The organism is Candidatus Clostridium helianthi, assembly GCF_045310795.1.
GTDB lineage: Bacteria > Bacillota > Clostridia > Clostridiales > Clostridiaceae > Clostridium > Clostridium helianthi.
The window spans coordinates 1-57,671 of sequence record NZ_JBJIAB010000035.1 but is presented as its reverse complement, the minus strand read 5'-3'; the positions used below and the strand labels follow the sequence as shown (position 1 = coordinate 57,671).

56 protein-coding genes and 1 pseudogene are annotated in these 57,671 nt (G+C 28.4%); 43 read left to right on the top strand and 14 right to left on the bottom strand.

All coding sequences use genetic code 11. The features are described from left to right. The first annotated feature begins 34 nt into the window (after window positions 1-34). The 24 genes from ACJDTP_RS20915 to ACJDTP_RS20800 all read left to right on the top strand — a co-directional run bounded on the left by ACJDTP_RS20915 (window position 35) and on the right by ACJDTP_RS20800 (window position 23,378). Window positions 35-199: a hypothetical protein gene (locus ACJDTP_RS20915; protein ID WP_279269435.1), complete on the top strand. Its 165-nt coding sequence runs from the start codon at window positions 35-37 to the stop codon at window positions 197-199. Between the two features lie 119 nt (window positions 200-318). Continuing rightward, a complete protein-coding gene (locus ACJDTP_RS20910) occupies window positions 319-672 on the top strand; it encodes a hypothetical protein (protein WP_146868983.1) in 354 nt (117 codons plus the stop codon). Between the two features lie 1,940 nt (window positions 673-2,612). Next, window positions 2,613-2,939 carry a helix-turn-helix domain-containing protein gene (locus ACJDTP_RS20905; protein ID WP_160361693.1) on the top strand — a complete coding sequence of 109 codons (327 nt, stop codon included), beginning with the start codon at window positions 2,613-2,615 and terminating at the stop codon, window positions 2,937-2,939. Between the two features lie 62 nt (window positions 2,940-3,001). Continuing rightward, window positions 3,002-3,241 (top strand): hypothetical protein, encoded by a 240-nt coding sequence (locus ACJDTP_RS20900; RefSeq protein WP_160361694.1) that lies wholly within the window; start codon window positions 3,002-3,004, stop codon window positions 3,239-3,241. A gap of 94 nt (window positions 3,242-3,335) precedes the next feature. Then, window positions 3,336-4,070: a hypothetical protein gene (locus ACJDTP_RS20895; protein WP_160361695.1), complete on the top strand. Its 735-nt coding sequence runs from the start codon at window positions 3,336-3,338 to the stop codon at window positions 4,068-4,070. 92 nt (window positions 4,071-4,162) lie between these two features. Further along, window positions 4,163-4,615, top strand: a complete 453-nt coding sequence (locus ACJDTP_RS20890; protein ID WP_160361696.1) for a hypothetical protein — start codon at window positions 4,163-4,165, stop codon at window positions 4,613-4,615. A 406-nt stretch (window positions 4,616-5,021) separates the two neighbouring features. Beyond that, a complete protein-coding gene (locus tag ACJDTP_RS20885; RefSeq protein WP_160361697.1) occupies window positions 5,022-5,267 on the top strand; it encodes a type II toxin-antitoxin system Phd/YefM family antitoxin in 246 nt (81 codons plus the stop codon). Window positions 5,268-5,564: 297 nt separating this feature from the next. Continuing rightward, the gene (locus ACJDTP_RS20880) at window positions 5,565-6,317 is read left to right on the top strand and encodes a ParA family protein (RefSeq protein ID WP_406762329.1); all 753 of its coding nucleotides are present in this window, start codon (window positions 5,565-5,567) and stop codon (window positions 6,315-6,317) included. Further along, entirely contained in the window at window positions 6,311-6,850 is a 540-nt protein-coding gene (locus ACJDTP_RS20875) for a hypothetical protein (RefSeq protein ID WP_406762328.1), read from the top strand. Before ACJDTP_RS20880 ends, ACJDTP_RS20875 begins: the two co-directional genes overlap by 7 nt. Window positions 6,851-6,884: 34 nt before the next feature. Continuing rightward, window positions 6,885-8,033 (top strand): HipA domain-containing protein, encoded by a 1,149-nt coding sequence (locus tag ACJDTP_RS20870; RefSeq protein ID WP_406762327.1) that lies wholly within the window; start codon window positions 6,885-6,887, stop codon window positions 8,031-8,033. 256 nt (window positions 8,034-8,289) lie between these two features. Continuing rightward, complete coding sequence (locus tag ACJDTP_RS20865; protein WP_406762326.1) at window positions 8,290-9,432, top strand: iron-containing alcohol dehydrogenase; 1,143 nt, start codon at window positions 8,290-8,292, stop codon at window positions 9,430-9,432. A gap of 27 nt (window positions 9,433-9,459) precedes the next feature. Next, complete coding sequence (locus ACJDTP_RS20860; RefSeq protein WP_406762325.1) at window positions 9,460-10,395, top strand: AEC family transporter; 936 nt, start codon at window positions 9,460-9,462, stop codon at window positions 10,393-10,395. Between the two features lie 310 nt (window positions 10,396-10,705). Continuing rightward, a complete protein-coding gene (locus ACJDTP_RS20855; RefSeq protein ID WP_406762332.1) occupies window positions 10,706-11,428 on the top strand; it encodes an amino acid ABC transporter ATP-binding protein in 723 nt (240 codons plus the stop codon). A 79-nt stretch (window positions 11,429-11,507) separates the two neighbouring features. Continuing rightward, the gene (locus ACJDTP_RS20850; RefSeq protein WP_406762324.1) at window positions 11,508-12,188 is read left to right on the top strand and encodes an amino acid ABC transporter permease; all 681 of its coding nucleotides are present in this window, start codon (window positions 11,508-11,510) and stop codon (window positions 12,186-12,188) included. 57 nt (window positions 12,189-12,245) lie between these two features. Next, window positions 12,246-13,085, top strand: a complete 840-nt coding sequence (locus ACJDTP_RS20845) for a transporter substrate-binding domain-containing protein (RefSeq protein ID WP_406762323.1) — start codon at window positions 12,246-12,248, stop codon at window positions 13,083-13,085. Between the two features lie 211 nt (window positions 13,086-13,296). Further along, the gene (locus ACJDTP_RS20840) at window positions 13,297-13,947 is read left to right on the top strand and encodes a GntR family transcriptional regulator (protein ID WP_406762322.1); all 651 of its coding nucleotides are present in this window, start codon (window positions 13,297-13,299) and stop codon (window positions 13,945-13,947) included. Window positions 13,948-14,042: 95 nt separating this feature from the next. Further along, complete coding sequence (locus ACJDTP_RS20835) at window positions 14,043-15,716, top strand: M20/M25/M40 family metallo-hydrolase (RefSeq protein ID WP_406762321.1); 1,674 nt, start codon at window positions 14,043-14,045, stop codon at window positions 15,714-15,716. 27 nt (window positions 15,717-15,743) lie between these two features. Next, entirely contained in the window at window positions 15,744-15,908 is a 165-nt protein-coding gene (locus ACJDTP_RS20830; RefSeq protein WP_406762320.1) for a hypothetical protein, read from the top strand. A 125-nt stretch (window positions 15,909-16,033) separates the two neighbouring features. Further along, window positions 16,034-17,311, top strand: a complete 1,278-nt coding sequence (locus ACJDTP_RS20825) for an aspartate aminotransferase family protein (protein ID WP_406762319.1) — start codon at window positions 16,034-16,036, stop codon at window positions 17,309-17,311. A gap of 112 nt (window positions 17,312-17,423) precedes the next feature. Then, window positions 17,424-18,401, top strand: a complete 978-nt coding sequence (locus ACJDTP_RS20820) for an NAD(P)-dependent oxidoreductase (RefSeq protein WP_406762318.1) — start codon at window positions 17,424-17,426, stop codon at window positions 18,399-18,401. A gap of 101 nt (window positions 18,402-18,502) precedes the next feature. Then, window positions 18,503-19,678, top strand: coding sequence for an aminotransferase A (locus ACJDTP_RS20815; RefSeq protein WP_406762317.1), 1,176 nt, complete (start codon window positions 18,503-18,505; stop codon window positions 19,676-19,678). Then, window positions 19,675-20,616 (top strand): L-lactate dehydrogenase, encoded by a 942-nt coding sequence (locus ACJDTP_RS20810; RefSeq protein ID WP_406762316.1) that lies wholly within the window; start codon window positions 19,675-19,677, stop codon window positions 20,614-20,616. Before ACJDTP_RS20815 ends, ACJDTP_RS20810 begins: the two co-directional genes overlap by 4 nt. Before the next feature lie 29 nt (window positions 20,617-20,645). Continuing rightward, entirely contained in the window at window positions 20,646-22,376 is a 1,731-nt protein-coding gene (locus ACJDTP_RS20805) for a methyl-accepting chemotaxis protein (RefSeq protein WP_406762315.1), read from the top strand. A 780-nt stretch (window positions 22,377-23,156) separates the two neighbouring features. Next, window positions 23,157-23,378 carry a hypothetical protein gene (locus ACJDTP_RS20800; protein ID WP_406762314.1) on the top strand — a complete coding sequence of 74 codons (222 nt, stop codon included), beginning with the start codon at window positions 23,157-23,159 and terminating at the stop codon, window positions 23,376-23,378. Between the two features lie 672 nt (window positions 23,379-24,050). Here ACJDTP_RS20800 and ACJDTP_RS20795 read toward each other — a convergent pair. The 4 genes from ACJDTP_RS20795 to ACJDTP_RS20780 form a co-directional block, all read right to left on the bottom strand. After that, the gene (locus ACJDTP_RS20795) at window positions 24,051-24,269 is read right to left on the bottom strand and encodes a DUF2922 domain-containing protein (RefSeq protein ID WP_106884477.1); all 219 of its coding nucleotides are present in this window, start codon (window positions 24,267-24,269) and stop codon (window positions 24,051-24,053) included. 170 nt (window positions 24,270-24,439) lie between these two features. Beyond that, window positions 24,440-24,664 (bottom strand): DUF1659 domain-containing protein, encoded by a 225-nt coding sequence (locus ACJDTP_RS20790; protein WP_106884478.1) that lies wholly within the window; start codon window positions 24,662-24,664, stop codon window positions 24,440-24,442. 285 nt (window positions 24,665-24,949) lie between these two features. Continuing rightward, the gene (locus ACJDTP_RS20785) at window positions 24,950-25,168 is read right to left on the bottom strand and encodes a DUF2922 domain-containing protein (protein WP_077869157.1); all 219 of its coding nucleotides are present in this window, start codon (window positions 25,166-25,168) and stop codon (window positions 24,950-24,952) included. 43 nt (window positions 25,169-25,211) lie between these two features. After that, the gene (locus ACJDTP_RS20780) at window positions 25,212-25,436 is read right to left on the bottom strand and encodes a DUF1659 domain-containing protein (RefSeq protein WP_077869156.1); all 225 of its coding nucleotides are present in this window, start codon (window positions 25,434-25,436) and stop codon (window positions 25,212-25,214) included. A 139-nt stretch (window positions 25,437-25,575) separates the two neighbouring features. Here ACJDTP_RS20780 and ACJDTP_RS20775 point away from each other — a divergent pair, with 139 nt between their 5' ends. The 4 genes from ACJDTP_RS20775 to ACJDTP_RS20760 all read left to right on the top strand — a co-directional run bounded on the left by ACJDTP_RS20775 (window position 25,576) and on the right by ACJDTP_RS20760 (window position 28,729). After that, window positions 25,576-26,493: a tyrosine-type recombinase/integrase gene (locus ACJDTP_RS20775; RefSeq protein ID WP_406762313.1), complete on the top strand. Its 918-nt coding sequence runs from the start codon at window positions 25,576-25,578 to the stop codon at window positions 26,491-26,493. 12 nt (window positions 26,494-26,505) lie between these two features. After that, a complete protein-coding gene (locus tag ACJDTP_RS20770; RefSeq protein ID WP_171781426.1) occupies window positions 26,506-26,691 on the top strand; it encodes a hypothetical protein in 186 nt (61 codons plus the stop codon). A gap of 267 nt (window positions 26,692-26,958) precedes the next feature. After that, complete coding sequence (locus ACJDTP_RS20765) at window positions 26,959-27,873, top strand: coiled-coil domain-containing protein (RefSeq protein ID WP_406762312.1); 915 nt, start codon at window positions 26,959-26,961, stop codon at window positions 27,871-27,873. 118 nt (window positions 27,874-27,991) lie between these two features. Then, a complete protein-coding gene (locus ACJDTP_RS20760) occupies window positions 27,992-28,729 on the top strand; it encodes a hypothetical protein (protein WP_406762311.1) in 738 nt (245 codons plus the stop codon). A 237-nt stretch (window positions 28,730-28,966) separates the two neighbouring features. On the opposite strand, the gene ACJDTP_RS20755 is transcribed toward ACJDTP_RS20760, so the two are convergent. Continuing rightward, window positions 28,967-29,551 (bottom strand): sigma-70 family RNA polymerase sigma factor, encoded by a 585-nt coding sequence (locus ACJDTP_RS20755; RefSeq protein WP_406762310.1) that lies wholly within the window; start codon window positions 29,549-29,551, stop codon window positions 28,967-28,969. A 488-nt stretch (window positions 29,552-30,039) separates the two neighbouring features. On the opposite strand from ACJDTP_RS20755, the gene ACJDTP_RS20750 reads away from it, so the two are divergent. Next, complete coding sequence (locus ACJDTP_RS20750) at window positions 30,040-31,377, top strand: helix-turn-helix domain-containing protein (RefSeq protein WP_406762309.1); 1,338 nt, start codon at window positions 30,040-30,042, stop codon at window positions 31,375-31,377. An 82-nt stretch (window positions 31,378-31,459) separates the two neighbouring features. Further along, the gene (locus tag ACJDTP_RS20745; protein ID WP_406762308.1) at window positions 31,460-32,425 is read left to right on the top strand and encodes a DUF2971 domain-containing protein; all 966 of its coding nucleotides are present in this window, start codon (window positions 31,460-31,462) and stop codon (window positions 32,423-32,425) included. A 326-nt stretch (window positions 32,426-32,751) separates the two neighbouring features. On the opposite strand, the gene ACJDTP_RS20740 is transcribed toward ACJDTP_RS20745, so the two are convergent. The 3 genes from ACJDTP_RS20740 to ACJDTP_RS20730 form a co-directional block, all read right to left on the bottom strand. Beyond that, on the bottom strand, window positions 32,752-32,922 hold the full coding sequence (locus ACJDTP_RS20740; RefSeq protein ID WP_171781442.1) for a YvrJ family protein: 171 nt from the start codon (window positions 32,920-32,922) through the stop codon (window positions 32,752-32,754). Window positions 32,923-32,995: 73 nt separating this feature from the next. Further along, window positions 32,996-33,448, bottom strand: a complete 453-nt coding sequence (locus ACJDTP_RS20735; RefSeq protein ID WP_171781443.1) for a hypothetical protein — start codon at window positions 33,446-33,448, stop codon at window positions 32,996-32,998. Between the two features lie 339 nt (window positions 33,449-33,787). Beyond that, window positions 33,788-34,642: a glycoside hydrolase family protein gene (locus ACJDTP_RS20730; RefSeq protein ID WP_406762307.1), complete on the bottom strand. Its 855-nt coding sequence runs from the start codon at window positions 34,640-34,642 to the stop codon at window positions 33,788-33,790. Window positions 34,643-34,840: 198 nt separating this feature from the next. On the opposite strand from ACJDTP_RS20730, the gene ACJDTP_RS20725 reads away from it, so the two are divergent. Next, window positions 34,841-35,788 (top strand): Rpn family recombination-promoting nuclease/putative transposase, encoded by a 948-nt coding sequence (locus tag ACJDTP_RS20725; protein WP_406762306.1) that lies wholly within the window; start codon window positions 34,841-34,843, stop codon window positions 35,786-35,788. A gap of 5 nt (window positions 35,789-35,793) precedes the next feature. After that, the gene (locus ACJDTP_RS20720) at window positions 35,794-35,970 is read left to right on the top strand and encodes a hypothetical protein (protein ID WP_406762305.1); all 177 of its coding nucleotides are present in this window, start codon (window positions 35,794-35,796) and stop codon (window positions 35,968-35,970) included. Window positions 35,971-36,684: 714 nt separating this feature from the next. Here ACJDTP_RS20720 and ACJDTP_RS20715 read toward each other — a convergent pair. Next, window positions 36,685-37,131: a hypothetical protein gene (locus ACJDTP_RS20715; RefSeq protein WP_406762304.1), complete on the bottom strand. Its 447-nt coding sequence runs from the start codon at window positions 37,129-37,131 to the stop codon at window positions 36,685-36,687. A gap of 1,087 nt (window positions 37,132-38,218) precedes the next feature. Here ACJDTP_RS20715 and ACJDTP_RS20710 point away from each other — a divergent pair. From ACJDTP_RS20710 to ACJDTP_RS20690, 5 genes are all read left to right on the top strand, one after another. After that, a complete protein-coding gene (locus tag ACJDTP_RS20710; RefSeq protein ID WP_406762303.1) occupies window positions 38,219-38,428 on the top strand; it encodes a helix-turn-helix domain-containing protein in 210 nt (69 codons plus the stop codon). A gap of 206 nt (window positions 38,429-38,634) precedes the next feature. Continuing rightward, window positions 38,635-41,007: an EcoAI/FtnUII family type I restriction enzme subunit R gene (gene hsdR / locus ACJDTP_RS20705; RefSeq protein WP_406762302.1), complete on the top strand. Its 2,373-nt coding sequence runs from the start codon at window positions 38,635-38,637 to the stop codon at window positions 41,005-41,007. A 79-nt stretch (window positions 41,008-41,086) separates the two neighbouring features. Further along, window positions 41,087-41,638 carry a Uma2 family endonuclease gene (locus ACJDTP_RS20700; protein WP_160360415.1) on the top strand — a complete coding sequence of 184 codons (552 nt, stop codon included), beginning with the start codon at window positions 41,087-41,089 and terminating at the stop codon, window positions 41,636-41,638. Window positions 41,639-41,756: 118 nt separating this feature from the next. Continuing rightward, entirely contained in the window at window positions 41,757-43,229 is a 1,473-nt protein-coding gene (locus tag ACJDTP_RS20695) for a class I SAM-dependent DNA methyltransferase (RefSeq protein ID WP_406762301.1), read from the top strand. Window position 43,230: 1 nt separating this feature from the next. After that, window positions 43,231-44,703, top strand: coding sequence for a restriction endonuclease subunit S (locus tag ACJDTP_RS20690; RefSeq protein ID WP_406762300.1), 1,473 nt, complete (start codon window positions 43,231-43,233; stop codon window positions 44,701-44,703). A 310-nt stretch (window positions 44,704-45,013) separates the two neighbouring features. Here ACJDTP_RS20690 and ACJDTP_RS20685 read toward each other — a convergent pair whose 3' ends face one another. After that, complete coding sequence (locus ACJDTP_RS20685) at window positions 45,014-45,829, bottom strand: PD-(D/E)XK nuclease domain-containing protein (protein WP_160360418.1); 816 nt, start codon at window positions 45,827-45,829, stop codon at window positions 45,014-45,016. Window position 45,830: 1 nt separating this feature from the next. Further along, entirely contained in the window at window positions 45,831-47,015 is a 1,185-nt protein-coding gene (locus ACJDTP_RS20680) for an AAA family ATPase (RefSeq protein WP_160360419.1), read from the bottom strand. 764 nt (window positions 47,016-47,779) lie between these two features. Here ACJDTP_RS20680 and ACJDTP_RS20675 point away from each other — a divergent pair. Continuing rightward, window positions 47,780-48,799 (top strand): replication initiation protein, encoded by a 1,020-nt coding sequence (locus tag ACJDTP_RS20675; protein ID WP_406762299.1) that lies wholly within the window; start codon window positions 47,780-47,782, stop codon window positions 48,797-48,799. A 306-nt stretch (window positions 48,800-49,105) separates the two neighbouring features. On the opposite strand, the gene ACJDTP_RS20670 is transcribed toward ACJDTP_RS20675, so the two are convergent. After that, a complete protein-coding gene (locus tag ACJDTP_RS20670; protein ID WP_406762298.1) occupies window positions 49,106-50,377 on the bottom strand; it encodes an AAA family ATPase in 1,272 nt (423 codons plus the stop codon). A 335-nt stretch (window positions 50,378-50,712) separates the two neighbouring features. Between ACJDTP_RS20670 and ACJDTP_RS20665 the strand changes: the two genes are divergently transcribed. Next, a complete protein-coding gene (locus tag ACJDTP_RS20665; protein WP_406762297.1) occupies window positions 50,713-51,591 on the top strand; it encodes a hypothetical protein in 879 nt (292 codons plus the stop codon). 129 nt (window positions 51,592-51,720) lie between these two features. On the opposite strand, the gene ACJDTP_RS20660 is transcribed toward ACJDTP_RS20665, so the two are convergent. Continuing rightward, on the bottom strand, window positions 51,721-52,086 hold the full coding sequence (locus tag ACJDTP_RS20660; protein ID WP_406762296.1) for a helix-turn-helix domain-containing protein: 366 nt from the start codon (window positions 52,084-52,086) through the stop codon (window positions 51,721-51,723). A 452-nt stretch (window positions 52,087-52,538) separates the two neighbouring features. Further along, window positions 52,539-53,093 (bottom strand): hypothetical protein, encoded by a 555-nt coding sequence (locus ACJDTP_RS20655; RefSeq protein WP_406762295.1) that lies wholly within the window; start codon window positions 53,091-53,093, stop codon window positions 52,539-52,541. 744 nt (window positions 53,094-53,837) lie between these two features. Between ACJDTP_RS20655 and ACJDTP_RS20650 the strand changes: the two genes are divergently transcribed. The 4 genes and pseudogenes from ACJDTP_RS20650 (at window position 53,838) to ACJDTP_RS20635 (ending at window position 56,313) form a co-directional block, all read left to right on the top strand. Beyond that, the gene (locus ACJDTP_RS20650; protein WP_077869042.1) at window positions 53,838-54,104 is read left to right on the top strand and encodes a type II toxin-antitoxin system RelB/DinJ family antitoxin; all 267 of its coding nucleotides are present in this window, start codon (window positions 53,838-53,840) and stop codon (window positions 54,102-54,104) included. Beyond that, a pseudogene (locus tag ACJDTP_RS28120) lies at window positions 54,097-54,207 on the top strand (type II toxin-antitoxin system YoeB family toxin); the annotation flags it as partial. The gene ACJDTP_RS20650 and the pseudogene ACJDTP_RS28120, both read left to right, overlap by 8 nt. A 259-nt stretch (window positions 54,208-54,466) precedes the next feature. Continuing rightward, window positions 54,467-55,612: a replication initiation protein gene (locus ACJDTP_RS20640; protein WP_406762294.1), complete on the top strand. Its 1,146-nt coding sequence runs from the start codon at window positions 54,467-54,469 to the stop codon at window positions 55,610-55,612. A gap of 311 nt (window positions 55,613-55,923) precedes the next feature. Then, window positions 55,924-56,313 carry a hypothetical protein gene (locus ACJDTP_RS20635; protein WP_077869045.1) on the top strand — a complete coding sequence of 130 codons (390 nt, stop codon included), beginning with the start codon at window positions 55,924-55,926 and terminating at the stop codon, window positions 56,311-56,313. Window positions 56,314-57,671 lie beyond the last annotated feature (1,358 nt).

Below are 57,671 nucleotides of genomic sequence, written 5' to 3'. Positions count from 1 at the left end.
TGTACTTATGGGGGTACCAAAGGAGGGGAAAAACATGCCAAATGAATATAGGCCTAAGAAAGTAAAACCGCCAACTAAGCAAGCTCATTTTGAATGTGAAGTGGTATTATATACGGACTTTGAAAAATATTGTTATGGAAATGGAAAAAGCGTGGCCGAGTCCCTAAGGGCATATATGAAAATGTGTTTAGGTAGATAAAATTTCAACATAAGGTATTCCAAAATGGATACCTTTTTTGTACCAAAAATTGTATAAGATTTTTTAAAATGGGTACAATATAAATAAGGGGTGAGGTACTCGAAAGGTGGTAGTCAGAAATGGATAAAAGAAAATATTTAACTAAAACACTAATCGCAGAGTATCAATCCTTAAGCAACTTAGAAGATTGTAACTTTTCAGAGGTTGCTTACAGGCTTAAAACTGGTGAAAAACTTATAGAATTTAATGGAGCACGTTTAAGTATTTATGGTTTAACTATAGCGTTTAATAAGCATATAGGCAGAAAAGGCATTTACAGCATTACTGATAAAGAGTATAAAACGTGGAAATCTATAAGATCAAGAGAAAAGGAAGGATATTTTATTGACTGGGAAGAGATTCGGGAAGAGCAACTTTTAAAGGACCATGAGAGCGTATTAAAATGTGTAGGTTCAGATGAATTGCCGTTTTAAGTACATAAGGGGGGAGAAATCCCCTATGAATAAATTTAAAAATTTGGAAAGACTTAACCGCATCTTTAAAAAACGGAAAATCTTTTAGGGCTATCAAATCCCACCCACCACTCATAAACATGGACAAGCAAAGCTTGTCTCTTCGAGCACCATACGACCACATAGATTTTTCATATTGACTACGCATATTTATTTAAAATTATAGTCAAGACCAAAAGCATAGCGTGTCTTTACTATAATTTTGAATAAATATACCCTGGTGGTTGAAAAAACTTGTTAAAGGCGTTCTCCAGCATCACACAGGGGGCGGTCTTGGATAGGCTTTTTGATACTTTTTCTTATCTAACAGTAAGTAACAGCGAGGATAAATCGTATCCCTAAAAATAATTTCCAGATAATATTATTCATTATTTTTAGAGATTGGATTTACCGAGGGGATTTAATTCCTATACTATAAAGGTTTATAGCTATGCCTGTACAAGATGGACTTGCACTTACACTTCAATATATCTCTGTTACATTTGTGAGTGCATGTCCAAGCCCACCAAAAGCCTTGTCAGCTTGTCTGACCTACATACTAAAGTTTTAGTATTTTCCTAGGGTGGGACTAGTTACCTTGTCCTAAATTGATAGGGAATACTATTTTTATCCCTATTAGTTTAGGAAATGCAACCTGTCCCACCCGCCACCACACTTGGAATCAACCACGCATAGACCAACGGGATAAGTTATTGTTTGTCTAGCTCTATACATAGAGGAAAGAACAATTTATGAATAAGGTTACATTATGAGTACAAACTAGACTATTCCATGAATAAGAGAAAAGAAAAAAGCCTGGCCTTTAAAAAATGTGTATATAGGTGTAATGCTATTAAAAATATATATAGTAATATAGAAATCTACTTATCTAGTTATATAGATATCTAGTTATTACGTACGTAATATATTAAGAAATTGAGTGGCCATGCCATAAAGACCACGAAGTGGGCTTTATATATTTATTCCTTGCTGCCGCAGGCCATCTCATCAATGAAAAGTACAAGCCATAAATCTATATAATAAGTTTTCATATGCTAAGTGAACAAAGCTTATCTAAACATAAGAAATATTAACTATGGCTTTTACTTTTCTTACTTTTGTGTGAGCGTAGCGAGTTAATTTAAGGTAATAGGCAAGCTTTAAAGAAATAATCTTAAGGTAGATTAATGTTTTATCAACATACTTCTTTATCAATTATGGAATAAAAATAAGCTTGTTTATTACTACCTTTGACTTGAAGGCGAAGCCTTTAAGGCACTAGCTTTATTTGGAGAATCCACTAAGGAAAGTAACAATGTTAGAGCTTGGAGCATAGCGGAAAGGTTTAACGGATTGTTTCTTTCCGCACCTGGAATTAAAGATAAAATTATGAGTGAAGAATGCAGAGAGAAACATTAAATTACGAGGGGATCCGAGCAGATTCTAAAGATATTAATTAGCTCAAGCAGCATAAATAAGATGCGTATTAAATCTTTCTTCAAGAGGTTTATTTAATACGTATGGATACTTTGGCTTGAAGTATATTAATATCTTCATTATTCTTCAAACACTTATATATAAAGGTTTTGGTGTGTTATATGCATGTGTTAGATGGTATTTTAATAAGCAATAAGATTTTTTTAAAACACTTATTAGTAATAGAGGTAGTATCAATATTTTGATAAAATCTATACTGAGAAATGGTAATCAATAGTAGACAATAGTATAATTTAGCTATAAAGTATTTCAGAATAGTAAATTAATACAAAATAAAAACATTTTTGATACGATATAGACAAATTAGAATTTATTGTGATATTATAAAGCAACCTCAAGTTGCGAAAATGCAAATTCAGGTTATTGGTCTGAAATTGAAAATAGATTTATAATAATAGCAAGCAATAACAAAGTGAGGTGCCCATATGAGTTTTGCTGAGAACTTAAAACAAAGCAGAAATGAAAAACATCTATCCCAAGAAAGGCTAGCGGAATTATTGGATGTCACGAGACAGGCTGTTTCTAAATGGGAGCAAGGCGTTGCATATCCCGAAACTAACAAACTGATAGCATTGGCTAAGGTACTGAACACCTCATTGGACTGGCTGTTTGAAACAGAACTTACCAATAAAGAAAAAGCAGATAATCAGTCTCCTATCCTGCCAGGTGTGGTGTCAGGACTTGAAGTATTCTCTTCTGCGGTAAACGCTTTGATGGAACAGAGCATGTCTAAAATCAATGATAAAGATTAACATGAGTGACTTCGCTGGTTGTAAATTATAATGGACTTAAATATGAAGATGGAGGTAATAACATGGCAAAATGTCTTAACTGTGGAAAGAAATTTAATATTTCAGACACGCGAATGGAATTTAATGATGCACTCGATGGGGAATATAATTATGACGAGGAAATCGGAGGATCACTATGCTTCGATTGCGCGATATATGACTATGATCCTGAATATGTATCGAATGGTAATTTAGGTAGAGCAAATCAAATGATGAATGGCGAAGAAGACTATGACGATGACTTCGTAGAAAAATGGCTATAGCTATAAATTCCAATTTGAATAAGTGAAGGGACAATATGTTATCATCAAAAGAAGAAATTTTTAAGAAATTCATATAAAAAGGAGGCAATTGCTTATGGAAAAGAAAGTGTGCCAAAAGTGTAGTAATGAGCTATCCGATGATTACACTAAAAAACTCTGCGAAGAATGCAAAGTTAAAAGGGATAACCTTGTCAAAAACGTAGTTATTGGCGGAGTTGCCGCAGCAGCAATCGTAGCAATCGGTTTGTTTTGTAAATCACGAAGCAATGCCATTAGTGATTTAGCTAAGTCTGCAAAAAAAATCCCTATAAAACGAAGCACCGATGTAATACACAATGTTGGCAAAACTGCTGAAACAGAAAGCAAGAATTGGTTGACTAAGATAGATAAATTCAAATTGGAACGCGCGCTTGCTGAAGGAAAGATTACAGATGGAATATTAAAAAGCGCTAAGTACGAACTTGAAAATGGTTTTGTGCTTGTTGATGACTTTCTCAAAGTGTGGTCAGCTGACTCTATTATTAGCGAGTTCCCGAACTGGTGTGATAAAGTAAAAGGTGTTAGTGGGGTTCAGTTTGCTGATATTCTAAAGGATGCAGCCAAAGAGACTCCTGATGTTGTGAATATAGATGTTTTTGATAAGGCTGTTCAGGTCACTTTTAGGTCCAATTCTGGAAAGACGAAATGGAACGCTTTTTGGAACTTCGAAAATGCTACAGGAGAACTGACAGATAAATTTGTTTGCAATGCGCCATACAATAACGCTGCTGTTTTGAGGCAATTCAGTCGCAACGTTTTGAAGCGCTTAAAAAATATTGTAGAAGAATAAGCCTACTGAATTAGCTACAATAGTAGTGAATTCCAATTTATCGGATACTTTCTTAAGTTAAGACTATACTAAAAAATAGGAGGATAATGAAAATGAAAATAAAAAAACAGGCGATAGTTAGCCTTTGTGTGGCTCTGCTCATAACAATATTTACTGGGTGTAGTTCCACACCGACAAGCTCTGGCAATGGAGGTAATAACCCTGAAAAGCAAATACCAGACTTGACAGGTGAATGGAAACAAGAAAATAGCAAATCTGATAAGTCTTATCAAGCTGCAACAATAAACGGTGATACGATTACAATTTACTGGGTAAGTGATAATGGAGACACAAAATCACTTTATTGGGCTGGTTCTTTTGTCGCTCCAACAACTGCTGACGAACCTTATTCATGGACTTCGAAAAATGATCATAGTAAAACTGAGAGTGCCTTGCTCGCTTCGAGTGATGATACTAAAACTATGAAATACGAAAATGGCGTATTAAGCTATGAAGCTTCCGCTATGGGCACGACTACAACGGTTAAACTCAAAAAGCAACAATAATGACAACAAGAAGAGCGGAGGGTTTTCGTGCATAACCTCACCAAATAAGCATAATGCAGCAGTTAAATTTCAATTTATCGGTTAGTTAGTTCGCATTCTTATATTGTTCATCAACAAGAGTTTAGTGCTCTTGTTTTTATTTTTGTAAGAGTTCAATAAGTATTGGTTTTAGCTATAATAATAAATAAAAAAACTCATGTGTAATTGCCATGAGTTTTTCTATTTATTTAGACATATATGATATAAGAGCATCAGCTATAGCATCCTTTTGATTTATCTCTTGGAGCATTAATATTAAATTTAACAAAATAGATTAAGAAAACTTAAGTATTATACACTTGGTTTAAAAAATAGTTTATAATAATACTGTACGAAATATTGTACAATTTAATAAGGAGATGATTAAATGATAGCAGTTAATTATACGAATGTCCGTGAAAATTTGAAAGCGTATTGTGATAAGGTAAATGATGAAGATGAAACTGTAATTATAACTAGAAAAGATAATAAAAATGTTGTTCTGATATCTCAAAATGAGTACAACAATATGCTTGAAAATATAAAAATTTTAAAAGATCCGAAGTATTTTATTAAGCTCTATAAATCGCTAAAACAACTGGAAAATAGTGATTTAAAAGAGATTAATTTATAGATATAAATTATATAAAATATTAAAAATATGTAACTATATTCGTAACTAAAAAATGTTACGTTTTTAGTAACTATTTAGATAACAATATATGTACTGAGTTATGTTATAGATAGTAACTTATTTTGTAACATAATTAGTAACAAGTCTAGTTAAAAAAATAGTAACTCAAATAGTAGATTGGCATTAACCATTTGAGTTACAAGCAATGTTATAAGATATGTTACAACAAATATTAGATTAATTGTAACAGAATCTGTAACAAAATTAAAGAAAATGATATACAGAGGAGTGACAAAAATGGGCATTGTGATTAGTATTTTAAATAATAAGGGCGGAGTAGGAAAATCAACATCAACATATAATTTAGGATATGAATTAAGTAAAATGGGTAAAAAAACATTAATAATAGATTTGGATCCTCAAAGTAGTTTGAGTGTTTATGTTGGACTTGATCCACTAGAACATTATGCAAGTATAGAGAATGTATTTAGGGGAGAGATGAAATTAGAGGAGGTAATAGTTCCAACGGGAAATGATAATTTATTTATGGTTCCTAGCTGCATAGAATTTTCAACTATAGAAATGTATTTAATGGGAGTCATGGGAAGGGAAACAGTTTTTTCTAAAGCTCTTGAAGACGCTAAGAAAATTTTTGATTATATTCTTATAGATAATAGTCCATCCCTTGGAAATACTACAATAAATTCTTTATTTGCATCAGATTATGCAATAGCTCCAACTGATGCGTCGTATCTTTCTTATAGAGCTCTTGGAATATTAAATGAAACTGTTAAGCAAGTGCAAGAATTTAATAAGAATTTAAAAGATGTAAAAGTACTTATAACTATGTATGATGGCAGAGCTAATCACAGCAGGGAAGTAGCTGAGATGCTAAAAGAAAAGTATTATGTTTTTCCAGACTATATTAAAACTAGCACTAAATTTAAAGATGCAGTAATGAGGTTTGAAAGTATAACTCAATATGCTGGTGAAAAGTTTGATGGTGCTATAGCTTACAACAATGTAGCAAAGGAGATAATGTCATGGTAAGAAAAAAGAAAGATATAATAAAACCGGTTGTGGCTAAACCGTTAAATGATACTGAAAAGAGAAATTTAGTAACAAGTTTTGTTACTAATAGTATCAATGAAAATGTAACAGATAATGATACAAACAATAGTTCGGAAGATGTAACTAATTATGATACAAAAAATGTAACTGAGAATGTAAATAATAATGATACTAATATAGTAACTAATAATGTAACTATTGAAGATACTAAAACAGTAACAAGTAATGAAACAATAGAAGTTACTAAAAATGACACGAAAAGTGTAACAAAAAAAGTAACTAAAAGTGTTAATATAATAAAGTCGATTACTCTTGGAAAAAAGGACATAATAGCAAAGTTTACTAGTGATAAGAGAGTAAGACCTAATTACAATTTATCAGAAGATACAGTGGAAAAAATAGAAAGGATATCAGAAATTTTAGGGTATAAAAAGGCTGAATTTGTTGATATATATTTAAATGGTACATTAGAAAAAGTATTGAAAGACTTAGAGAAAAACTTATATAAATAGACTTATAAAATTAAATGTATGGAGGTGAAATATAATGGTTAAATATCAATTAATGAATAAAGATAATATAGTATTAGAATTTATAAAAACTGACACCTTAGAAGGTCAATTTAAAATAATAAAAGAATATAAAAATGAAACAAGACCTTATTTGATTGCAAAGAATAGCAATGAATTAGATACATGGGTTAATAGTAGAGCAATACCTACTAGCAGAGAACATATAGATAGACTTCTTTTAAGTCTTAATCTAGATAGTAAGGAACGATTTAATCTATTATTAGTTAATCATGGTACTAGTTTAAATGACACTTATTGGATAAGAGAAGAAAATGAGTTAAATATAAATGGAAGTCCTTTAAGATGGGACGATGTAAATTTATATAAAGGATTTAAAGAAAACTTAGGCCTCATATCGTTTTTTGGAAACACGTCATCATTAGGGGGGAAGATAAAGACTCCAGAACTTACAACACAAGGTATGCTTAGAAAAGCCTGGAGAATAATTGATGGTGATATATACCTTTACAAAGCAAATACTTATGGATACGCTAATGCTGGTAATGAAATGTATTCAGAAATAGTGGCTTTTCAGGTAGCTGCGGTGCTAGGGTTAGATTATGTTAAATATGAAATGGTTAAATGGAATGACATAGAATGTGTAAGGAGCAAGCTATTTACATCAGAAGAGTTTGGATATCTTACAATGACAGAATATTTAACTAGGGAGCTTGGAAGTAAGACTAAGTGGAGATATAACGATGTATGCAGAGTAATTCCAGATAGATGCATATCTCAGCTTAATGATCTTATGGTCTTTGATTTTATAATAGAAAATAAGGATAGACATTTTAGTAATTTTGGATTCTTGGTTAATAATGATACTGGCAGCATTAAAGGATTGGCTCCAATATTTGATAATGGATATTCTCTTTTAAATTTTGAAATGGAGCAAGACTTTAAAGATTATGATTATAGTAAGAGTATGATTGGAACCTTTGATATTGATAATAAAGCCCAAGCAAAAGAAATAATAAAACAAGATCCTAGAAAATATAAAAACTGGGCCAATATTTTAGCAAACAGTATTGAAAAAATTGATTTTTCAATGGTTCCTGAATATAGGGCTAAGGCTATGGTTAATTTGCTAAAAAGTAGATGTAGGATGATGCAGGAGTTTTAGAATAAGGCATGTGAAACAAAATAGGTTAGCATACTAGCCTATTTTGTTTTATGTGCCTTATTTCAGAAATTTTTTTAAAGTCATTTTTTCGTTCTTAAGTTATCAAAAGTGAAAATAGCGTATACAAAAATAATTTTTTAAAGTATATTTACATATACAAAAAAGTACTGTATACTACATACAAGATAACAAAGACGTTATGAGCTAATAGCTCGTAACGTCTTTTTTTTAGCTGAGGGGGGTTAGTAAAAGTATTATGAAAAGTTTAAAATTACAAGGCGAAAGTTTAGTTACAGGAATAAATTCACTAGAATACTTAAAAGAAATAGATTTTGAAAGAGCAATAATTATAACTGGTGGAACTTCAATGATTAAAACAGGAATTATTGATAAAGTACAAAAATATTTAACCAAAGAGGGTAAAAATATTTGTTTGTATTCAGGAATTGGAAAGAATCCTACAACTGAAGAAGTACTTGATGGAGTAAAAAAGTTTAATGAGTTTAAACCAGATTTAGTAGTTGCAGTGGGTGGAGGTTCACCTATAGATGCTGCGAAAGTAATGGCATTATTTTATGAATATCCAAGATTGAACTTTGACAATGTCTTTACTGAAAATTTACCACAAAAAAGATATAAGACAAAATTTGTAGCAATTCCATCAACTTCAGGTACAGCTTCAGAAGTAACTCATGTATCTGTAGTAACTTTTAAAGAAAAAGGTATTAAGCTTGCAATTAAGGCAGAGAGTCTTAGACCAGATATAGCAATTCTAGATGGAAATATTCCATGCACTTTACCATATAATATAGCAGTAGAAACAGGTATTGATGCATTAACTCATGCTCTTGAATGTTATATTAATAAAAGTTTAGATGATTTTACAGAAGTTATTTCAAAGGGAGCAATTGAAGGTATAATAAAGTGGCTTCCAATCTCATGTAAACAAGGTGATGCAGAAAGTAGACAAAAGGTACATAATTATCAATGTATGGCAGGAATGGGATTTTCAAATGCAGGTTTAGGTATGGTTCATGGAATATCTCACGCATTTGGAGGTAAATATAATTTAGCTCATGGATTAACTAATGCAATTATATTGCCATATTCAATGGATTATAATAAAAAAGATCCTGAAGTTAAGGAACGATATGAAACTCTTTCTAAAATGATTGGTAGCGATATTATAGTTAAGGTAAAGGAAATAAATAAAGATTTAGGGCTACCAAGCTGTATACAGGATACAGGTATTACAGAAGAACAATTTAAGGCTGATTATGACTTATTAGTTAATAATGCTATGAAAGGATCAACAGTAGTTAATCCTATTAAAATTTCTATAGAAGACATGAGAAAAATTATTAATTGTGTTTATTATGGAGAAGAAATAACATTTTAAATCAAATAATTTCTAGGAGGAAATTCTATGGAATATTCTCTCATTGTAGCCAAACAAGTAATAATAATGTTTATACTTATAGGTGTTGGGATTGTTACTTGCAAAAAAAAAATCATAACAGTTCATGCTACTAGGTATTTTAGTAATTTTCTTCTCACTATAGTTACACCATGTTTGCTAATTAATGCATATATACGTCCTTTTAACAAAGAAGTTTCAAAAGGATTATTATTAGCATTTGGATTATCTATAATATTTCATATATTAGCAACAACACTTGTGAAGATATTTATTAAAAAGAGGAATGATAGGTTATATTGTATAGAAAGAATGGGGGCTGTTTATTCAAATTGTGGTTTTATGGCATTTCCTTTACTTTATGCAATATTAAAGGATAATGGTATTTTTTATGGAACAGCTTTTGTAACAATATTTAATCTTTTCTTGTGGTCAAATGGTATAGCTATGCTTTCAGATTGGAAAAGTCTTAATATAAAGAAGGTTATTTTTAATCCAGGCACAATAGGAACAATTGTGGGATTGATATGTTATTTTTCGCAAATACAATTACCACAAGTTGCAAAAGAATCAGTATCTTACTTAGCATCATTAAATACACCATTATCTATGATTATAACAGGCGTATTTTTAGCTCAAGTAAATATAAAAGATACTATAAAGGATATAAAAATATATAAATCCATAACATTAAGACTAGTATTATTTCCAATACTAATGCTTATTATAATTAAAGTTATGGGGGTATCAGTGTGGTTTGATAGTTCTAGAAATGTTGCTATAGCTGTTATTTTGTGTAGTGCATGCCCAGCGGCAGCTTCTGTAATCTTAATGTCATCTAAAATGAATATGGATGATTCATATGGAGCAGAAATACTGGCTATGTCGACTATGTTATCTGTAATAACTCTGCCAGTAATAACCATGCTTGCAACTTATATTTAAATATAAGTATTAAAAACATAATATTATACATAAATTTACATAAAAAAACTTATTTTGATAAAATTCAAAATAATAGTTCACAAATCGAAAAAATAATAATATAATTTCTATTATAAAATTAAAGTTAAATTTAATAAATATGACAAAGATGTCAGGATAACTAGATATCTGAGATAACTTTGTCGAAAAGATAATGAGGATATCAAAAATGATATCCTCATATTTTTATAATTAAGAAAAATAAAGGAGGCTGAATTTATTTATGAGCAAAGAAATTGTTAATGAGAATTTTAATCCTAATATAGACCCAATATTAGTAATAAATAAGATATCAAAAAAGTTTGGGAAACTGGAAGTTCTTAAAAATGTAGAGCTATATATAAAAAAAGGTGAAGTAGTTGTAATTATTGGCCCATCTGGATCAGGTAAGAGTACTTTACTAAGATGTATAAACAAGTTAGAGGAGCCAAGTAAAGGACAAATTTTATTTGAAGATCAAGAAATTCTTCATGGTCCTGTTGATATAAATAAGATACGTCAAAGAATTGGAATGGTTTTTCAACACTTTAATTTATTTCCACACAAAACTGTTGAGGAGAACATTATAATGGGTCCTCAAAAATTAAAAAATATACCTAGTGATGAAGCAAAGAAAATATCTGAAGATTTATTAAAGAAGGTAGGTTTGCTAGATAAAAAAGATGTTTATCCTAATAAGTTATCTGGAGGTCAAAAACAAAGAATAGCAATAGCAAGAGCATTAGCAATGGACCCAGATATTATGCTATTTGATGAACCTACTTCAGCTTTAGATCCTGAAATGGTTGGAGAAGTTTTAAATGTTATGAAAGATCTTGCAAAGTCAGGAATGACAATGGTTATAGTAACTCATGAAATGGGATTTGCTAAAGAAGTAGCTACAAAAGTTGTATTTATGGATGAAGGAAGAATAATAGCAAAAGATACACCAGAGAAGATATTTAATAATAATGACAATGAACGTATACGATCATTTTTGAGTAAAGTGCTTTAATATTTTTTTAAAATAGTTGTATACAGAATACCAGATTTTTATTTTAAGTTAAATAAAAAAATATAGGGGGGAATAACTTATGAATCTAGAGTTTTTTAATAAATTTGGTTCTATGTTAGTATCAGGAACTAAGGTTACTATAATAGTATCATTAATAACGATTATCATTAGTATAATTATTGGTTCAATTTTAGCAATGCTAAGAACTGGGAAAACAAAGGTAATAAGATATATAGTAAGTGCATATGTTGCATTTGTTCGTGGAACACCAGTACTAGTTCAAATATATATAGTTTTTTATGGAATACCACTTTTAGGAATAGAATTTCCGTCGTTTAACATTATGGGACTAGATTCTCAAAGGGTAATATCAGGAGTATTAGCATTAGCGATTAATAGTTCGGCATATGTATGTGAAATAATAAGAAGTGGTATTGAATCACTGGATAAAGGACAAATGGAAGCTGCCCGTTCTTTAGGATTTAATCACATACAATCAATGAGAATGGTTATTTTACCACAAGCTATTAAAAATATTTTACCAGCTTTGGGTAATGAATTTATAGGATTAATAAAGACTTCATCATTGGTGTCAACTATAGGACTTGCAGAACTTATGTATATAGCAGATAGTATTCGTGGTGTAAGCTTTATGGCTTTTGTTCCATTATTTGTTGTAGCAGTAATATATTTTGTAATTACATTTATAGTATCATTAGTCATTCGTGCATTGGAACAGAAAATGTCTAAAAGTAATTAATTTGTATATAAAAAATTTACATAAAATAATTTTTATGAATTGAAGGGAGAATTTTATATGAAAAAAATAACAAAAAGAATATTAAGTGTATTACTAGGTGTTGGTTTAATGGTAGGAGCTGTAGGGTGTGGAAATTCTGGACAAAAACAAGGAGATAATAAATCTTCCACAGCAACAATCGATGAAATAAAAAGCAGAGGAGAATTACGTGTAGCAACAGCAACAGGCTATCCACCATATATATTTACAGATATTAATAGTCCTAATCAAGACTTAACAGGTATAGATGCTGCTATGGCAAAGGCAATTGCTGATGAGCTTGGAGTTAAACTTAAATGGACAAACACTAATTTTGAAGGAATGCTTTCTGCATTAGGATCAGGGTCAGTTGATTTTATTATAGGCGGGGTTTCACCTACAGATGAAAGAAAAAAGACTATGGATTTTTCAGATAATTATGTTGAAGCTGAACAAAAACTTATAGTAAGAAAAGAAGATAAGGATAAATATAAAACTATTAATGATTTAGCTGGAAAGAAAGTTGCAGCACAAAAGTCTACTACTCAAGAAACTCTTGCTAAGGAAAAAATATCTGGAGGAGAAATAGTAGCACTTACAAAAGTTCCAGACTGTATATTAGAGCTTAAGACTGGTAAAGTTGATGCTGTAGTAGTTGAAAGTGCTGTTGCTTCACCTTATTTGTTAGCATATCCAGAAATTACATTTAGTGATATATCATTAGATAAGGAATTAAAGCCAACAGCAATTCCAACTCAAAAAGGTAAGGAAGACTTAGTTGCATTAATGAACAAAGTTATAAAAGAAAACAAAGACAATGGAAATATTGATAAATGGTTTAAAGAATATAGCGAACTTGCATCAAGTTACTTAAAGTAACAAAAAGCTTTTAATTTATTTAATGTATTAAGAATAAAGGAATAAAAATATTACAAGACTCCTGTATTCATATGCGTCTTTAAGTTAAAGTATTAGCATAAAAATTTTATATTAATATATAGAAGAATTTGGTGTAAATTGTTATAAGTTTAATAATTCTATCTTATAATTATTAAAATGGATGGATAAACATGAAAAGGGAGAAGAATACATGAATAGATTAAAAGCTATTAATAAAAATACAACATTATCAGATAAAGCATATCAGATAATAAAGCAAGCTATTATAGCAAATGAATTAAAACCAGGAGATCTTCTTACAGAGGAAAAATTAGCTGAACAACTACAAATAAGTAGAACGCCAATAAAGGCAGCTTTAGGTAGATTAATATATGAAGAGTTTGCCTATGTAAATGACAATAAAAATGTGGTTGTGTTAGAGGTCAGCTCACAAGATGTGAAGGATATTACTGTTGTAAGAATATCATTAGAGCCTGTTGTTATTTCATTACTTGAAGGTAAGATAACAGATGAACAGATTGAGTATTTAGAGAATATTAATCAAAAACAAAGGATAAGTTTTGAAAATGGTAAAAATGAAGAGTTTTTAGCTTTAGATTATGAATTTCATACTAAACTTGCTGAGTATACTGAAAATCAATATTTAATGCAAATGGTAGGAAAAGCAAATCTTGTTGTAAGAAGATTTCTTTCTTTGTCCGGACCAGGAATTAAAAGTAATATGAAAGCAATTGAAGAACATGAAGAAATAGTAAAGTGTTTGAAAAATGGTGAATTTTCTATAGCAAAAGAAGCTATGAATGAACATTTGGGCAATGTACGTGATAGATTCTTATTTTAAACTAAAAAGAATTTCATTTTACCATATTCATTTAAATATTTACTTTAGTTAGTACTTTAAGATTATTGAATACAATGAAAAGGGGGAAGATGAGTATGTATAATGAAATTATTGAAGTTACTAAGAAATTAGTGGCAATTTCAAGTATAAACTCTACTACTGGCGAAAAAGATGCAGCAATTTTTATAGAAAATTATTTGAAAGAGATTCCTTATTTTAAGGAACATCCAGAATTAGTATTTACTCAAGATCTTCGTGATGATGAGCTTAACAGAAAAAATGTATTTGCTTTAATAAAAGGAGAAAAGGGTACAAGTAAGAATACTATTATAATACATGGACATATGGATACCGTTGGTGTAGATGATTATGGACAATTAAAAGAATATGCTTTTGATTGTGATAAATTAATAAAACAATTAGAAAATATAAAATCAGATCTTAGTGAAGACGTAAAAGAAGATTTAGAATCAGGAGATTATTTATTTGGTCGTGGTACTTTAGACATGAAAGGCGGAGTTGCTGTCTTTATGGTAGTTATGAAGTATTTAAGTGAAAGAGTAAAAGAAATCGATGGTAATATCTTATTCTCATCTAATCCAGTAGAAGAAAATCTTCATACAGGTATAATAGAAGCTTTAGAAGTTTTTGAAAACCTAAAGAAAAAAGAAAGTCTAAATTACTTATTTACTATAAACAGTGATTGTGTAAGTCCGCTTTATCCAAAAGATGAGACAAGATATATATATACTGGATCAATAGGAAAAGTGCTTCCATGCTTCTATGTAATAGGAAAGGAAGCTCATGTTGGCCAATGTTTTGAAGGCTTTGAGGCTTCAATGGTAGCATCAGAATTAGTGAGAATGATTAATTTGAATCCTGAATTTTGCGATGGTAAAGACGGTGAATATACAGCTCCTCCATCTGTATTGAAGTTAAAAGACTTAAAGCCTAGCTATAATGTTCAAACATCATTTTCATCCTTTGTATATTTTAATTTTATGGTAACTCATAGATCTACTACAGAAATTCTTAATATGTTAAAGAATACAGCAGATAAAGCAATGAATAATGTTATGGATATAATTAATGAAAGATATAAAAGTTATTGTGATTTATCTAGTATACAGTATACGAAAATAAAATATAATACTCAAGTATTAGGGTACAATGAGGTATATAAGTTAGCTAAGAAAGTTTATGAGTATAATATTGATAGTTATATAGACGAATTAACATTAAGGTTAATTAAAGAAGGGGTAGATAATCGTGAAATATCGTTAGAAATTACCAAACATTTATGTGAAATTGCTGGAATTAGAACTCCTACTGTAGTTGTATTCTTTGCAACACCATATTGTCCACACAATACAATAAATGAAGAAGTTGCATCAGAAAAATTAATATTAGAAGATTTAAAAGAAGTATTAGAAAAGTATGAGAATGAAACTGATGAAAAGTTTAAGATATTAAAGTTTTTTGCATGTCTAACTGATAGTAGTTATGTAAAAATTGATGATGATAATGAATCAATAGATAATTTGGTAAGTAATTTCCCTAATATGAGAAAACTATACAATGTGCCTATGAATACAATTAAAGAGCTAAATATTCCAAGTATTAATATAGGATGTTTTGGTAAAGACCCACATAAGTGGACAGAACGTGTGCATATGCCATATTCATTTGGAGTTTTACCAAAGGTTGTAATAGAAATGATAGAAAAGAATTTAATGAAATTAGACGATTGTAGAATTAATAAGTTATAAACTGTTGATAAAATAATATAGGAAGGAATGAAGCAATTGAAAGAAGGTATGATATTTCCACGTGACATGGATACTTTAGAAGTTATTCAAGAAGTGGAAGTATATTTGGGTTTTCCACATAAAAACATTAATGAGATGAGCGATTTGAAATTACATGAATATATTAATCAGTTAACTTTATTGTTTATTTAAAGTAGTAAATTTGATTCGTAATGGAGGAAAACATATAAGTATATATGTTTAAAAATCAGTAAAATGAATGCTTGCAGCATTCTGCAAGCGACTAAATTTAATGAAATAAATAGGAGGAAAATAATATGACTAGTTTAGCAGAAAGATGTAAAAAAGTAATGCCACCAATGGCACATAGAGTAACTGATTTAGGCATAACAAAGGCAGAAGGGTGTTATCTAACTTCAGAAGATGGAAAAGAAATATTAGATTTTGCAAGTGGAATTGCAGTTTGTAACATAGGTCACAACCATCCAAAAGTTGTTAAGGCAGCTAAAGAGCAGACTGATAAGTTAATACATGGATGTCATAATGTTTTATACTATGAACCATATGTAACTTTAGCAGAAAAGTTAGTTGAATTAACTGGTGGAGATAATATGGTATATTTCAGCAATAGTGGAGCTGAAGCAAATGAAGGTGCTATGAAGCTTGCTAAATACGTAACTCAGCGTCCAGCGATTATAGCATTTAAAGATTCATTTCATGGAAGAACAATTGCCTGTGCATCAATAACAGGATCAAGTTCGGCTTATAGAAAAAATTATGAAGCACTTTTACCAAGTGTTTACTTTGCAGAATATCCTAATCTTTATAGAACTCCATACAAAAAAGAAGGTAATGCTTGTCCAAAAGAATACATGACACAATTTGATGATATATTCTATAAGCTAGTTGATCCGTATTCAGTAGCAGCAATTATATTAGAGCCTGTACAAGGGGAAGGTGGATATGTAGTACCACCAATTGAATGGTTAAAATATGTTAGAGATATATGTGATAAATATGGAATAATGCTTATATTTGATGAGGTTCAAACTGGCTTTGGTAGAACAGGTAATCTTTATGCATATCAAACGTTAGGAGTAGAACCAGATATATTGACTTCAGCAAAAGGACTAGGATCAGGATTTCCAATCAGTGCTGTTATAGGGAAAAAGAAGTATATGGAACAATGGGCTAAGGGAGCTCATGGTGGTACTTTCGGAGGCAATCCAGTAGCATGTGCAGCATCTCTTGCAACTATAGAGGTTCTTACAGAAGATGGAGCTTTGGAAAACTGCAAAAAAATGGGAGAATACTTTAGAGAAAAATTATATAAATTGCAAGAAAAATATCCTAATATAATCGGTGATGTTAGAGGATTAGGATTAATGAATGCAATTGAGCTTGTAGGAGAAGATAAAGTACCAAATACAGAAATGACTAATAAGCTTAGAATAAAGTCACTAGAAAAAGGATTATTACTTTTAGCATGTGGTACTTATAAAAATGTTATTCGTTTTATTCCACCATTAATTGTAACTGAAAAAGAAATTGATATAGCAATGGATATTATAGATGAAATATTAGCACAAGGATAGACTAGAAAAATATAAGAAATATTAAAAAATATAAAGACAAAGGTAAATATAAATTTTAAAGCTTTGTCTTTATATTTTTATTTAAAAGCAATCATTAAGGAAGTGAAAATGAATGAAAATAGTAATTTGTGATTATAAGAATGTATTAGATAGAAAACTAGAATATGAAAAACAAATTCTCTTAAATAGAATTAAAAATGCTCAAGTTATTACATATGAGTATTCAGGAAATAAAGAAGAATTTATTGAAGTTATAAAAGATGCAGATGCAATTTTAACAGCTTTCTTAGATATTAATGAAGAAATAATTAACATAGCTGAAAAGTTAAAATGTATATCAATAAACGCTACTGGATATAATCGTGTAGATTTAGATGCAGCAAGTAAAAAAAATATAGGAGTTTGTGCAATTGGAGAATATTGTACTCAAGAAGTTGCAGATCATACACTTTCACTTATTTTAGCTTTAAATAGGGGTATTAAGCACTATATAAATGATATAGATGAAAAAAATATATGGAAATACCACTCTATATCAGGTCTCCTAAGAATAGAAGGACAAGTTCTTGGAATCTTTGGTTTTGGTAAAATTGGAAAAGCTGTTGCTAAAAGAGCACTTGCCTTTGGTATGAAAGTTGTTGCAGTTGATCCTTATGCAAATAAAGATGAAGCAGAAAAACTTGGAGTAGAAATAGTTGATCCAGATTATATTTGGCAAAATGCAGATGTTATTTCTAATCATATGAATCAAAATAGAGAAAACAATAATTTTTTTACAATTAATAAATTTGAGAAAATGAAGAAAAATCCTATTTTTATAAATGTAGGACGTGGAAGCAGCGTAAATGAGGATGACTTACTTAAGGCACTTGAAAATAATTTAATTAGAGGAGCTGGATTAGATGTATTAAGTGAAGAAAATCCAAATCTGAAAGAAAATAAGTTAGTAGGTAAAGAAAATGTTATTATAACACCTCATGCAGCTTTTTATTCAGAAACATCTATAAGAGAATTACAAAGAATTTCTTGTGAAAACATAGTTCATTACTTAAATGATGAAAAGGAAAAAGTAAATATAATTGTAAATTAATTTCAAACGTATCAAATTTTAAATAATTTAAAAAATATTAAATTGAAATATTTGCATTTGTGTAAGTGCAAATACATAGATACTGGATAGGAGGAAGATTAATGTATAACTTAATAAATGAAGAAATAAGAAAAATTAAACCATCACCTATTAGAGAAATGTCAAATAAAGCAGCATTATATCCAAATGTAATTAATTTAAGCGTTGGTCAGCCTGATTTTTTCACACCAAATCATGTAAAAACAGCTGCAAAAGATGCTATTGACAATAATTTAACTGGATATACTAGTAATGCAGGTATTTTAGAATTAAGAGAGGCAGCTAGTAATTTCTTTGATCTTAAATACAATGTGAAATATGATCCTGAAACTGAAGTTATTGTTACTAATGGAGCAACTCAAGCTTTAGACATTACTTTTCGTACAATTTTACAAGAAGGATGTGAGGTGATTTTACCAGCACCTGTTTATGTTGGATATGAACCATTAATTAGATTATGTGGAGCTATTCCAATTCATGTTGATACATCATCTAATGATTTTGTAATTACTGCAGAAATGATAAAAAAACATTTAACTTCTAAAACAAGATGTATTGTTTTAGCATCTCCTTCAAATCCTACTGGAAGTATAATTGATGAGCATGAATTAAAGAAAATTGCTGAATTAATAAAGGACTATAATATTTTTATTCTTTCAGATGAAATATATAGTGAGCTGACATATTATAATAAACATACTTCTATAGCTTCATATGAATGTATTAAAGAAAAAGTAATTGTTATAAACGGATTAGCTAAATCTCATTCAATGACTGGATGGAGAATAGGATTTATCTTTTCACCACAATATTTAAGTAACGAAATTTTAAAGGCTCAACAATTTAGTTTAACATGTGCTTCATCAATAAGCCAATACGCTGGACTAGAAGCCTTAACAGTTGGAATAAATGATGCTGATAATATGAAAAAAGAATATATAAAAAGATTAGATTTTGTTTATAATGAATTAGTTTCAATGGGATTAGAAGTTGTAAAGCCAAAGGGGGCATTTTATATTTTCCCATCAATAAAAAAATTTAATATAAGTTCACAGGAATTTGCAGAAATGCTAATTGAAAAAGAACAAGTAGCTGTTGTTCCAGGAAATGCTTTCTCAAGTTATGGAGAAGGATATATACGTATTTCTTATGCCGCTTCAATGGAAGAATTAGAAGAAGCAATGAAACGTATGAGAAGGTTTATTAAAGAATTAGAAAGGAAGGTTATTAGAAAGTGATTATTAAAACTAAAAAAATTGGAATTATAGGAATAGGCCATGTAGGATCTCATGTAGCAAGTAGTATTATTACACAGGGAGTATGTGATGAACTTGTATTAATAGATATTGATAAGAAAAAATCAGAAAGTCATGCACAGGATTTATCAGATACGATTGTATATATGCCTCATAGAGTAAATGTAATATCTGGAACATATAAGGATATAATAGATGCAGATATTTTAGTAATAAGTGCAAGTAAACCTATTTTTAAAGAGGATCGTCTTGAAGAATTAGAAAATAATATTGAAGTTATAGATGAAATAGTTCCTCATATTAAAGAAAGTGGCTTTAGTGGAATAATACTATCAATTTCAAATCCGTGTGATATTATTGCATATTATGTAAAAAAACAAACAGGATTAAATGTTATAGGAACAGGAACTGCCTTGGATTCAGCAAGACTTCGCTGTGAAATTTCAAGAAGAACAGGATTAGATTCTAAAAGTATACAAGCATACTGTTTAGGAGAACATGGTGATAGTCAAATGGTTCCTTGGAGTACAGTAACAGTAAATGGAAAACCTTTATTGGAACTTATGAAAGAAAAATCAGAAACATATGGAAAAATTAATTTAAAAGAAATTGCTTTTAAAACAATGAAAGCTGGATGGAGTATTCTTCTTGGAAAAGGTTCAACTGAATTTGGCATTGGTGCAACAACAACGGAAATAATTAAAGCAATTTTCCATAATGAAAAAAAGGTTTTACCTTGTTCAGCTATGTTAAATGGATCATATGGACAGGCAGATATTTACGCAAGTGTACCTTGTGTAATAGGTAAAAATGGAGTAGAAGAAATTATTGAAATTCATTTAACAAAAGAAGAACAAGATGATTTTGTTAATAGCTGTAGTGTAATTAAAAGAAATATAGATAAAATATATAATATATAGATTTGCATTGAAATGAAAGAAGAATTAAAATGAAATTTTTTATTAATTTAGCAGTAAAGAAAAAACTTATTATAGTATTTTCAATAGTATGTACTTTTATGATTTTAATAGGGTTTGAGGGAATATTAAGTTCTGCAATCATAAATAATAGTGCAAAGAAAATGTATAGTAATAATTTAACAGCTATTAAGGATTTAGAAGAAATATCGAGTAATGTAAATGAAATTAGAGCTAATATGCTTATAATTCTTTTTGAAAGAAATATATCCAATTTAGATTATCATATAAAAATTATAAATTATTTAACAAATGAAGATGAAAAATTGAAAAAGGAATATGAAAATATACTAGATTTAGATTCTGATAGGTCAGAAGAAGAATCTAAAATTTATGAGGATTTTAATAAACAATTAATAAGATATCTAGAAGCAAGAACTAAGGTTATAGAACTTGTTAAAGCTAGTAACTATGATGAAGCAGTTAAGATCTATAATTCAGAAGTTATGATAAGCAGAACTTCTATGCTTGAAAGATTACAAAAATGTATTGATATAAATCAACAGTCAGCAGAACAATGTAATTTAGATAATATTGCTCAATTTAATAACGTTATGTATAAAATAATAATTTATACATCTGTAGCATTTTTTGTCATAATATTTATGGCATACATATTAAGCAAAAGTATAATCATTCCATTAAATAAAATAAAAGGTTTTGCACAGAGATTATCAAATTATGATTTTTCAGAAGCTTTAGTTATTGCAAGAAAGGATGAATTTGGACAAACTACAATTGCGTTAAATGCGGCACAGGAAAATGTAAGGGATTTAGTAAAGGTAATTCTGGAAAATTCACAGGATATAAGTGCATCATCTGAAGAACTTTCAGCGACAGTTCAAGAATTATCATCAAAAACTATAACTATAGATAAAGCAGTAGAGAGTATTGTTTTTGGTATGCAAGAGTCTAGTAGGGCATCAGAGGAAATAAGTGAATCCACTCAAGAAGTAGATTCAAGTATCAATGTGCTTTCATCTAGAGCTATGGAAGGTAGTAATAATGCAAATAAATCTAAAGAAAGAGCTACAGAAGTTAAAAATAATAGTCAAAATGCTATAAATGAAACTAGAAAAATATATGCTGAAAAACAAGAAAAGATGAAAAAAGCTATTGAAGATGGAAAAGTAGTAGATAGTATAAAAGTTATGGCAGATACTATAGGAAGTTTAGCAGAGCAGACAAATCTACTTGCATTAAATGCTGCAATAGAAGCAGCAAGAGCAGGGGATCAGGGAAAAGGTTTTGCAGTAGTAGCAGAAGAAGTTAGAACACTCGCAGAAGAGTCTTCACAAGCAGTAATAAATATTCAAGATACTATTGTTAAAGTTCAGATGGCATTTAAAAGTAGTATTGATACAGGTAGAGACATATTAGAATTTATAAATACAAATGTAAATGAACAATTTAATGCTTATGGAGAAACAGGTAATAAGTATTATAATGATTCAGATTTTGTAAGCAAAATGTCTGAGGAAATTGCTTCTATGTCTGAGGAAATAACAGCTACGGTTGGACAAGTAAGTGAAGCAGTACAAAGTATGTCAGAAGCTTCACAAAAATCAAGTGAAGAAGCAGAAATAATAAAAGAAAGCATGGATGAAGCAACAAAAGCAATAGAACAAGTGGCATTAACAGCACAAAGCCAAGCAGAGCTTGCTCAAAAGCTTAATGAAATGGTTCAGAAATTTAAAATATAAATTTGTCCTAAAACAAAAGGGAACTCTATTTTTTATCCCTTTTGTTTTAGGATATGCAACCTGTCCCACCCGGCAACTACACTTTGAGTCAACCACGCATAGACCAACGGAATAAAATATCCACAAGCTGGCTCTATATTTAGGATAAAGCACAATTTATGAATAACTAAACATAATGAGTACAAGCTAAACTATTCCATGAAGAAAAGAAAGGGAAAGATCTTGTCCTATAAAAAATCGTATACAGGAATACATGTAGTAACTATATATATAGCAATATAGAAATATAGTTAACTAGTTATATATAGTTAAAATTACGTGCAGAATTGCTAAATGAAAAATATTATATATTTCCTTATTATATTAAAAACAGCACTAAATTTAAAGATGCAGTAATGAGGTTTGAAAGTATAACTCAATATGCTGGGGAAAAGTTTGATGGTGCTATAGCTTACAACAATGTAGCAAAGGAGATAATGTCATGGTAAGAAAGAAGTAATAAAACCAGTTGTAGCTAAACCGTTAAATGATAATCAAAAAGTAAATTTTGTAACAATTTTTGTTACAAATAACATAGATAAATGTGTAACATATTATGTTACAAAATATGATACTGAATGTGTAACTAATAAGGATACTAAAAATGTTACCAATTATGATACAATAATTGAAACAAATTATATTACTAATTAAGATACAAATATAGTTACAAAGAAAGATACAGTAGTAGTAACTAAAAATGATACAAAAATTGTAACAAAAAATGTTCCTAAAAAGGTAATGATAACTAAAAGTACTACCCTTGATAAAAGGGATATAATAGCGAAGTTTACTAGTGATAAGAGAGTAAGACCTAATTACAATTTATCAGAAGATACAGTAGAAATAATAGAAAAGATATCAGAAATTTTAGGATATAAGAAAGCTGAATTTGTTGATACGTATTTAAATATAAATTTGGAAAAAGTATTAAAATATTTAGAAAAAATAAATATAAAATAATAAAAATAATACTTTATAAAATATTATGAATGATCCTTTTAAATATGTAAACATTCCCAATCACTAATGTACATATCAAATGCAAATTTTAATAACTTTTTTATTTTAAATAGTGAGTGTTTTAATCCTTATATAAATATAAAAACTAATGGGCTTTTTATGTACCATTATTTAGACATATATAATATAAGAGCATCAGCTATAGCATCTTTTTAGTTTATATCATTATCTTTACAATACTTTGCAAACATATCAAGAATAGATTTATAACTCCTAAAAGATCTAGTTATAATATCTGAATCTTCCCTAAGAATATTAGTATTATTTTTCTTTAGTTTATAATTATGAATAATTTCGAAAAGGATATTAAAATCTTCATTAATTATTTTTAAACCGATTCTGAGAAAATTTAAAATTTGAAAATGGAAATGATGGAGAAATTCTATGATAAAGTAGCATTTGAAATTTTATTTAATGATATTTAGATAATATAAAAATTTTAATCAGAATTGAAAGAGCTATTTTTAATCCAAGAGAACATTGCATGAAAGATTGATTTCATGCAATGTTTTGTATTCTGGAATAGTATGGAAGTGGAGCCTCCGATTTCAGTTATAAAGTAAGACAAAAGAATAAGAGCAGTAGGTTTTTTTCCTATTGCTCTTATTAATATTAAGCTACATCATATTTAGTAACAGTTTTCGCAACTAGCTGAGCAGATCCTTTGCCAACTAATGCACCAGATGAAACTACAAATATATTTTTTGAGATTATAGTATCCATTAAGGCATCAACTTCATCTTTAGTGATACCAGGTTTAACTCCATTAATTGATAGAGAAGTTTTTTCTCCGTACTCAGTTCTAAATACCATACTTAAAGTATATTCCATGAAAGTATACCCCCTTTATTTAAATTTTTCTGATGTCTAGCACTGTAACGCTCCCATCATCTATTGATGAGTGAGATAGCAGTGGCTAGACTCTAGACATTGTGACCCTTGTGGTTATAAGTTCAACTAAGATTCAGACACCTGAATCAAGTTTCACTTGAAAGTAGCTGCTATGCATTTACTAGTGTAGATGCTGAATTTAAAAAATAAGATCTTGTTGGATTATCTAGTACTGTTTTAATAGCTTCAGCTACATCGAAAGCTGCTTGGGGCTCAACATCATTTCTTACATTTGAAAAACTCTTTTTTGAATAAGTTGGCTGACCGCTTGTATCAGTACCGCTTTGAATTTCAATAGATAGAGATTTTGAACTTGCAACCTTTGTAATTGCCATGGTATTCACTCCTTTTCATATAATTTATCCGATAGCTATGATTTGTAAATATGAAACTTCTCTTCCTAACCTCAGATGAGTACTCACAGAGTAAGCGACCACCATCAAATCATAGATTCGAGACGTCTGCTTAACCGATTTACGCTAAATCAATTTTTTAATGAGGTTAACTCATAAATGAGTTAACTAAGTTCAAGAAACTAAATCATATATGCCCACAAGGGGAAAGTTCGAGAACCCAAATGTAAAATTTGGACTCTCACTTTTAGATTTTCACTTATCTGCTTAAGACATAGCAACAGTAGTAACTGTTTTAGCTACAATAGCAGCAGACGCTTTTGAAACTAAATCTCCTGAAGATGTAGAGAATATATTTTCAGTTAAGATTGTGTTCATTAAGCTATTTACTTCAGGAGGAGTTAAGCTGCTTTTAACATCAGTTATAGAAAAAGTTGTTTTCTTTCCACCAGAAGTATTAAATACCATATTTAATGTGTATTCCATGAAAGTGTACCTCCTTTACTAGAATTTTAGGTTTAGAGTTTTACTAAACATTAGAAACTGTTTCAACTTCGTTAAGGTAAGTGTCTCTTGTGTTTACGTCTAAAACTGATTTAATAGCTTCAGCAACGTTATAAACACCTTGATCAGTTGCAGTTAATTTAACTCCTGAAAAACTTTTCTTACCGTAGATAGGATCGCCAGCTTTATCTGTATCAGTTTGAACCTCAATAGCTAGAGTTTTGCTTTTAAGTGTTGTAGTTACAGCCATGGATATTCCCTCCTTTATGATTTGGATATAAATATGTATGCAATCAAAAATATTTTTTTCAAATCTTTTGAAATTGTATAGAATGGGTGCAATAATGTTACAATATATATATTCCAGTTTAAGAAAGAGAGCAAAGCAAATGAATAAAGATTTACCAGAGATAATTAAAAGTTACGAGGATTATTTGAATATTATTCAGGAAAAAGCATCTAGCACCGTATACTGTTATATAGTTGATATAATGTTACTAATAAATTATTTAAAAACCAAAGATAAGTATCAGAATTTAGAGATTGATAAAAGTTTTATAGAATTAATAGAGCTGCAGGATTTGTATGGATTTTTAAGCTATGTAAAAAATGAAAGGAATAATAGCTCTTTTGCAAGAGCTAGAAAGATAGCTTCAATTAAATCTTTCTTTAAATATTGTGAAACCAAGCTTAAAATAATAAATAATAATCCATGCAGGGAGCTTGAGGTTCCAAAGAAGCCCAATAAACAAATTAACTATTTAAACTTAGATGAATCTAAAAGATTACTTAAAGACATAGTGGGAAGAAATAAAAAAAGAGATTTAGCAATTTTAACATTATTTTTAAACTGCGGTCTTAGACTTTCAGAACTTTGCAATATAAGGTTTAAAGACATTAGGGAAGATACACTTGTTGTCAGGGGGAAGGGAAATAAGGATAGGACCATTTATTTAAATGAAATGTGTCTAAGAGCAATTGAAGATTATATGGAAGAAAGAAAACATATTAAACATAGCTATCTATTTGTATCTGAAAGAAAAAATCAGTTATGCAAGAGACAGGTTCAATACATAGTGCAAAAGAATATTTCAAGCACAGGTCTTGATGTAAGTAAATACACAACACATAAATTAAGACATACGGCAGCCACACTGCTTTACAAACATAGCAATGTTGATATTAGAACTATTCAAACTATTTTAGGACATAAAAATATATCAACTACCACAATTTACACTCATGTAGATAATGAGCAGGTGAGAAGTGCAATAAGATCTAATCCATTAAATGAAATGCAACTTTAAAGGAGGAATATAATGATTGAAAAGATATTAAATGTAGCAATAACAAAATGCTATGGGAATGCAGATGAAAATTCAACTAGAGGTAAGTTTAATATTCCAAAGAAGATTATTAATGATATGGGGATTACTGAAGATGATAGAACAGTTATTCTTAGATATGACGATGAAAAAAAGGAACTGCTTATAAAGAAAGCATAGAAAAGGGGACGTTTACCCCAAAAGAGCTTAAAGAAATAAAGAGTCATGATGATTTGTAATTATTATGGCTCTTTAATTTTTTTTATTTGATTACATAAAATTATATGTATACAATAATTACATTGTAATGTGTACATTACAATGTAATTAAAATTAAAAATAGTTATTGTATATGTACAATTAGAACAGTATAATTAAATTTGTAAGCAATGTATACATTACATTACTATGTAATTTGTGTATACGGAAAAAATAGGAGGGTAACATATGGGTGATAATATAATAAAACCAGCAACTTTTAGGTTAAATGAGGATGATATTAATAGATTTAAGGAGTTTGCTAGTCAAAATAACTTAAATCAGCAAGAAGCCTTTACGAGTTTACTTAATACATTAGAATTAAGCAATGCTAAGAGTTCTCTTGGAGATAGAGCAAAGAGCATTGAAGTATTCCAAACAACAGTTAATAGCTTAGTTAAGTTTTACATAAACAGTCTTGAAGAAAATACAACAGCTGAAGAAAGAATAAGAGAAGAATTAAATGATCAGATAAATAAAAAGGATAATACTATAAGTGCTTTATATGAGCAGGTTCAGGATTTAAAAAATGAAAGAGATTCCCTAAAAAATCAAATTACTGAATTAGAAGATAAGAATAAATTATTATCTTATAAAAATGATAAATTAGAAGCAGAGATTATTGATAAATCAAAGGCTATAGAAATTGCAAATAGAAATAATAATAATCTTCAGGACCAGGTTGCAGAATATAAAGAATATAAGAATATTAATATTGAACTTGAAAAGAATCTAGGTGATCTGCAAAATGATAATAAACAACTGGTATTAGATAAGACAGGACTTGAAAATCTTACTTCAAAGCTACAAGGTGAAGTTGATAATAAGGATAATATGATTACATTCTATAAAGATCAAGTAGAGAAATTAGAGCAGACTGAAAGAGATAGTAAGGCTGAGATTAAGAATTTACAAGATAAATATGCCGGTGAAATTGATAAGCTTAAGGCAGATCATAAGGCTGAGCTAGAAAATTCATTGAAATCATTAGAAGATCGTTTAATAGATAAAAATAATTTAGAACTTGATAAAAAGGATTTAGAAATGCAGAAATTACAGAATGAGATTGATAACTTGAGAAGGCAAATTACAGTTAAAAAGTAAACACATAACTTAATTTACTAAAAAGTACCTAAAGATATTAGATTTGTTTAGAAAATATTCAGATTGGATCAAAAGTCATAATTTAAAAGATACTATTAATAATTTTTAGGAGGAACTAATGTGGTTTTTTGTCACTAATGGTGATTTGAATAAATGTTTTGAAGATTTCTATAATAAACTATTAGAGTCCAAATTAATATTTTTATCATTCAAAGAATTAAATATTATGGAAATACCAGAAGTTAATGAATTTATAGATGAGGCTTTTTTTAATAATAATGAGAATGTTAAAGATTACCTAAATTCATTATATTTTTTAGGGACTAGTGGTATTAAATTATATCTATATGAATCTTTATATATTAAAATGTATTCTGAATATGAATATTTTATAAAGGATTTAGTTGCATATCTTAATCGTTACGATGAAAAAAAGTATAAAGCAATAAATTGTAAAAAGAAGAAATGCATATTTAATAGTCATAATTATGATAACTGCATCGAGTGTATAAATGTTAAAATTGAGGATTATAGTTTCAACTTTTATAAACAGTATTTAGAAAGACAAATACAACACGATAATGATTTAATAAATATTATTAATGACATAGATAATTGCAGACTTGTAAGAAATCATATTGTTCATAATAGTTCATTTGTAAACAAGTCTATTGGATCTAAGCAACGAAGTAAAATTGAAGATGCTGTAAAAATTCATGATGAGTTAGAACCTTTGGAGTTTATAGAAATTACAGATAAAGACTTAATAAATTTGTATAACAAGATTGAAGTTTTTTTACATAAATTAAAGGAACATTTTATTAAATATTCTAATAAATTTAGAATAAAGAAATAAAACTGTGTGAGATTATCTTAGAAACAACTAAGTCTTTTGTTTATGATGGTAATCATAACTAATAAAACTAAGACTATGGAAATATTGGGATAAATAACTCGAAATGCCACCTGATATCTGGTGGTTTATGAGATATAGAAGATTATAGTGAAAACAGATGCAGTTAATGATATAATCAGATTAAAGCTAAATTGTACAAAAAAACTAGTAGAACCACAAGGCCAGGTGTGGATTCTACTAGTTTTTTATATTTTGTCTAAGCATGGATCCAAGCTTATCTAAAATAAAGTTCTTTTTCCTAACTATCTTTGAGTAAGAGATCTTTTTCTTAGCTGCATAATCAGTAAGTGAAAAATTATTATAATATACAAAAAATATAAGTTCAAATTCATCAGGTTCAAGAGCTGAAACCATTCTTTGAATATTTAATATTCGTTCATGCTCCAAATAATCAATTTCTAAATTCTCATTACTTTGGAGAAACTCTGTAAAGTCATTAGGACAATTACCATCAATAGATGCATTAATGCTTAATGTATTTTGATGTTTTCGATTTTCTCTTGCTGTGTATTTCATTGCGTTTTTTATTGTAGAATACGCATAGCTTGAAAATGAATGTTTTGAAGTATCATATTTATCTACAGCATTAATTAAAGCAATATATCCTATTTGCACAAGATCATATTCATCATAATTTTTTATATTAAAGTTTTTAGCTGTTTTGAATATAAAAGGTTTAAATTGGAGCAGTAGCTTAGTTAAGCTTGCAGAGTTACCTGTTTTGGCTAGTTTGACATGGTCTTCAATTTCTTCGTAATTCATTAAATTACCCCCTTAAATTAATTGACAGTGTTTATTTTCAGCTGTCAATTTTTAATTGCTAATATATATGCAAAAACTATAAAAATTTACAAAGGGGATTAACTTATAATACATAAGACTATTATATCATAGTTGGAAACGGTTAACATTAGATAAAGTAGATAAGGTCAAAGATGGGTAAAAGTGTAAAAAGTTTGTATAATGTGAAAGAATATTGTATTATATAAATAACAAAAGCAAAATAATTCCATATAAAAAACAAGCCCCTATAGTGTACTAGGCCTAGGAAACTTAAATACACTACAGGGAATTACTCACTTAGTTAAATATATTTTATTTATTATAAAAGAATTATACAATATGTGACATATTAAGTCAATAAGTGAGTGAGATTAATGCTTGTAAATAAGTATGTATATTTATTAATACATTTATTTATAAGTTTTTTGTTTTTTATGATTGTATAGAAAACAGAGGGGGAAAATAACTTGCTTAACGCTATTAGAAAATTGACGGAAGACATAGAGTATAATATTGATCCTAAGTTTAAAGATGAAGCAGTGAAGAATATATCTATTCTCCATGAAGGTGATGATGGATATATTGCTATAGCTGCTAAAAAGGACAAGGAATACGTTCAATATCATTATAAGGTTAATGATTTAACTTATAATATAGGAAAGGCTATAAGCCTTGATGCAAACATATATATGACACCAAATTCTTTCTTTATGCCAAAAAGAAAGATTGAAAATATAAGAAAATTAAACGCTTTATACATAGATATAGACTATTATAATATTGAAAAATTAAAGACATATGATCATGAAAGGATCCTTGCAATTCTCGAAAATGATTATTTTGGTCAAGATGTACCAGAACCAAGTTTTGCTATATACACAGGGCGTGGTCTTGCTATATACTGGCTTATTGAACCGGTACCAATAAAAGTACTTCCACTTTGGAATTCGATTCAAAAATTTTTTGTAGACAAGCTTAAAGACATGGGCGCGGATTCAAAGAGTATTGATGGAGCTAGAATAATGAGGCTTGCAGGAAGCATAAATGATAAAACTGGGCTAAGATCAAAGCTTTATATGTATGATGAAAATTTAGTTTATACCTTAAGAGATATACAAAATGATTATCTGCCACAGCTTACACCATATATTAATAATCCAGCATATAAAGGCAAGGGCAGAAGAGCAAAAGTAGTAAACTTTTATACTTTGTATTCTCTGCATTATGCAAGGCTTAATGATATATTAAAGATCCAGGAGCTACGAGAGGGGTATTGCAGAAATAATGATGGGTCACTTTCAGAAGAAGGTCAGAGAGAGCTTATGTGTTTCTTATATAGGTATTGGTATTGTTGCTATTGTAATGATACTAAACAAGCTCTTCAAAATACGTTAGAGTTTAATCAAGGGCTTAAGAAGCCATTGCCTAATGCGGAAGTAGAAAAAATAACGGAACAAGCAGAAAAAGCCTATAGAGAATGGTTACTTGATAGTCCTAATGGAGTCTATAAGCGAGGTGGATATAATTATAAAAATGAAACATTAATATCACTCTTGAATATCACAGAAGATGAAATGAGAGTGCTGACAACAATTATAAATCCAAGTGAAAAATTACGTAGACAACTTGTTAAAGAAAAAGAAGAAAGACGAAATGAAAATGGGTTAACTAAAAGGGAACAGCAGAAACAAGATAGATTGAAAGAGATATTCGCATTAAAAGAACAGGGATTAAAACAGATAGAAATAGCTAAAAAGATAGGAGTATCAAGGCAAGCCGTAAGCAAGCTATTAAAATCAATTTAATTTGTCAACTGAAATACTTGCTTATATTAATGGGGCGTAGCCTGTTTACTTTTTTTTATTAGAGAGGAAAGGAATTTTAAGGATGGGTGAATTTAACTATATTAATTTTTCAAAAGAGAATCCAGCAATAATTAATATAAACAATTCAGCAACAGAGCACTTATATCATTACACTAGGATGGAATCATTTTTTGAAATACTTAGAAATAAAAAATTATGGATATCACAAGCAGATTTTTTAAATGATTCTTCTGAAATTGATTATATTCAGAATGTGATGTTATTCGTAGCAGATGAATTGAATAATAACAAGGAGAGATATCGAAGTGAGATGGACTATGAGGGAAGAGCTTTAGAGATGTTTATTAAATGTTTAACTATAACATCAAAAGCAATTTTGGATAAAAAGAGAATTACAGATATGGAAGTTTTTATTTTATCACTTACAGAAAATAAAGATTCATTAAACTTATTTACGAACTATTCCAATAGCGATGGAATAGCTATTGGTTTTCAGAATAATTTAGAAGAAATGTTTGATAAAAACTTTTTAGATAAGAATAAGATTATGTTGTTTCATGGAAAAGTTATATATGATAGTGAGCAACAAAAGGAGATTTTAAAACGTCATATATTAGAAGTATATAATGAATTGATGAAAAACTTGAATAAGCTGAATGTTAGAGTAGTTGATGAAAAAATGCAGCTAGAGATGTTAAATGAAATTACACTTATCCTGGGTTTGTATTTTATAAACTATAGTATTTTTTTTAAAAGTCCATATTTTAAGGCGGAAGAAGAATATAGAGTTGCGTTTGGTATAGATAGATCAAAACTTGGTAAAATGATAAAATTTAGAATGAGGCAAGGATTAATTGTGCCATATATTGAGTTAAAATATAATGAGAAATTTATTAATAGTTTGGTTATAGGTCCAACTAATAAAAGTGATTTAACAGAAAAGGGATTAAATTTATATTATGCAAATCAATGTAATGGAAGGAAAATAAAAATTGAAAAATCACAAATTCCATTAAGAGCATTATAAATAATTAGTTCAAGGTAATTTAGAAAAATACAACTATCAGTTAAAAGTTTCCTAGAATACTTTCTTATATTAAAATCAATTTAATTTGTCAACTGAAATACTTGCTTATATTAATGGGGCGTAGCCTGTTTACTTTTAAGTTTTGGAATATGTAATTCAATATTAAGTACAATCATACTTAAGCTTAAAATACTTGGTTACTGTATAATACTGGGCTAGAGCTTAGTAGAGATTGGCTTAATAATTTGTTTTCTGAAATACGCTCTTATATAATAAAGCAATCCTTAAGCCATAAGTTTTTATAGCTTTAAGGATTTTCTTGATCATTAAGCAACTTTATCATCGCCTTTATAGTTTGAATGCTCCGTAACTACTGCAGAAAGGTCTGTTATAGCTTTTGTTAACCCATCAATCTTGGTTTCAAACCTGATTAATAGGTATGTTGCAACAGCTATAGGAAAGCCAACGTTTGTAATTAATGTTACCATTTCACCCATAAAGAAAACCTCCTTTGCATTGTACTTTTAAATAAGTATGCAGGGATGTTTATATATTTTTAAGAATAAGCAGTTATTTTTTACTAAAAACACAATTATAGTAGTGACAGATAGCTTGATCTATAATTTCATTAAGATAAATATTTACATTGTCAGATTCGCCTTTAATTTGATTTAATTTCTTCAAAGTTGAAGCTCTAAATTGATAACATCTCTTTATATCAAAGCTTTCACCATTAACAGCAGGGGTTAATCCACGTACCTTTTGAATTTGGACCAATGAATTTGTTTCTTTGTTTTCAGAGCTATGATCATCTTTTGTATTTGAAAAATTTGATTTAGCATATTCAAAGCTTTTAATAATATTTTGAGTATTATAGTTTGAAGTATCATCTTGATCAGAAAAAGAAAATGCTTTTATTTCAATACCATCATCTAGTGGTTCTGAGTCCGTGAATCCATTAATTTCAATATCAGTATATTCACTTTCATTAAGCGGCTTATAATTTTGACCTTTTTTGCCCAAAGAAATCACTTCCTTAAAATATTTAGGCACATTAAAGAAAATAATAGGCCAAACATGCTAGTATACTGGTCTATTATTTTCTTGATTGTGCATTATAGATATATTCTTAAACAAGATATCTAGATAACTATATGATAAAAAGTCAGGAAAATGTAGTATCTTCCTGAATATTAATTTAGGCACATGAAAATAAATAACAAGTCCAAAGTTGCCATGAATATTTTTCATTAGTCAAGGAGGTAAATTGCCCTCATAGCGGGTCTATTAGGTCAATTTGCCGACGCAGGATAATGGAAAATAAGCTGGCAAATTGACTTGTTATTTATTGATTGTGCCTTATTAAAAATCTCTATACGTCCTTGTATAATCAGCATCTTTATACATTTCAAATTCATCATATCGCCTGCGATATAAACCAAGTGCACGCTTTCCGTTACAATTACACCACATTAAAAAATCTTCCTTAATTTTTTCCATTGGAACATTGGCTCTAATATCTTTTAAAAGAGTAGAAAATTTAAGAGCATTTGCTCCACAGTTATATGCAAAGGAAACAAGGGCATCAAACTGGCATTGAGTAAGATTTAAACCAGAAACCATAGTGTTAACTGAATCAACAAAACTTTGCAGGTCCTTTTTTAGTAGAGCTTTAGCTTCAGTTTCAGTAAGGCTTTCAAAATTCTCACTTGAAGTTATAACATGGCCATAACCTACAGTTTGATTTTGAGAATCTAATCCTCGATATGGCTTAGCATAGAATCTTTCATAATCCGCTATAAAGTTAATGCCTTTTTCTGAAATATCAAAATCTGTTAAGCTGTTATTATTATTTTTAAATAGAGCATTTTTTGTTTCTGGACCTACAATGCCATCAGCAGTTAAATTATGCTCTTCCTGAAATCTCAAAAGACAGTTATAAGTGTCAATGCCAGCTATTCCATCTACAGCTAAATCGAAGCCATATGAATTTAATGCAGCTTGAATATTTTTAATTTTATCTATTAATGTATTCCAAGTATAATCTCCAACAATTCCATCACATACTAGACTGTTTTCACTTTGAAAATTCTTAACTGCAGTTTCCGTATTTTCGCCATAAATATAATCAATTCCTAATGGATCATAGCCGAGCATCTTTAAATTATTTTGAATTATTCCAACTCTAGTTCCGTTGGAGCCTTTACTATAAATCATATATTTCTCCTCATTTCATAAATGAATTTATAATATATAAGCAATAAATGTATATATTTAGCAAATTGCTATGATATAATAAGTTTAGTGATTAACTTAATTTTACTAAGGTTGTTACTAAAGCTTTCATGTGTTATGCATGAGGGCTTTTGTGTTATAATATTAAAAAAGATTATAGGCAGGGTGAGGAGTGATAATTTGAAAAATAGTAATGTACATCATGAACATGATGTAGGATATAAACACATATTTTCGCATAAAGGAACTTTTTTAGAACTCTTAAGAAGCTTTGCTAAAAAGGAATGGACCAATTTAATAAAAGAAGAAGACTTAATTTTAGTTGATAAATCTTATATACTTTCAGATTTTGAGGAAGAAGAATCAGATATCCTTTATAAAGTAAACGTAAATGGGGAAGAAGTAATATTTTATGTGCTTTTGGAATTTCAATCCAAAGTCGATTTTCAAATGCCTATGAGATTGTTATTTTATATGACAGAAGTTTGGAGAGATGTACTTAAAAATACAGATAAGAGTGAGGTTAAAAGAAAATCTTTTAAGCTGCCAGCAATTGTGCCTATAGTATTATACAATGGAAAAAATAAATGGACTGCAAAAACAAGTTTTAGAGAGATCTTAAGTGGATATGAGTTATTTGAAGATAATATATTAAACTTTAATTATATGCTATTTGATATAAATAGATATTCTGATGAAGAACTATATAATGTATCTAATTTAGTATCAGCAGTGTTTTTGTTAGATCAGGAAATGGATGAAGATGAATTACTAAGAAGATTAAGAAAATTAATATATGTTCTTAAGAAAATATCACCAGAACAGTTTAATGTATTTAAACAATGGCTGAAGAAAATAGTAAAACCTAGATTAACTGAAGAAATGCAAAAAGAAGTTGATGAGGTACTGGATAAATCTAATCAGGAGGAGGTTGATTTTATGGTTAGTAATTTAGGAAAGACTTTAGAAAAGATGGAAAGAAAAGCAGTAGAAAAAGGTAGTGAAAACAGGACAAAAGAAATAGCTATAAATGCTATAGAAATGGGAATGGATAATGAAATTATAATTAAGCTAACAGGATTAACTGATGAAAAAATAAATGAGATTAGAAAAGAAAGAAGTCATTAGATCTTATGCTTAGTAACTTAGGAAGAACTTTAGATAAAATGGAAAGAAAAGCAGTAGAAAAAGGTAAGATTGAAGTTGCCAAAAACCTTTTGAAAATGGAATTAACTGTAGATCAAGTATCGATTGGAACAGGGATATCAAAGGAAAAAGTTGAGAAATTAAGAAAAGAAGTAATTATGTAGAATGGTTTAAAATACAAATATAGAGCTAAAACTGAGGTAGATTTTAATATTACAGAAATAAAGATAGCAGATAGGATTAATTGATAAAATCCTATCTGCTGTCTTTATACACCAACATAAATTTGATATTTAGTAATATTTTGGAATTTATATATTGACCTATAAGAATGTTGTAAGTATATTATAAGTAACTGATAAGTTAATCATAAGAAAGTAGGGATTATATATGGCGCAAAGTAGAGTGGTAGTGTTGCATGAAACATCTCAGCCAGAAGATTAGTTTCACAGCTTTAGGTTGTTGCAATTATTTTAATTAAGTCAATTTACAATGATTAAAAGGGGGATATATATGTTTTTTGAAGAAGTACCAAATCTTAAAACGTAGTAAATTTAAAATTTAGCAGTATTTATCCAATTTATTTAAAACTGTGGATATGGGCAACTAAAAATTTTAATAATTTTAACGATGTATTTCCTTTAAGATGTGCAAATACTTCAGTAGTACAGAAATTTCCAGTAACAAGTTTTGAATTAATATACTTCAATCCATAAACAAGGAAGTATTGGACAAGCTCTAAAGCTTTATAGTAAAAGAAAGTTAAATTTGTTCATAAACTATTTGTGAACTTTAGGTGAAGTCTATGAGCTTATCCAATAACAAATTGCAACTCGCTAAGCTCGTAATTTTAATGTCTTATCTATATAACTATATATTTATTTATTTTCAATTAATTCTTTTAAGTAATCTTTGTTTAATCCATTATCCATAATTCTATACGTTTTGAGATTATGTTCTCTTATATTATCTATAGTAATATAATTGGTATCATAAATAATAACTTCCAAAAGATTACTATTCTTATCAGTAGAAATTGCAAAATCGTAATAATAATTTGATCTAATATTGGTATTTTCTTTAAATTCAACAATTTTCATTTTAGATAAATCAGATAATAGTTTATTTATTTCGTTTATATCAGTGATAGACTTATATTTATCATCATAAGAACTCGTCATTCTAATTTTACTAATATTACTACCTTGACAATCTTTTAATATAAAATTCCTAAAAGAATTACTTTTAGGAGATAAGTAATAAATTAAAAGAACTACCAATGCAATAACTGAGAAAAATATAAATATTTTTTTCACATTTTTCATAGACATCTCCTACTTAATTTTATAATTTTAATATAAAAATTATACCATATTATAATAGTGTAAAAATGTTCAAATGATTTTACAACTAAATAAAAAAACATTTATAATAAGTGATTGTTGCATTATCAAACAACAATCACAGCAAGGCTCCGTGAACATTCTGAGAAGCTATAAATCTAACCTCAAGATGTTTATATGTTTGTTGATTGTCTATTACCTTAAGTACATTAATATATTTCTGAGATGATTATTTACATTGTAATGATTGCGATATATATATTAGTAGAGCATTGGCTACAGCATCTTTTTTGAACCAGTTCACTATCCTTGCAATATTTTGAGAACATATCAAGAACTGTTTTGTAACTCCTAAATGATCTAGTGACCACATCTGAATCTTCTCTAGAAACTTTTATAGTATTTTTCTTAAGTTTACTGGTATCATGAAATACGCCCTTATATTAATGGGGTGTAGCCTGTTTACTTTTTAGTTTTGGACTATTTTAGTATTAATTTCATAATATCGTTCATTTATAATTTTGCAAGTTTTATGTCTTTTTTATAAAAATTTTTTTGTTTTTTTGTTCTTTAGAGTTAAGTTTTTGTATATTTTGTAAAAAAAGTATATAAATTTTGAGAGTATTCTTGCAATTTAATGTTATAAATATATTAATTAAATTAGATTATTTTTTTGTAATTTATTTTAAAATTTTTATACTATAAAATACTATAAAATTTGAGTTAATATTAGAATTAATGCAGATTATTATAATTTTTATGGTAACAATATTTATTACTAATTAAGTCACACAAAAATGTACTATATATTGTAACAAAATAAATTACATTTTTATGTAATCATTAATGTATTAATTTGGAAATATGGTATAATATAAATAGGGATTAACTTTTAAAATTAAATTATATAATTATTGAAAAACTCTTATAAAATAAAAATATAAGAGTTTTTTGTATGTATATTGGTAAAACTCACGATATCATAAGGTATTCTCCACTTTTCGTTTATTAATATGTTATAATATGTTAAAGAATGTTGCTTGCTTCACAGCTCTAAGGAGGGATTATTATGGTTATAAGCTATGATAAGTTATGGAAAATTTTAATTGATAAGAAAATGAATAAGACCGAGCTTAAAGAAAGTGCTGGGATTACATATAATATTATAGCTCGTCTTGGTAAATGCCAGCCTGTGAATTTAGAGAGTCTATACAAAATCTGCAAATGCTTAAACTGTAATATACAGGATATTATGGAGTTTAAAATAGAATCAAGTTAAACTTGATTTATGTGGAGTTTGATCTCCATCTGAATCTTAGTTGAACTTATAACCACAAGGATCACAATGTACCATAAGTGGGTATATTGTCTAGATTTATGATACTTTTATCTGAAGCTCAAAGAATCGGGAGTGTTACAATGTCTAGATATTAGATAAATTATATGTATTCATATTAAAAACACGGGAATAGGGGGATTTAGTTTATGGGAAAGAGAGATTTGTCAGAAGAAGATATTAAAGCACAATATATAACACCAGCAATCATAGATTCTGGGTGGGACTTAAAGAAACAAGTCCGTTTAGAATACGCTTTTACTGCTGGAAGAATAATACTTCGTGGTAATATCACAGCTCGTGGAAAACAAAAAAGGGCTGATTATGTTCTTTTTTATAAAAGTAATTTTCCTTTAGCGGTAATTGAAGCTAAAGATAATAATCATCCAGTAGGCGCAGGCTTGCAGCAGGCAATAGATTATGCAAAAGCTTTAGATATCTATTATGTATATGCTTCAAATGGTGATGGTTTTATTGAACAAAATTTAATAACTGGGAAAGTACGCGAGCTAAGTCTTCATGAGTTCCCATCACCAGAGGAATTATATAGAAGATATATAAAAGATAAAAATTTAAATGAAGTGGAAGAGAAGGCAGCTCTAGAACCTTATTATTATGTGCCTAATTATAAAAAACCTAGATATTATCAACGTATAGCCGTTAATAGAACTGTAGATACTGTCGCAAATGGGCAAAACCGAGTATTACTTGTGTGTGCCACCGGAACTGGTAAGACCTTCATGGCTTTTCAAATCATATATAGACTTTGGAAGGCAGGTATAAAGAAAAAAATATTATTTTTAGCAGATAGGAATGTATTAGTAGATCAAACTATTTCTGGGGATTTTAAACCATTTGGCGGGAAAATGACTAAGGTAGAGAAGAAAACGCTAGATAGCTCATATGAAATTTATTTAGCTCTATATCAGCAGCTTTCTGGCGATGATGGAGAGGAAGCTTATTTACAGTTTAAGCCGAACTTTTTTGATTTAATTGTTATAGATGAGTGCCATAGAGGAAGTGCAAAAGAAGATTCAGCATGGAGAAAAATTTTGGATTATTTCTCATCAGCCACTCATGTAGGATGTACTGCTACACCTATTGAAACAACAGAAGCATCAAGTCAGACTTATTTTGGAGAACCTATTTATGAATATTCACTAAACCAAGGTATTGAGGATGGCTTTTTAGCACCATATAAAGTAATAAGAATAGGACTTGATAAAGACCTTGAAGGATATAGACCAGAGAGTGGAAAGCTTGATAAGCATGGCTATGAGATAGAGGATAGAGAGTATAATATCAAGGATTATGATAGAAGCCTTGTAATTGAGCAGAGAACAAAGGTAATTGCAGCTAAGATTACTGAGTTTTTAAAGAAGACAGACAGGTTTAGTAAAACCATAGTATTTTGCGTGGATATTGAACATGCAGAGAGGATGAGGCAGGCTCTTATTAATGAAAACAAGGACCTATATAGAGAAAATAGCAAATACATAATGCGTATTACAGGGGATAATGATGAAGGTAAAGCACAACTTGAATATTTTATAGATGAAGAAAGTACATACCCTGTTATAGCTGTTACAAGCAAGCTCATGACAACAGGTGTTGACGCTAAAATGTGCAAGTTAATTGTACTAGATAATAATATCAATAGTATGACAGAATTCAAACAAATTATTGGTAGAGGAACAAGACTCCTTGAGGATTATGGCAAGACTTATTTCACAATAATGGATTTTCGTAATGCCAGCAGATTATTTGCTGACCCAGATTTTAATGGAAATCCAGAAGTAGTAATTGAATTAGGTGAAGATGATCCAGTAATTGAGCCAGATGCTAATGAAGCTCAGGATACATATGAAGAAGGTGACAATCCATATGCAGATGAAGCAAGAGAAACAGATGGAGAATATCATACTGGCAGCACTGATGGCTTTGATGATGATGATAAACCTAAGAAATATTACATTGGGGATGTATTGGTAAAGGTGCTTTCAGAAAGAGTTCAGTATGTTGATAAGGATGGTAAATTAATCACTGAAAGTCTTATTGATTATACAAAGAAAAATATCATAAAACAGTATGCTAGTTTGGATGATTTTCTTAAGAAGTGGACAGAATCAGCGAAAAAGCAAGCAATTATTGATGAGTTAAAAGAAGAAGGCGTTATACTCGAGGCTATAAAAGAAGAAACTCAACAAACTGATTTAGATGACTTTGATTTAATCTGCCACTTAGCTTATGACAAAATGCCACTAACCAAAGCTGAGAGGGCAAACAATGTTAAAAAGAGGCATTATTTATACAAATACTCTGACATGGCAAAACAAGTCCTAGAAGCTTTGCTTGATAAATATGCAAGTGACGGTATCAAGGAAATTGAAGAAACAAAGGTACTTGAGCTTAAAGAATTTACGAAGTTTGGCAGCCCTATGAAGATAGTCAAAGCCTTTGGTGGAAAAGGAGGTTATCAAAAGGCAGTTCGTGAATTAGAAAATGAAATTTACTATGCATAGAATTATATAATTATGAGATAAAATTATTATGTATGTATTTTGCTATGATTATGATAAAGATAAGGAGAGGTGAATTAGTATGTATGCTAAGAATATGCACTACACAGAAGATGATTTTGAAAATATTCAGGCAAATTATAATGGTAAAGCTGAATATAGTAACGGATATATTGTATTATCATCTAATACTTCCATTGAACATAATAAAATAATATCAAGACTAAATTTTAAATTAATGACGTTTCTTGATAAAAGTAAATGCGATGTATATACAGAGTCTATTGAAATAATTTTTAAAAATAATGAAGAAGTGTACAAATATAAACCAGATGTATTTGTAATGTGTGAAGAATCTACTAGGCAAGGTGAAAGTTTCACATCAGCTCCAAAGATTGTATTTGAAGTTATTTCAAAAAGCACTGCATCCCATGACTATATAACAAAGTTAGATGTTTATCAAAGATTTGGTGTTCTTGAATATAATCTAGTTGAACAAGAAGGCTATATAGTACAATATTCATTAATAAATAATCAGTATAAAATAACAAATGTCTTTAAAAATAATGATGATTATATAAGCACAGTTTTTCCAGATATGTCTATAAATCTTGAAGATATATTCAAGGCATAAATTGTAAATGATTGATAAAAAGCCATAGGCTTTTCTTAAAAAATTAAAAGAAAGCCTGTGGCTTTCAATGATAATTTATCATTGAAAACTAAAATACTAATGAAAGCAGGAAAGAAAAATGGCAATAACAAATTTTGTTAAAAGAATTCAAGATGTTATGAGAAACGACGCAGGAATAAACGGTGATGCCCAAAGAATAGAGCAGATTGTCTGGATTCTATTTTTAAAAATATATGATGCAAAGGAAGAAGCATGGGAATTATATGATGATAATTACAAATCAATTATCCCAGATGGCTTAAAGTGGAGAGACTGGGCTGTGGATGAAAAAGATGGAGAAGCACTTACAGGCGATAATCTACTTGATTTTGTAAACAATAAACTATTCCCGGCTCTAAAAAATATTGAAATAGATGAAGAAACACCAATGAGTAAGGTTATTGTAAAATATGCATTTGAAGATGCTAATAACTATCAAAAAGATGGGGTACTCCTTAGACAAGTGGTAAATATCATTGATGAAATTGATTTTACAGAATATGAGGAACGTCATGCTTTTGGTACGATTTATGAATCATTCCTAAAAGATCTTCAAAGTGCAGGAAATGCAGGAGAATTTTATACACCAAGAGCAGTAACAGATTTTATGGTAGAGGTTATAAAGCCAGTTTTAGGTGAAAAGATAGGAGATTTTGCTTGCGGTACTGGTGGATTTTTAGTTTCTGCTTTAAATGCTCTAGAAAAGCAAGTTGGAAATTCCCTTGAAAATAGAGAAATTTATAATAATTCTGTTTATGGAGTGGAGAAAAAGGCACTTCCACATATTTTATGTATAACTAATATGCTCTTACACGATATTGATAATCCTAATATAATCCATGGAAATACTCTAGAAACAGATTATAAAGAATATAGAAAAATGGAACAGTTTGATGTGGTCCTTATGAATCCACCTTATGGGGGAAATGAAAAAGACAGTGTAAAGGTTAATTTTCCAAGTGATTTAAGAAGCTCTGAAACTGCTGATTTATTCATGAATATCATTATGTTTAGATTAAAGAAAAATGGTAGATGCGGTATCATCCTTCCAGATGGATTCTTATTTGGTACAGATAATGCCAAAGTAAATATCAAGAAGAAATTATTTAGCGAGTTCAATTTACATACAGTTATAAGACTACCACATAGTGTATTTGCTCCATATACATCAATTACAACAAATATACTATTTTTTGATAACACACATAAAACAGAAGAAACATGGTTTTATAGATTAGATATGCCAGAAGGTTATAAGAACTTTTCAAAGACAAAACCAATGAAGTTAGAGCATTTTGAACCAGCAATAACTTGGTGGAATAACAGAGAAGAAATAGAAGTAGACGGATTCCCAAAAGCGAAGAAGTACACAGTTAAAGAAATAGAAGAATTAAATTATAATATAGATTTATGTGGCTTACCACACGCAGAAGAAGTGATTTTAGAGCCAATGGAGCTAATTCATCAGTATCAAGAAAAAAGAGCATCACTAAATGCTGAAATAGACCATGTGCTAGATAAAATTACTTCAATGCTTGGAGGTAATTTGTAGTATGAATGCACAGGATTTAAAAAACAGCATATTGCAATTAGCCATCCAAGGAAAGTTAGTTGAACAGAGACAAGAAGAAGGTAATGCTAAAGAATTAATAAAAGAGATAAAAGCTGAGAAGGAAAGGCTTATAAAAGAAAAGAAGATAAAGAAGGAAAAACCACTGGCAGAAATAGCTGAGAGCGATATACCTTTTGAGATTCCCGAGAGTTGGGAGTGGGTGAGGTTGTCTGATGTTATTGATGTTAGAGATGGAACTCATGATACACCAAGGTATGTTACAGAAGGTATCCCATTAGTAACTAGCAAAAATCTAATTAATGGAACTATTGATTTTGATAATGTAAAATTAATATCATTTGAAGATGCAGAAAAAATAAACAAACGATCTAATGTAGACAACGGAGATATATTATTTGCAATGATTGGTTCTATTGGGAACCCTGTTTTGGTAAAAAAGGATAGAGAATTTTCAATTAAAAATATGGCTCTTTTTAAAACAATCAACATTAATTTATTTAACATGGAATATTTATTTTGGTATTTAGAAAAAGAACAGGATATTATGAAGAAAAAAGCAACAGGTGGTGTTCAATCGTTTGTTTCATTATCCTTTTTAAGAGCTTATTTAATCCCAATTCCACCCCTAGCAGAACAAAAACGTATTGTAGCCAAAATAGAAGATTTAATGCCTTATATAGAAAAATACGGCACAGCCCATTCTAAATTAGAGGCATTTAATAAGAAGTTCCCAGAGGATATGCAGAAGTCAATTTTGCAATACGCTATCCAAGGAAAGTTAGTGGAGCAAAGAGAGGAAGATGGAACTGCTGAAGAACTTTATAAGAAGATACAAGAAGAAAAAGAAAAGCTTGTAAAGGAAAAAAAGATTAAGAAGGAAAAACCACTTGCTGAAATAACTGATGATGAGGTGCCTTTTGAGATACCGGAGAGTTGGAAGTGGGTGAGGTTAGGAAATTTATTTTCTGTATCTACGGGGTTAACGCCTGCAAAGACAAATCCTTTGTTTCATGAAAATGGAGATATTCCCTGGATAACAAGTTCTCAAACAGGTGAACTTAAAATTGAAAAAGCAAATAACTTCATAACAAAGTTTGCGATTGAAAACACCAATATAAAAATTTACCCAAAACATACTTTGTTAATAGCAATGTATGGGCAAGGCAAGACAAGAGGACAGATTTCTGAATTGTTAATCGATGCTACTATTAATCAAGCATGTGCTGCATTAGAGAATATAGTGGCTGAAGAAAACTTGAGAAAATATATACTGTATTTTCAAATATACAATTACGATGTATCACGTACTGGAGCTGAAGGATCAGCACAACCAAATCTGAATTTAGATAAAGTTAGAAATATTTTAGTTCCTTTACCACCATTAGAAGAACAAAAGCGTATTGTAGCCAAGATAGAAGAAATGCTGCCTTATTGTCAACAGTTAGTAAAGTAAACAATTGAATGTGTATAGGGTAGGGGAGGTTAAATCTCCAGCACTTAAAAATAAAAATTATGCTGTAACTATATATGTATCTTAATAAGTTACATATATAGTTACAATAATAATAACAATATTAAGTCACGTAATCAGTAACCTTTTCTGTTACAAAATTATGTTACAATTTTTATTACAAAATTTGTAACTGTTATTATGACATAAATGGCTTTATAGATGATTTTATATATAACTAGGTATCTTTTTAATATAGATATCTAGTTATATAGTTATCTATATATTTCTATACTTCATTAGTAATAATTTTTTATAAGTTTATAGGTTGTAGTATCACAATATCTATAAATTTATCATCAAATTTTTTATTGTATTCTTTCTTGTAACTATCTATATTTGATATTATAGATTCTTTATCATACACAAAGAAAAGTATATGCTTTCTTCTATAATGAAAGCTATCTGAACCCATTTCTTCATTTAAAGTTCTTTCACTCATACTAGGTCTAGTGCATTTAACTTCGATGGTTGTATTACAAGATTCTATATCTATATCATATCTTACAGTTGAACAATTGATTTCCTCAATTACTTCAGTTCCTGCATTAGGGAATATAGGTTTTATAAGTGAAAATAGTATTCTTTGAACATCATATTCATTACCTATTTTTATATTTTCTAATTGATCCTTTTTTATATTACCTTTTCCATGGACATCATCCAAATACATACTCTTTATGTGTTCATAAAAATTATTAAGTATCTTTTTCAATATTAATATAGATGTTTCTTCATCTATATCTGATTTATAATTTATGAACTTTAATTTTTCCTCATAAATATAATTCTTGAGTTCCTTTAAATGCATTAATATTCTTTCTTTAGCAGCAGAAATACTTTCTTTATTTTTTAAGTCGGAAAATGGATTAGTTATATATTCTGCTAATTGTGATGTTTTTAATATTAATTCTGGAGAATATATATATTTAGCTATGTTAGCAGATATATTCTTTAAAATGGTAGCTATTTCTTTAGGATCATCTATACTCATAAGCTCTTGTATTTGTGTATTTATAAATTCAGTTACTTCATTTACTGAATATTTTAATTCTATAGAGCAATTCATATTATCTCCCCCATCTTAAATAGAAAAGGAATAGAGGGTCTATTATATATATCTTTTCATCTTTCCATTCTAAAACTTTATATATATCCTCTCTCTCATCAATCAATTTTTGCATTCTAATAACTGTATCTTTAACTTTTTGCCTATCTGGTTTAGGGTCATTATCATTTATTAATGCATTTACTCTATCTCTAATATCATCTATTGTTAATCCCATTGAAGGAGGATTTTGAGCAAGAGATTCAACTACTAATTGATATAAATCCATCTCAACATTAAATTTAGTATTAAACTTACTTCTTTTTTTGCCTTTACTTAAAGGACCTTTTGATATTAAACTTACTACATCTGCGTAATCAATATTTAAAGTTGTAAATTTAAAAGCCTTTGTCAATATATCAGATGTTATTTCTGTTACTTTAATTTCACTATTATCAATCTCAAGTAGTGTGCAGATACTTAAGCAGATATATTGCATAAGTTGTGGAGATGTTAAACTTTCAACAGCAATATAATTAGCAATTTCCTTCGGGATAGCTATATTTAATTCGTTAAAGCCTTTTATAGCTATTTCTTCTAATTCAGGTATCTTCCATGAATCAATATCGATTAGGCTTAGTCTTCCAGCTAAATCTGCATTTTTTCTTATTGGGGCATCAGCTCTATGAGGTAATGATATTATAATTGCTCTAAAATCTCTTCTTATTGCATCTTTAAGATGACTTGAAATACTCTTTTGAGCGTCTAAAGATGCATAGTGGAAATCATCTAAAATTAGAACTTTATTATTACTAACAAAATATTCAATTACTTTATCTTTAGTCATAATAAACATTTCAGTTTTACTATGTTGCTCTATATTACTAATTTGTTTATTTTCTGTTATTTGGCCTTCTAAAGGAACTCCAACTTTTTGTGCAAGTACATTCCAAAAATCTTGACCATTTGAAAAATCAGCACCAGATACATTAACCTGTCTTTCGAGTGGTATTACTTTTTCACATAAAACAGTTTTTCCCATTTTAGAAGAACCTATTATTGAAATTAGTGTTCCAGATATATTTAAAGCTAATTTTAGTCTTTGTTCATAATCTATATCATCTTTAGATTTCCTTGTTATATATGTATGTTCAGGAAAGTTACAAGGTTTAAAGACATCAGATGACATTAAATTTTTATTACACATACTTATCACTCCTTATAAGTAGTTTTAACCAAAATGAATATATTTAATCATTTTTAATATAATTTATATTGATTTAATCTAATATTATCATATTTAATACTAAAATAATATAAATAAAGGATTTAATCTAAAATTAATTCAATTTAATATTTTTAACTATAACCTTTTGATAGTGAAGTATAACTTATTTATGGTATTTTAAAATCTACTGAGATTAATGATTTTTTATGACCTATAAAAACAACAACAATATATGTTTTCTTATTATTTTACAAATAGTTTAAATCATTTATAAAATAATAAGTTTTTTAAATATAACCTTTTGATAGTGAAAATTGATTTAATATAACCTAGATATGATGTGTTTCTAAGTCCAACTATAACTTATTTATGGTACTTATGATCTAAGTATAACTTATTGATAGTCTGTTGTTGTTTTATATAGTTTTATATATATTGTTTTAATATGTTTTCGGCATAGTTGAAAGCCTTGATATATCTATGTTTCAATAGCTCAAATATAACCTTTTGATAGTCAAGTATAACTTATCGATAGTAAAAATGGATTTAAGTATAACCAGTTGATAGTGAACTATAACCTAATGATAGTGAAAATTACTTAAATATAACCTTTCGATAGTGAACTGAACTACAGTATCTAAATCAAGTTATATCAATATTTTACCTAGATTTTTTATAAAATATTTTAACTTATTGATAACCAATTACAAATAAGTTATATTTATAATGCGAGGTGATAATAAATGCTTAATGAGCTAAAAAGCATGAGCAATAATTGGATATATCAAAGCAATAGACTGATTGAAGCATCTTATACATTAACTGTTATGGAACAGAAATTAATCAGACTGCTAGCAAGTATGATTAAAAAAGATGATGATGATTTTAAAGAGTATAAATTTAAAACCAAAGAACTAATAAAAATATTAAATACAAGCGATAGCAGATTTTATAGGGATATTGATAATATTACAGATTCCATTATGCAAAGAGTTATTAAAATAAAGGATGTAAATACTGGAGAGTTTGAAAAATATCATTGGGTAGATACCTGTAAATATAAAGATGGAGTTTTAACATTAAAGGTAAATAAAGAATTAAAGCCCTTTTATTTAAACCTAGATTGGTATACCAAATATCAATTAAAAAATATAATGCAATTCAAAAGCACCTACTCATTTAGATTATATGAACTCTTAAAGCAATATGAAAAAATAGGAATCAGATCAATTACCATTGATGATTTTAGATGCGTATTAGATATTGATGATAAACAATACCCTAAATATGCAAATTTAAAGCAGAAAGTAATAAGCGTTGCAGTCAATGAAATAAATTCAAAGACTGATTTATACATTGAATACGAAGAAATAAAAGAGGTTAGAAAAATAACATCATTAAAGTTTTATATAAAACACAATGAGAATGTGAAAAGTGAAAGAGCTATTGACCTTGAAGATCTAAATAGAGAAAACATAAATTATGATATTAACATTGTAAAAAATCTTATTGGAGATATAAGCTATAGTGAAGCCTATAAAATACTTAATGCTGCTGATTATGATATTGAGAAGGTTAAGGAAAAATATAATGTAGTAAGTAAACTTAAAAATGTAAATAACTTAGTAGGAGCCATGATGCAGGCAATAAAAAACGATTGGACAGTAACTGAAGTTATTAATAATAAATTCAATAATTTTGAAGCAAGAACTTATGACTATAACGAATTAGAAGCAAACCTACTCGGCTGGAATAAGGAATAATGGATACATTAAATAACAAATTATATTATAAAATAAGTTAAAAATGTTGTTACAAATTTCATAACAACATTTTTAACTTATTTTATAATGTATTTGTGATTTTAGATAGTTATATATTTATCTTTTAAGCGTATAAAGAGAATAATAAATGTGGAAGTTTTAATTATAGTAGAGATTAAATTGGATAGAAAAATAAATATTAATTATTTTCTCCATGTTCTAAAGATTCCATATACTCAATCAAATCACTAACATTTGTATAAGGATTACTTTTTACAATATTTTCAGCAGTTCTTTTTTATCTTCCTAATTCCAATCACCCTTTAACACTGGAATTGCGCCATATTTTCCTTGAAGATAACCTTTTTCTATACTTATACTCTTTCTTACTCCTCCAAAATCATATAATGAATAAAGATCAGTACTCTTATCTTCTTTCTTTTCAGTAAACCAAATCTGATCTCTTCTTAAAAGATCTGAATCAAGCAGGTTTGTATCATGTGTTGTAAAAATTAATTGAGCATTATTCTTATTCACATCAGGATCTAAAAACATTCCCATGAGTTTCTTTACTAAAAGTGTATGAAGCCTAATATCAAGTTCATCAATTACAATTGTATATCCACTCAATAGTGCATTAATCCATGGGCCTAAAAGACCAAAAAACTTTTGGGTTCCATCTGATTCTTCATCTATATCAAATTTATAATTAGTAATATTACCTTCTTTATCTTTAGCTTTATGAATCATTTTAATATCTATAATATTTGCATCCTGTACTTTTTTTAATAACTGGGATTTAACATCCTCAGATAGCAATTTAAATACATCAGAATTTATTATATCGTCACTTTTCTTTATATCTACGGCTATATCATCTATTCCTACATCTGCTAGTTTTATATATTTTTTTACAAGTAAATTGATTTTTTCATCATTATGCATACTTGATACAGTATACCCTTCCAAACCATCATGATTAATAAAAATATTTAAATAACTGCTTAACCATTCAAAAGGAACCTTTGCTTTTTCATATTCCCACAAACTTTCTGTGGCAATAAATAATTTATTTTTAGAATGAAATTTATTTTTTAATTCTGATTGACGTTCAACATCAATTGTAAACTTATATTCATCTCTTTCTCTTTCAAAAATAATACTTTGTCTGCCATTTGGGTAATAGTATAAATACTCATCAATAACCTCATCTTCTGTTACAGAAAAACCATAAAGATATTTTATATTGTTATGAATAAAAATAACTTGAAATTCACTAGGTTCATTTTTATATTCTTTGTCAGACTTAAAAATATCTCTTGGTATCTTTCGTCCTTGCTGCATTTCATGAGAGTTTTTTATAAGCCATGTGAAAAATTTTAATGCTTTTAATACATTTGTTTTACCAGAAGCATTGGCACCATATATAACTACTGATTTTAAAGCATTTTTAATTTTTTTTCCGTCTTCATATGGTAAAAGATTATCTTCAAATGAAGAATCTTTAGATGCCACCATGCTTAAAGTCACTTCATCTTTTATAGATAAAAAGTTTTTTACCGTAAATTGTAATAACATTTTAGCCCTCCGTATAATAATTTTTATCAAGTGAAACTTGATTCAGGTGGGATTTGATCCCCATCTGAATCTTAGTTGAACTTATCCAGGAGCGTGCAGCCGTTATTTCCAGCTTAAATAAAGGGGAGTATTACAGATGCTAGCTATTGGATAAATATATTGTTATTTTTAGTATATTATAATCACAATTTTGCATAAAAGATACAAAATTAATAAATAAAACTCATTATTATAAGATTTTAATTTAAAACTTATTAGATATTTGCAACTGTACGCGTATTACTTGAATAATCATCTATTCATTGCTAAAATTTACATTGTAAGGAGAATTAAATATGAATAAGAATTTATTTTGGCCAATATATCAGAAACTAGAAGAAGAATTTAAAGAGCTAAGTTATTACATAGCGATAGATAGAAAACAATTAAAAACATATTCTATAAAAATAGCAGATCTAATATTAAGAACAGTTGCTGAGTGTGAAAATATTGCAAGTGTTATATGTAAAAATGAAAAAATTAAATTTACAGATAAGAAGGGACATATAAGAAAAAGTGTTTATTTTAATGAATACATAGATGAGCTAAATAAAGTATTTAAATTAGATAAAAAATTAGTAAATCCAATTTTTAATAATATAGACTCTAGTACTTTTAACTGCAAATTACAACCATTTAGAAAAGAAACATTAAAAGTAAATGGTAAAGAGAAAGAAATTATTCCTTGGTATAATGCTTATAATAAAATTAAGCATGATAGAGTTAAAAATTATAAACAAGCAAATTTAGAAAATTTAATAACATCTCTAGCAGCCTTATTTATGCTTAATATTTATCTTAAAAATGAAGTATTTTATGATAATGATAATTATGACTACAAAAAAATAGTATCTAAAATTGAAAATTTTTCAGATGCTTTTGAAATAGATTATTCCGTAAAAACAAATAGATACGATAATACCAATACAGATAAAAATAGTTTCTTTGATCCAGTAAGTTTTTGGGAAATTGCATTGCCTATGTCTGTATATGTATTAGAATGTGATAAAGAAATAAAAACTGATACAGATAGTGTTGCTGATTCAATGGACAAGTTAGAATCCAATATTCTTATAGCAAAATCTGATGGAAGTTTTGAGAAAAAATACTCTGAATACACTTTTACAGATCATAAAACAGTTTGCAAAATAGTAGCATCAATTAATAGATATTGAAAATTTACCTATTCTGCGACCTTTTAATTAAAATATAATATGTAGGCTATCATCATATATTATATCCATAAGTTCTTTATTATCTACATATATATTTACCTATAATGATTAGACATAGAAATCATTTTATCAGCAATAGTATAGATCGCATAAATGTAAAATGTGATCTAATATGTCAAGCATTTCTTTAGCTTCAGGATCAAACTTATAATCAACTACACTCTGAATTTCTTTATTTTCATTGTAATTAATTATATCTGCTAATGTTATATTCTCGGTTTCTATAATTTTATTTATACAAGTTTTAAATGTAGTCTTATCGTTAATTTCTCCTTTAAATAAGTTATTTAAAGTTTGCCTGTTTATATCTGTTAATTTAGAAAATGATATTCTAGTATGCCCTTTAAGTTTCATTATTTCTAGCAAATTTTTACCTATGTTTTTTCTATTATAAAATAAATTATCTATAGTTAAATTGCATGAAAAATTTTGCATATAAACACCTCCAAATACCTTAAAAAATACAATATTATCTATTTTTATTGTAACAAATAATTATACAAAAAATATAACATATATTATAACGTACAGCGTAACAATATGTGTTATATTTTTTCTTACTTAATTTATTAAAATAAAATCTCTATTTTCTTATTATATATATCCTTAGCTAAGTCTTCATCAGTAAAGAGTGAAATATGTTCTTGTTTTAACACATGAGCCTCGATTGATAAATCTAATCTGTTATTTTCCCACAATACCTCAAAGCCATAGGTTCCACCATTTTTTGATATTAGTGTTTTTGCAGCCTGTAGTCAGCCTTTTTCTGAAATAAGGTGCAAAAAACTATTAGAAATATAACCAAGATCTTTTTTTGCTATATTATAAATATTTTGCATATCTGAATTAAATTTCCTCTCTAAATCATTCATTATAAATAGCTCCTATTACTTTAATACATTCCAATTATTTAAATGGTCAGTAACATCAATTGTCTTTTCACGAATTTCAACAGCTTTACCATCTTTAATAGAGAAGTATAAATGAAAAAGTTCACTATTTGTAGATCGGTTTTCATCACGATAGAAACCTAATTCATCGGGTTCATAAATAAAGAAATTCCAATCTCCATTTTTATCTACAACTGAGAATAAACAAAAATCATATATAGTTCCGATTATTTCGTCTAAATTAATTGTATGCCAGGCATGATCCAGACCATTCTTATCTTCATGTATTTTGCTATGATAGAATTTAATTATAATAGCCCTTTTGCTATTTTTATCAGCTTTTATAATCTTTATACCGCTGCCTTCTTTTCTTGAAGCTTTTTCCACCAAATAATTAGGAAATTTACTTTGAATTATTTTCATGGCCTTATCTCTTGCTTGAGATCTAGTAAACTCTTCCTGTTCATTAACAGAATCATCAATATCATCTTCAAATTCTTCATATTTTCGTGATGCTAACTCATTTTTAACGTCAGCTACTTGTTCTTCCAAGTTTTGAACTCTGCTCATTAACTCTAAAATGATTTTATCATAATGGATAAAATAAGAAATGTCAATGATAAACTTAGATAAAATAAGATAAAATTATATTTGCAAAAAAATTGAATATACAGAATGTTTTTAACTAAATAATTTAGATAGTATTAACTATTATTCATTTATGATTATCAGAAATGAATAATAAACAATATATAAATATAATAATTAATAAAATAAAACAGAAAAAAACAACAGTTGTTTTAATGTATTTAATGTATTTAATGTATTTAATGTATTTAGGCACCCTTTGAGCCCAGTAAACAAGCCATTTTTTTGACGTTAAAACTACTTTTTAAGGATTTAAAACTACCTTTTAAGGATTTAAAACTACTTTTTAAGGACGTAAAACTACTTTTTAAGGACGTAAAACTACTTTTTAAGGATTTAAAACTACTTTTTAAGGAAAAATTTAAGATAGAAATTCATTAAAAACTACCTTTTAAGGGCGTAAAACTACTTTTTAAGGAAAAAGATTTATCTATAATAAAGATTAGTAGATTCAATCATATATTTTCTATTCTTTAGGAATTTATATTCCAGTAAAATTTGTGGAGATCTTAAAAAAGGCTGATTGGATAGTTTGGGTATTTTAAAATGAATAAAAATAAAATATATGTATACAATATAATTACAATGTATTTACAAAAAATATATATTATCATATAATGTATATATAGAAGTAAAAGGAGTGATACTATGGCTCAAACAACAGTTAATGTTCGTATGGATGAAGAATTAAAAAAACAAGCAGAAGCTCTTTTTGCGGATTTTGGCATGAATATGACAACTGCATTCACCATTTTTGCCAAAGCAGTTGTAAGGGAGCGTAAAATACCTTTTGAAATCACTGCAAGTGATCCATTTTATAGTGAAAGTAATATGGCAAATTTGAAAAAATCCATAACTCAGCTTAATGAAGGAAAGGGTTTAGTAGAAGACATTCTTGAGGTAGATAATAAATAAAGTATGGTCTGATGAAGCTTTTGATGATTATATTTATTGGCAGTCACAGGATAGAAAGACATTAAAGAGAATTAGTCAACTAATTAAAGATATTGAACGTAATGCGTCTAAAGCTGGTGGATATAAAATTAGATTTGTAACCATCAGCTTTTTTTTTATGAAAATTTAAACCAAAGTTTCAGTTGAAGAATATCTAAAATTTTTATATTAAAACTACTTTTTAAGGATTTAAAACTACCTGTTTGAAGATTAGTAGTTTTAATGATATTATTTATTTAATAAGACTTAGGCAAAAGCAAAAAAATAATAGATTAGTATGATTATCTATTATTTCCTTTCATGTGCCTAAACTGGAGGCTCATATGAATTCTGATATTAGTATAGTTGATGAAGAGAAAGCGGAAGATATTAGTGAGGTACTTTTTAAGAGTAATACGCTTATTAAAAGTAATATTAACATCACTAGCGTGGAATATAAGATTTTTAATAAGATTTTATATAAATGCCAAATTGAGAAAGAAAATGACAGCCAGTTAAGAGCTGTTTTAACAATTGATGAGCTAAGCAGCATTGTTAAGAATAAAAAAGAAAATACAGTGAAAGCACTAACTGAAAGCTTAGAAAAGTTTATAAAAATTCCTATCAGATTTGAAAAACAAAAAAGTTATGTGATTACAACACTTATTAACAAAGTTGTAGTAGACAAAGATACTCTTAAATTTAATTGTTACTTGGATAAAGATCTTTATGAGGTTTTAATGGGGTATAAGGAGCTTGGATATTCACCAATTAATTTAAAGATGATAAGACAGGCAAATGGTTATTATACTCAAAGGTTTTATGAGTTATTTAGAGTCTGGAGCGGGCATAATAAGGAAGTTACGCATACAATAGATCAGCTTAAAGAGTGGCTTATGATTGAGGAAGGCACGTCCTATGACAGGTATTTTAACTTCAAAACTAAAGTTGTAGAGCCGGCATTAAAGGAAATAAACCAAAAGTTAAATATGAAAGTGTCTTATAAAGAAAATAAAGCAGGAAGATCAGTAAAAAGCTTAACTTTTATTGTTGAAGATTTAGAGCCTAGAATATATGATTTTAGTAAAGACAAGGCTATAAATAAGCAAATTTCAATTGACGAGTTGGCTTTAGAATTAGATGAGAGCTCTTATGAAGAATCTTTGTTAAAAGATAAAAAGGAAACTTTAGATGCTACTGAATACTTAAAAAAATCAGGATTTACCATAGCAGACTCAACTATACATAGACTTAAGTTAAAATATGGTGAGGTTCTGGTTTATGATGGGGTATCTATAATGTGCAATAAATCAAAACAAGGAAAGATAACAGCACCAGTTAAGTATTTGACGGGAATACTTGAAAATTTAAATAATAAATCTTTAAATGAGGAAGCAGATGATTCTAAAAAGCTACGGTTTAATAATTTTGAACCAAGGCAGTATGATTATGATGAGCTGGAAAAAAAGCTGCTTGGATGGGATAAGTAAAGATTAAATCCATAAGGAAATCTATTAAATTAGGTTTCCTTTTTTGGTGTTTAAGATTAAATACTATCATTCATAAAGTTTTTTGAAATTTAAGCATATTTCCCAAGCAGAATATAATAAGGGAACTAACAGAACAGATAAGTTAAACCTTTTAGATTCAATAAATTCAATCGTTAATGAAATAAAAAATAAATTTAATTAAATTTAGGTTTACAAAATTCATAGAAATATTCTTTTAGTAAGTGTAAAGCAAATGAGTTAGCTAACCTCAAACAGCTTAATAAAATTTAATTAATTAAGGAGACGATATTATGTCAAATACAAAAACTGTATATACTTTTATACCAAAATCAGAATTTGAAGCAAGATTTGGAACTGTAGCTGAAATTGATGCGGTTGTAAATTCTCATAACGCTACTAAAATAAACGCAGTTGTGTCCCTATTTGCTGCTCTTGTAAAAAAGAGTGTTCCTGGAGCTTTAGCTGTTAGTACTATACAAGGTGCTGTAGCAGCCGTATATGATGATTTACAGGCAACTATAGCAAAGTATAATTCTAAGTACCCTGATTGGTGCGTAGTAATAGAAACAACTCTAGGCTGTTCAGGTTGGGGTACTGGTAGTCCAAATTCTTCTGGTGGATATCTTACTTATGATAGAATAGTTTCTTCTAGTGGTTATGTTGAAGTTGGAGAATATTAAAATTATTTTAAAAGTTTATTTTCAACATAATTAATATATATAAAAAACAAGATTATAGTATTTATGACTATTCTCTTGTTTTTTTATATTTTTATTGTATTTAACTTGAATCATACTTAAGCAAACTTTCCTATTATAAGCCTATAAATCATTGAAATTACTAGGTTTTATTCTTTTCTGATCACTATAAGATAAATTAAGGATTAGAAGAGTTTCGCAGAAAAGTTTGGCTAATGTACGCAACAATCTCAATAATAAAAAAGGATTTTCATATACTATGTTTAATTAATATATTTATAATAATAATCAGTAATATTAAGAGAAAGGACCATTGTATGTTTGAATATATTGATTTCTTATTAAAATATTTATTTGGAGTATTATTCCTTATATTTGCTATAATGGGTATTAGCTGTTACTTTAATATATTTACAAACATTATTAATTTTAAAGTTAATAATGTGAAAAAAAAATATGTTATCCTTAATGAAAAAGAATATTTACGAATTGAGGGTATATATAACATAATGGTAAGCATATTAAGTTTAATTGATTTTTTAACAATTAGTTTTAAAGAAAATTGGATTTTTCCTGTTTTATTAACAACTACAGTTATGATAAATATTTTAATTTACTTCTCAAAAAAATTTGAAAAAGAACTTTTGGAAAATAAGGGGTAATCTATTGTGTACCTCTTTAGCCAATTTATCTTCATCTCTTATATAAAGACCATTCTAGTATGCAAAACAATGTATATAAATTTTATTTTCATATTGTTAATTGGAATTATAGACCTTTGATTGTCTGTTGAAATATAATAGCAATTTATCATTAAAATTTATATAAAATCATATTTCTATATTCAAGCCCACAAACCATTTCCTAACTTTTAAAGAAATTAAGTATAAATTTTAAAAAAGCTTTATCATGAATATTCTCTTATCTGATCAACCTTTATTCTATGTGTTTTGAGTAAATCCTACAGATAAAATGCATGTACAAAATAGGAAAAGATTTTCTTGTCACATTTTATAAAGAATACGGTATATGATGATTATGACGGATTAATACAATTGTGAGATGCAATATCATTGCCCAATGGTGCTTGCATAATGGATTGAACGAATTTGAAACAATACTGCATCTATTTCTGGTGAGAATGTGGTAAGTATTAAATTATTCAAAAGAATGGACTATATGTTAAATTTCTATTTATTTAGAAAAAATAATGGCTATTTCCCCCTTACCAACTATTGCTATAAGATCAGCATCATTAATAACACCTAAATTTATAGATTCATTTTCAGTATCGAATCTGTTATAAAATTTTTGATTACCAGTTGAGTCAACTATACTTA

Coding starts and splice junctions, on each gene's coding strand:
- ACJDTP_RS20890 (WP_160361696.1), top strand. CDS start 4,163: ATGAAAATAAAAAAACAGGCGATAGTTAGCCTTTGTGTGGCTCTGCTC.
- ACJDTP_RS20770 (WP_171781426.1), top strand. CDS start 26,506: ATGATTGAAAAGATATTAAATGTAGCAATAACAAAATGCTATGGGAAT.
- ACJDTP_RS20850 (WP_406762324.1), top strand. CDS start 11,508: ATGAATCTAGAGTTTTTTAATAAATTTGGTTCTATGTTAGTATCAGGA.
- ACJDTP_RS20715 (WP_406762304.1), bottom strand. CDS start 37,131: ATGAAAAATGTGAAAAAAATATTTATATTTTTCTCAGTTATTGCATTG.
- ACJDTP_RS20690 (WP_406762300.1), top strand. CDS start 43,231: ATGAATGCACAGGATTTAAAAAACAGCATATTGCAATTAGCCATCCAA.
- ACJDTP_RS20845 (WP_406762323.1), top strand. CDS start 12,246: ATGAAAAAAATAACAAAAAGAATATTAAGTGTATTACTAGGTGTTGGT.
- ACJDTP_RS20760 (WP_406762311.1), top strand. CDS start 27,992: ATGTGGTTTTTTGTCACTAATGGTGATTTGAATAAATGTTTTGAAGAT.
- ACJDTP_RS20915 (WP_279269435.1), top strand. CDS start 35: ATGCCAAATGAATATAGGCCTAAGAAAGTAAAACCGCCAACTAAGCAA.
- hsdR (WP_406762302.1), top strand. CDS start 38,635: ATGGGAAAGAGAGATTTGTCAGAAGAAGATATTAAAGCACAATATATA.
- ACJDTP_RS20680 (WP_160360419.1), bottom strand. CDS start 47,015: ATGTGTAATAAAAATTTAATGTCATCTGATGTCTTTAAACCTTGTAAC.
- ACJDTP_RS20700 (WP_160360415.1), top strand. CDS start 41,087: ATGTATGCTAAGAATATGCACTACACAGAAGATGATTTTGAAAATATT.
- ACJDTP_RS20825 (WP_406762319.1), top strand. CDS start 16,034: ATGACTAGTTTAGCAGAAAGATGTAAAAAAGTAATGCCACCAATGGCA.
- ACJDTP_RS20800 (WP_406762314.1), top strand. CDS start 23,157: ATGATAACTAAAAGTACTACCCTTGATAAAAGGGATATAATAGCGAAG.
- ACJDTP_RS20840 (WP_406762322.1), top strand. CDS start 13,297: ATGAATAGATTAAAAGCTATTAATAAAAATACAACATTATCAGATAAA.
- ACJDTP_RS20695 (WP_406762301.1), top strand. CDS start 41,757: ATGGCAATAACAAATTTTGTTAAAAGAATTCAAGATGTTATGAGAAAC.
- ACJDTP_RS20635 (WP_077869045.1), top strand. CDS start 55,924: ATGTCAAATACAAAAACTGTATATACTTTTATACCAAAATCAGAATTT.
- ACJDTP_RS20880 (WP_406762329.1), top strand. CDS start 5,565: ATGGGCATTGTGATTAGTATTTTAAATAATAAGGGCGGAGTAGGAAAA.
- ACJDTP_RS20665 (WP_406762297.1), top strand. CDS start 50,713: ATGAATAAGAATTTATTTTGGCCAATATATCAGAAACTAGAAGAAGAA.
- ACJDTP_RS20640 (WP_406762294.1), top strand. CDS start 54,467: ATGAATTCTGATATTAGTATAGTTGATGAAGAGAAAGCGGAAGATATT.
- ACJDTP_RS20895 (WP_160361695.1), top strand. CDS start 3,336: ATGGAAAAGAAAGTGTGCCAAAAGTGTAGTAATGAGCTATCCGATGAT.
- ACJDTP_RS20670 (WP_406762298.1), bottom strand. CDS start 50,377: ATGTTATTACAATTTACGGTAAAAAACTTTTTATCTATAAAAGATGAA.
- ACJDTP_RS20765 (WP_406762312.1), top strand. CDS start 26,959: ATGGGTGATAATATAATAAAACCAGCAACTTTTAGGTTAAATGAGGAT.
- ACJDTP_RS20780 (WP_077869156.1), bottom strand. CDS start 25,436: ATGGCTGTAACTACAACACTTAAAAGCAAAACTCTAGCTATTGAGGTT.
- ACJDTP_RS20815 (WP_406762317.1), top strand. CDS start 18,503: ATGTATAACTTAATAAATGAAGAAATAAGAAAAATTAAACCATCACCT.
- ACJDTP_RS20675 (WP_406762299.1), top strand. CDS start 47,780: ATGCTTAATGAGCTAAAAAGCATGAGCAATAATTGGATATATCAAAGC.
- ACJDTP_RS20775 (WP_406762313.1), top strand. CDS start 25,576: ATGAATAAAGATTTACCAGAGATAATTAAAAGTTACGAGGATTATTTG.
- ACJDTP_RS20900 (WP_160361694.1), top strand. CDS start 3,002: ATGGCAAAATGTCTTAACTGTGGAAAGAAATTTAATATTTCAGACACG.
- ACJDTP_RS20905 (WP_160361693.1), top strand. CDS start 2,613: ATGAGTTTTGCTGAGAACTTAAAACAAAGCAGAAATGAAAAACATCTA.
- ACJDTP_RS20865 (WP_406762326.1), top strand. CDS start 8,290: ATGAAAAGTTTAAAATTACAAGGCGAAAGTTTAGTTACAGGAATAAAT.
- ACJDTP_RS20875 (WP_406762328.1), top strand. CDS start 6,311: ATGGTAAGAAAAAAGAAAGATATAATAAAACCGGTTGTGGCTAAACCG.
- ACJDTP_RS20755 (WP_406762310.1), bottom strand. CDS start 29,551: ATGAATTACGAAGAAATTGAAGACCATGTCAAACTAGCCAAAACAGGT.
- ACJDTP_RS20660 (WP_406762296.1), bottom strand. CDS start 52,086: ATGCAAAATTTTTCATGCAATTTAACTATAGATAATTTATTTTATAAT.
- ACJDTP_RS20745 (WP_406762308.1), top strand. CDS start 31,460: ATGGGTGAATTTAACTATATTAATTTTTCAAAAGAGAATCCAGCAATA.
- ACJDTP_RS20790 (WP_106884478.1), bottom strand. CDS start 24,664: ATGGCAATTACAAAGGTTGCAAGTTCAAAATCTCTATCTATTGAAATT.
- ACJDTP_RS20740 (WP_171781442.1), bottom strand. CDS start 32,922: ATGGGTGAAATGGTAACATTAATTACAAACGTTGGCTTTCCTATAGCT.
- ACJDTP_RS20870 (WP_406762327.1), top strand. CDS start 6,885: ATGGTTAAATATCAATTAATGAATAAAGATAATATAGTATTAGAATTT.
- ACJDTP_RS20860 (WP_406762325.1), top strand. CDS start 9,460: ATGGAATATTCTCTCATTGTAGCCAAACAAGTAATAATAATGTTTATA.
- ACJDTP_RS20720 (WP_406762305.1), top strand. CDS start 35,794: ATGCTTAGTAACTTAGGAAGAACTTTAGATAAAATGGAAAGAAAAGCA.
- ACJDTP_RS20730 (WP_406762307.1), bottom strand. CDS start 34,642: ATGATTTATAGTAAAGGCTCCAACGGAACTAGAGTTGGAATAATTCAA.
- ACJDTP_RS20805 (WP_406762315.1), top strand. CDS start 20,646: ATGAAATTTTTTATTAATTTAGCAGTAAAGAAAAAACTTATTATAGTA.
- ACJDTP_RS20795 (WP_106884477.1), bottom strand. CDS start 24,269: ATGGAATATACTTTAAGTATGGTATTTAGAACTGAGTACGGAGAAAAA.
- ACJDTP_RS20820 (WP_406762318.1), top strand. CDS start 17,424: ATGAAAATAGTAATTTGTGATTATAAGAATGTATTAGATAGAAAACTA.
- ACJDTP_RS20830 (WP_406762320.1), top strand. CDS start 15,744: ATGAAGCAATTGAAAGAAGGTATGATATTTCCACGTGACATGGATACT.
- ACJDTP_RS20650 (WP_077869042.1), top strand. CDS start 53,838: ATGGCTCAAACAACAGTTAATGTTCGTATGGATGAAGAATTAAAAAAA.
- ACJDTP_RS20885 (WP_160361697.1), top strand. CDS start 5,022: ATGATAGCAGTTAATTATACGAATGTCCGTGAAAATTTGAAAGCGTAT.
- ACJDTP_RS20835 (WP_406762321.1), top strand. CDS start 14,043: ATGTATAATGAAATTATTGAAGTTACTAAGAAATTAGTGGCAATTTCA.
- ACJDTP_RS20685 (WP_160360418.1), bottom strand. CDS start 45,829: ATGAATTGCTCTATAGAATTAAAATATTCAGTAAATGAAGTAACTGAA.
- ACJDTP_RS20910 (WP_146868983.1), top strand. CDS start 319: ATGGATAAAAGAAAATATTTAACTAAAACACTAATCGCAGAGTATCAA.
- ACJDTP_RS20785 (WP_077869157.1), bottom strand. CDS start 25,168: ATGGAATACACATTAAATATGGTATTTAATACTTCTGGTGGAAAGAAA.
- ACJDTP_RS20710 (WP_406762303.1), top strand. CDS start 38,219: ATGGTTATAAGCTATGATAAGTTATGGAAAATTTTAATTGATAAGAAA.